This window comes from Marinococcus salis, assembly GCF_054971365.1.
Genome location: NZ_JBQOJB010000017.1, coordinates 1 through 56,195, shown reverse-complemented (window position 1 = coordinate 56,195; position 56,195 = coordinate 1). Strand labels below are relative to the sequence as shown.

Here is a 56,195-nt window from a genome sequence, read left to right as displayed (position 1 = left end):
GCCAAAGACGTATTCTTTCTCACCGCTGCGGCTTTCATAATAGGCCATATTCTCAATGATCCCTAATACACGGTGGTTGGTTTTAATCGCCATCGCTCCGGCACGGGCCGCTACAAATGCTGCAGTCGGATGCGGAGTAGTAACAATGATTTCCTGGCTTTCAGGCAGGGTAGTGTGAACATCGAGTGCCACATCTCCTGTGCCTGGTGGAAGATCCAGCAATAGATAATCGAGATCGCCCCACTCTACTTCATTAAAGAAATTATTGAGCATTTTTCCAAGCATAGGGCCTCTCCAGACCACCGGAGCGTTGTCCTCCACAAAGAATCCCATCGATATAACTTTAACTCCAAAACGTTCTACCGGATAGATCCGCTCGTCTTGAACTTTCGGGCGTTCTTCAATGCCCATCATGTCCGGTACGCTGAACCCGTAAATGTCTGCGTCGATAATACCCACTTTTTTTCCGGCACGAGCCAGTGCTACAGCAGTGTTTACTGTAACCGTAGATTTACCAACGCCGCCTTTTCCGCTGGCAATCGTAATAAACTGGGTTTTATTATCCTCAGATAAAATCTTCGGCCCTTCTTCACCTTTGAGACCCCCGGCTTTTTCTACTTCTTCGGGCTCAAGGGTTTCAAAACGGAGCCCTACTGAGTCAGCACCAGCCTCTTTGATCGTATCCACCACCTGCTGCTGCATCTGCATCTGTTCAGGCGTACCTGTTTTCGCCAATGCTATCTTTAAACGCACTTTGCTGTCTTCTTTTACACTGATACTGCGAATACCGCCGGTTTCAGCGATCGGCTTGCCCAAATCAGGATCTTCTATGGACTGAAGTGCTTCGCGCACCTGTTCTTCTGTAATCACATTGCACACCTTCCTTCTCTAGACTATAACTGTAACTATTGGAAACATTCCGTATCTAGCATACCGTTTTTAAGAAGCAGATTTCAAACGTTTACAACTATAACCTGCCGCTTTTCTCTACATATAAACAAATCAGGTAAAAAAACTCCCTCTGCTGAATGCAGAAGGAGTTTTGAGTGAAGAGATGAAATTAACGCTTCGAGAACTGTGGCGCACGACGTGCTGCTTTGAGACCGTATTTTTTACGTTCTTTCATACGTGCATCACGAGTCAGGTAGCCTTCAGATTTCAGTGTAGGACGGAAATCCGGGTCTACTTTCAAGAGGGCGCGTGCTACTCCGTGACGGATCGCACCAGCCTGGCCGGTGAAGCCGCCGCCTCTTACAGTGACTTTAATGTCATAAGAACCTTCCGTGCCAGTAGCAGCGAGTGGCTGCTTTACAACGAGTTTCAATGTTTCAAGGTTGAAATACTCGTCGAGTTCACGGTCGTTTACAGTGATTTTTCCATCGCCTGGCTCAAGAAAAACTCTAGCCGATGAGTTTTTCCGGCGTCCAGTACCGTAGTATTGTACTTGTGCCAAATGTAGTCCCTCCTTTTATTTTAACCGCGCAGTTGCAGTTCTTCTGGTTGTTGTGCGTGATGTTTGTGCTCTGGACCTTCGTATACGAATAACTTCTTGCCTTGTTCACGGCCAAGAGTGTTTTTCGGAAGCATGCCTTTAATAGCAATTTCGAGCATTTTTTCTGGTTTCTCACGGCGCATGTCGTCTGCGCGTGTAGATCTCAGTCCACCCGGATAACCGCTGTGGCGGTGATAATACTTTTGAGAAAGCTTTTTCCCGGTAAGGTGAATTTTCTCTGCATTAATGATAATTACATTATCGCCAACGTCAATGTGCGGGGTGTATTGTGGCTTAGTTTTACCGCGAAGGATTGCAGCGACTTCACTGGCAAGACGTCCGAGTGTCTGGCCTTGTGCGTCTACTACGTACCATTTGCGTTCTACCTCGCCTGGCTTAGCCATGTATGTCGTACGCATAGTTGTTTCCCTCCTAAATCAATTCTCTGCCGATTATATCATCGATCACTTGTCTTATTTACGCTCATCATTCCGTATCCCGGGGCAGTGGGACGTGAAATGCCAAATAACATCGTATAATAACAGGGACCAAATGTCAATGTTAAAACACCAGGAAACGTTGTTTTTTTATAGTCAATTTCCTCCAGAGCCAAATAAGCTTTCAACTGACCTAAAAAGACTGTTAACGCACAACTTTAACTGTCAGTAATTTACCCGCCATAGATACAGCCCATGGCCGGGGGCCGTGTTACCCGCAGCCGCACGCTCTTTTGATTCAATAATAGTTTTTATTTCCTCTGGGCGGCGATTCCCTTTCCCCACCTCAAGAAGCGTCCCTACAGCAATACGAATCATATTGTACAAAAAGCCTGACCCGCGGAACGTAAACCACAGCTCGTCTCCCTCAAGCCTGGCCTCGGCTTCATACACTGTCCGGGTCTTCTCTGTTACATCAGTATTGGAAGCACAAAAGGAAGAAAAGTCGTGCTCTCCTTTAATGTAGTAGGCAGCCCTCTGCACGGCTTCCACATCTGTAGGATAAGGGTAATAAAAAGCATGGTTCCGGCGGAAGACGTCCCTTTCTTTACGTAGTAGCACACAGTACCGGTACTCTTTTTCCACCGCGTCAAAACGTGCGTGAAAATCGTCATCGGCATACACAGAGTGCCAGACGTGGATATCTTTTGGCAGAAAAGTTTCGAGGGCCTTCCCCCATTTATGCTCCGGCAGCTGCAGCGGAGAATCAAAATGGAAGACCTGGCCTTTTGCGTGCACGCCTGAGTCCGTCCTTCCCGAAGCATGAATTGGCACGTGAACTCCTTTATGCATTTTCTGCAGCGCCTCTTCGATTTCTCGCTGGACGGTCCGGCGTCCCGGCTGCACCTGCCAGCCTTCAAAAAACGTACCATCATACGCCACTGTTGCTTTCACTCTCGGCACCGGGCTCTCCTCCTTTCAATTACTGGCGTAAAAACAATAAAATAACTCCAAACACCGCGATCAGGCAACAACACAAAGTATCCCGCCATCCCCACACGAGCAGACGAAGTTTGGTGCGTCCTTCGCCTCCGTTATAGCCGCGGGCCTCCATAGCATAGGCTAAATCTTCCGCCCGGCGGAAAGCACGTACAAATAACGGCACCAAAAGTGAAACAAACGCCTGCATCCGGTCCCGCATGGAGCCTTTGTTGAAGTCAGCACCGCGGGCCGTCTGGGCTTTAATAATTTTTTCTGTTTCCTGCAGCAGCGTAGGAATAAACCGGATCGCAATCGACATCATCATCGCTACATCGTAGGCGGGAAACTTAAAGCGCTCGAGTGGGGAGAACATTTGCTCCAGTGCATCTGTAAGGTCAATCGGGCTTGTCGTCAGCGTTAAGAGCGATGTAAAGTATACGAGCAGCAGCAGACGAAGAGAAATAAACAATCCCTGACGGATGCCTTCCTCATAAAAAGAAAATATACCAATAGAAAAAAGCACCTCGCCGTCTCTTGTGAAAAAAGCATGCAGAAAGAAAGTTAATATTACTAAAATGAATACAGGAAACATCCCCTTGCGAATATACCGAAACGGCACCCCCGAGAGAAAATAAACGGCTATCGCTGCACCTCCAAAAAGCGCGTACCCGTGCCAGCTGTTCACAAGAAAAATAACAATAATTAAAAAAACAACGGCGGCAATTTTCGCCCGGGGGTCCATGTGATGGAGATAGGAGCGCCCGGGCAGGTACTGGCCAATAATGACATTTTCAAACACGCGGCACCCCTCCATTCTGAACCGCCCACTGCCAATAGTCAGCAGCTTCTGCCGGGGAAAGCTGATAATGCGGAAAACGGATGCCGCTGTCCTGTTCAATTTGTTGGAGCACCTGTACCTGTTCCGGAATATCCAGATCCATCTCCTGCAGCTTTTTCCGCTGGGCATAAATAGTTTCGGGCTCTCCCTGCATTTTGATCTCTGCATCCTCCATCACGTACATATACTCAGCAAAGGCGGCCGCTTCTTCCATTTGATGTGTAATCATGATTGTGGTCGGCTGATACGTACGCTGCCAATTCATAAACAGTTTCAGGATTTCTTTTTGTCCCTGGGGATCGAGCCCCGCAGTTGGTTCATCCAAAATAAGAATATCCGGATTGGTGGCAAGCACTCCAGCAATTGCGACCCGCCGCATCTGGCCCCCGCTCAGCTCGAACGGGGAGCGCTTGAGCAGTGACTCACTGAGCCCCACCTGCTGCAGTAGCTCTGGAAGCTTCTTTTGGATTTCCGCTACATCCATCCCTTTATTTTTCGGCCCAAACAACAAATCCTTTTCCACCGTTTCCTCGAACAGCTGATGTTCAGGATACTGAAATACCATGCCGACATGACTCCGCACCGCTTTGACTGTTTTCCGTTTTGTTTTGGCTTCGAGATGATGTTCTCCTACGCTCACCACTCCTGCGGAAGGCTTCAACAGCCCATTGATATGCTGCACGAGCGTCGATTTCCCCGATCCTGTACGCCCTATTACAGCTGTTACTGAAGAAGCACGAAAATACGCATTTACGTTTTTAAGTGCCAGTGTTTCAAAAGGCGTTTTTTGCATGTACACATGGCTTACTTCCTGAAAATTCACATCCATGCTGCTACTCTCCTTCAACCATGGTACGGAGCGTTCGCATATCGATTCTCCGCTTCTTTACTTCCTGATAGAGCTGGTATTTATAGGGAAGTGGCATCCCTTCCGCTTCCATCCATTCCAGCTGATCTGGAATGTTTTTTGTCGTAATATCTTTTTCGATACGCCCTGCTTTCATGAACCAAATACGATCAGACTTAAAAGCTTCTTCGAGATAATGCGTAATGGAGATAATAGTAATACCTGATTCACGGCACAGCCGGCTCATTGTTTCCAAAATTTCTTTTCTGCCGTTTGGATCAAGCATCGAGGTTGATTCATCAAACACCATTACCTGCGGTCGCAAAGCAAGGATCCCAGCTATCGCTGCCCGTTGCTTCTGGCCTCCGGACAGACGGTGCGGCTCCATATGTAAAATTTGTTCAATGTTTACCCATTGGCTGACTTCCTTAATTCGTTCAAGCATCACTTCACGCGGAACACCAGCGTTTTCCATGCCAAAAGCAATATCGTCACGCACTGTCGGCGCCACAAACTGGTGCTCCGGGTTTTGAAAAACCATCCCAACCTCCTGCCGAATCATTTGCAAAGCCTTATCATCCGCGGTGTTTTTTCCTAACACATGCACTGAGCCCTCTGTTGGCTGAGACAGGCCATTAAAAAGACGGGAGAGTGTTGATTTTCCAGAACCGTTAGCTCCTATAATTGAAAGCCATTCCCCGCGATGGACATCTTTGGTTAATCCTTTTAATACCTTTTCATCACTCTCTTCGTATTGATACTCGAGCTCCCGGAGTTCAATAATTGCCATGCCCTCTCCCCTCCCTTTAATGTTCAATTTTTACATAGAAAAAAAGCAAGACGCAGTCTTTACAGACATCGTCCTGCCTCTTTTACCTATAACCTTCATTTGCAAATGAAAGAAATGTATAAACGAGGACTTCCCGTTTATACAAGTTCGATGATAGCCATTTCAGCAGCATCCCCACGGCGCGGTCCAAGTTTCAGTACGCGCGTGTAGCCGCCTTGACGGTCTTCATAACGAGGGCCAATTTCAGAGAACAATTTTTGAACAGCATCCTGTCCTTCTTCATTAGCTGTCTCCTTGCGGACAAATGCAGCGGCCTGACGGCGGGCGTGCAAATCTCCACGTTTTCCGAGAGTAATAATTTTTTCTGCGATCGGCTGTACCTCTTTTGCTTTAGCGTGAGTAGTTTCAATCCGGCCGTTAATAATAAGGTCGGTCGTCAAATCACGAAAGAGTGCTTTTCTTGCCGACGTGTCGCGTCCAAGCTTTGAGTATGGCATTACAATTCCCTCCTTTAATCAAACAAGTATTTATGCTTAGTCCTCTTCGCGTAAACCGAGGCCGAGTTCACCTAATTTTTCCTGAACTTCTTCCAGCGATTTGCGCCCGAGGTTCCGGACTTTCATCATATCTTCCTCTGACTTTTGCGTCAGTTCCTGCACAGTATTGATACCAGCGCGTTTCAGGCAGTTGTAGGAACGCACCGAAAGATCAAGTTCTTCAATCGTCATTTCAAGTACTTTTTCTTTTTGGTCTTCCTCTTTTTCCACCATAATTTCCGCATTCTGTGCTTGGTCGGTCAACCCGATAAAGATATTCAAATGCTCATTCATAATTTTTGCCCCAAGCGATACTGCTTCTTCGGGACGGATGCTTCCGTCTGTCCAAACGTCCAACGTTAACTTATCATAGTTGGTAATTTGTCCGACACGAGTATTCTCCACCTGGTAATTCACACGCTCTACTGGCGTATAAATAGAATCAATAGGAATAACACCAATTGGAAGGTCGTCGCTGTTGTTTCCTTCAGCCGGGACATAGCCGCGCCCGCGATGAGCGGTAAGGCGCATATGCAAATTGGCGTTTTTTGATAATGTGGCAATGTGAAGATCCGGATTCAGGATTTCCACGTCGCTGTCATGCGTAATGTCACGAGCAGTTACTGTACCTTCTCCCTGCACGTCCACCTCGAGCACTTTTTCATCATCAGAGTACACTTTTAAAGCAAGCTTTTTCAAATTCAAAATAATGGTTGTTACGTCTTCAAGTACGCCTTCAATCGTAGAAAACTCATGAAGAACTCCATCGATCTGAACCGTAGAAACTGCTGCTCCCGGTAACGAAGATAAGAGAATACGACGCAGGGAATTCCCCAGGGTAGTACCATAACCACGTTCCAATGGTTCAACAACAAATTTGCCAAACTTGGCATCCTCGCTCACTTCGACCGCTTCAATGTTAGGCTTTTCAATTTCGATCATTTGTTTGCGTACCCTCCTTCAAACGTCGTACATCCGGCAGCCGGTGCCGGAAATAAGGAAAACAGGAAAGCGGACTGCAAAAGCACTCCTTCTAACCTGCATCCTTTGCAATAGTCATGTTCGCTTTCAGTTATGCACGTGGACGTTTTGGCGGGCGGCACCCGTTATGAGGGACTGGTGTTACATCACGAATGACCGTAACTTCTACCCCGGTTGCCTGAAGAGAACGAATTGCAGCTTCACGTCCAGCTCCTGGACCCTTCACTGTAACTTCTACGCTTTTCAATCCGTGTTCCATCGCAGCTTTTGTTGCTGTCTCTGCAGTCATTTGAGCTGCGAACGGAGTGGACTTACGGGAGCCTTTGAAACCAAGCACTCCAGCGCTTGCCCATGCAAGTGTGTTTCCCTGCACGTCCGTAATGTTTACAATCGTGTTGTTAAACGTCGAGCGGATATGAGCCACACCCGACTCTATATTCTTGCGCTGGCGGCGTTTACGTGGTGCGTTCGACTTTGTTTTTGCCATAATAGGTAACCTCCTTTATAAATAAATTATTTGCGTTTGTTTGCTACTGTACGACGCGGGCCTTTACGGGTACGGGAATTGTTTTTCGTGTTTTGTCCGCGAAGCGGCAGCCCACGGCGGTGACGAATTCCACGATAGCTTCCGATTTCCATCAAGCGTTTGATATCGAGGGAAGTTTCACGGCGAAGATCCCCTTCTACCGTATGATTGTTATCAATAGCCGTACGGATACGGGCCAGCTCGTCTTCTGTTAAATCACGTACGCGGGTGTTCTGGTCAACATCAGCTTCGTTCAGAACTGTCACTGCAAGCGACTTGCCAATGCCGTATACGTAAGTGAGTGAAATAGCAATACGCTTATCGCGCGGAATATCTACTCCTGCAACACGTGCCATGCGGGCACCTCCTTTTTATTATCCTTGTCTTTGTTTATGCTTCGGGTTCGAGCAAATTACCATTACCGAACCTTTACGGCGAATAACTTTACAATTGTCACAAATCTTTTTAACGGAAGGTCTTACTTTCATTTCCATTTACCTCCTTCACTGCATGCATGCCATGCATTGGTAAGAGTGCTCAAGAATAACTCTGCGGGTCTATTTATAGCGGTACGTAATACGCCCGCGGGAAAGATCGTACGGTGAAATTTCTACAGTTACTTTATCACCCGGGAGAATCCGGATGAAATGCATACGGATTTTGCCGGAAACATGCGCTAAAATTTTGTGTCCATTTTCAAGCTCAACACGAAACATAGCGTTTGGAAGAGGTTCAATGACCGTGCCTTCCATTTCAATAACATCATCTTTGGCCATGAATTAATTCTCCTTTTCAAATAAGGCTTCTTGTTCAAAAAAGGTGTAAAGAGCGTGCCGGATTTTCGCGTTAGTCACTCGGCCGGTCTCAGTTAAACTTGACTGTACTTCCGGCGAAATATACGAAAGTAATTCTACGTGGGACGTGTTTTTCTTCTTTCCCCGATCGAACTTTCGTCTTTCCCCGTCAGCCAACATGAGAAACTTATCGTCCAGCACGTCAATTACTACCGCGTACTGACCAGCTTCACGCCCCCGGGTCACTCGAACGATTTGTCCCAGATCGGGTCGCCTTGACTCCGAATCTTTCATGCATGCATCCTCTTTTCCTTAGGCTTCGTTAGGATTTAGCAACCTGGCTGCTGTTTTACACGGCCTGGGCTGTCCAACCATCGGAGAGGGTGTATACGTGTTTGCTCTAGGCAAATTCAGTGTACCCCTAAAATGATGGTATTGCATCATGTTCCCGGATCGCATCCGATAAGCAGTTTCATAGTTAATCATGAAACGTTGCTGCCACATCGCACTTCCCGTATTATAACGAGTTTTCGACCCTTTTTACAAACAATCATGCACGAAGGTCTTTCAAGAGTGCTTCAATGTCATGAAATACGTTATCTATATCCTGATCTCCATCGATGTTACGGAGATATCCTTTTTCTTTATAGAAATCAATCAACGGCTGCTGTTGTTCAATGTTTACTTCCAAACGGCGCTTAACCGTTTCTGGTTTATCATCATCGCGCTGAACAAGTTCACTTCCATCTACATCATCAACGCCTTCCTGCTTCGGCGGGTTGTAAATAACATGATACGTTCTGCCGGAGGAAGGGGAAACGCGACGGCCGGTAAGACGTTCTTCAAGTTTTTCTTTTGGAACATCAATGTTCAGTACGTAGTCAAGCTGCCTGCCCATATCCGAAAGCATTTTTTCCAATGCCCCGGCTTGTGCCGGAGTTCTAGGAAAACCATCGAGCAAGAATCCGTTCCGGCAGTCTTCTTTTTGCAAACGTTCTTCAACAATACCGTTTGTGACTTCATCTGGAACTAAATCACCAGCATCCATGTAAGACTTTGCCTGTCTGCCAAGCTCGGTCTCTTCTTTAATGGCTGTGCGGAACATGTCCCCAGTAGAAATGTGGGGAATATTGTATTCTTCACTAATTGTTGCAGCCTGCGTGCCTTTTCCAGCACCCGGCAGCCCCATCAATATCAGATTCACGCTATCTCCTCCAACGACTATTTTACCCGAAGGGAAGCGGCATAGGCGAGCTTCATCTTCGAGGCCAATTCTATTTAATGAAACCGCGATAGTTCCGTTTAACTAACTGGCTTTCTACTTGCTTCATCGTTTCCAAAGCTACCCCTACAACGATTAGAAGGCCTGTGCCGCCAATTTGAATCGACTGTGGGAGACCCATCTGTGTGATGAAAAAGACTGGAATGATGGCAACCACGGTTAAAAACAGGGCTCCGACAAATGTAAGCCTGTAAAGCGTCCGCCGGATGTACTTTTCAGTGGCAAACCCTGGGCGTATGCCAGGAATGTAGCCACCCTGCTTTTTCAGGTTCTCCGTCATTTGTTCGGGATTCACCTGGACAAAGGCATAAAAGTACGTAAACGCAATGATTAAAGCTGCATATACGACCATTCCTATAGGCTGCGTATAATCAAAGTTATTTACAATCCAGTTGGCAATCGCATTTTCCTCACCAATAAAGCTTGCTGCTGTCGGCGGAAAAATAAATAATGCCAACGCAAAAATAACCGGGATAACCCCTGCAGCGTTCACTTTTAAAGGAAGGTGTGTGGACTGTCCGCCAACCGGGCTCCGTCCAACAGTTCGTTTTGCATATTGAATAGGAATTTTGCGCAGCGCCTGCTGTACAAAAATGACGCCTACAATAATAGCAAGAACTGCTACTGCCAGAAGCGCTATAGTGATAATGCCTATATATAACTCTCCGCCAGCATCCTGGATCTGCGTTGCATAAATTTGGTTGATCCCATTAGGAATACCCGCCGCAATACCGGCAAAGATCAGGATAGAGATACCGTTCCCCACACCTTTTGCAGTGATTTGCTCACCAAGCCACATTAAAAAAGCCGTGCCGGCTGTCATTATCAACGCAATAAATATATATTTAGCAACATTTGGGTTCGGAATAAGGCCTGGAAAATAGTTGTTAAACCCAACAGACATTCCAAGTCCCTGAACAAATGCAAGAACAATAGTGAAATAACGGGTAAACTGATTCAGTTTCCGTCTTCCTGTTTCCCCCTGTTTTGCCCATTCCGAAAATCTAGGCACAACGTCCATACGAAGCAATTGTACCACAATTGAAGCGGTAATGTATGGCATGACGCCCATCGCAAATATGGAATACTGCGACAGCGCCCCGCCTCCAAACGTGTTCAAAAAGCCAAATGCACTTGCTTCATCAGAGAAATTCAGCACCTGACGGTTTGTCCCAGGCACCGGAATAAAACTTCCGATCCGAAATATAATCAACATGACTAAGGTGAACAACACCTTGTTTCGAATGTCACTCACACGAAACATGTTGATAATCGTGCGGAACATTAGACCACCTCGGTTTTTCCGCCCGCTGCTTCAATTGCTTGCACTGCTGAAGCAGAGAACTTGTTCGCGTGCACTTGAAGCTCTTTCTCCAACTTGCCGTTGCCTAGAATTTTCACGCCATCTTTGTATTTGCTGATTACGCCTTTTTCAAGCAACGTCTCTGGAGTAATTGTTGTACCATTGTCGAAGCTGTTGAGCGTTTCCACATTTACAATAGCATAGTCTTTACGATTAATGTTCGTAAAGCCGCGTTTTGGCAGACGCTTGAAGATAGGGTTTTGCCCACCTTCAAAACCTGGACGTACACCACCGCCGGAACGAGCGTTCTGTCCTTTATGTCCGCGGCCGGAAGTTTTGCCGTTGCCGGAAGCCGGTCCCCGGCCAACACGGTTACGCTGTTTGTTTTTGCCTTTTGCAGGCTGAAGTTCGTGGAGTTTCATGATGCCACCTCCCTGTCATTTAGGAATGAGATTTATTGGTCCAGTTCTTTTACCGTCAGCAAGTGAGACACTTTATTCACCATACCGCGGATTGCAGGATTGTCTTCTTTTACTACCGTACGGTTTATTTTATGCAAACCAAGTGTACGGACTGTTACGCGCTGATCTTCCGGACGTCCGATCATGCTGCGGCTAAGGGTAATTTCCAATTGTTTGGCCATTTGCTTTCCCCCCTTATCCTAACAATTCTTCGACGCTCTTACCACGCAATTTAGCTACTTCTTCTGCTGTTTTCAAAGAAGTTAATCCGTCGATAGTAGCGCGAACCATGTTAATAGGATTGTTGGAACCAAGAGATTTCGACAGAATGTCCTGTACGCCGCCAAGCTCTAAGATGGCACGTACTGGTCCGCCAGCGATCACTCCGGTACCTTCAGATGCAGGCTTCAACAGAACGTTGCCTGCGCCAAAGTGACCAGTGATTTCGTGTGGAATAGTTGTTCCTACGATAGGAATTTGCACAAGGTCCTTTTTAGCATTTTCTACCGCTTTACGGATTGCTTCCGGTACTTCGAGAGCTTTCCCCTGGCCAAAGCCGACATGGCCGTTACGGTCTCCAACTACTACGAGTGCTGCAAAGCGGAAGTTACGTCCACCTTTTACCACTTTTGCCACACGATTGATAGTTACAACGCGTTCTTCAAGTTCCAGTTTGTTCGGATCAATACCTTGCATTCTTGTCCCTCCCTTGCTTTTTAGAATTTTAGTCCGTTTTCCCGGGCTGCTTCAGCGAGTTCTTGAACACGGCCGTGATAAACAAATCCACCCCGGTCAAAAACGACTGTATCATAGCCTTTTTCCGTAGCACGCTTGGCGAGAGTTTCCCCGATTTTACGGGCTGCCTCTTTATTGCCGCCATTTTCGATTCCGGAATTTCTTTCCATTGTCGAAGCTGCTACCAGTGTCACCCCTGCTTCGTCGTCGATCAGCTGCGCATAGATATGCTTTGCAGAACGGAAAACGTTCAGGCGAGGGCGTTCTGGTGTACCGCTGATTTTACGGCGGATACTCATATGGCGTTTTTTGCGTTTTTCATAGCTTGTTGCTTGAGCCATCGTACAGTTCCTCCTTTCGTGCTTGTTACGATGTTAATTAACAATTATTTACCCGTCTTACCTTCTTTACGGCGAACTTCTTCTCCTTCGTAGCGGATTCCTTTGCCTTTATATGGTTCAGGAAGACGTACAGAGCGAATGTTGGACGCTACAGCACCAACGCGTTCTTTATCAATACCGCGAACGGTCACTTTTGTGTTAGAAGGCACTTCAATATCGATTCCTTCCTCGGAAACGAATTCTACCGGGTGGGAGTAACCAACGTTTAGTACCAGCTTTTCACCGGATTTCTGCGCACGATAACCTACACCGACGAGCTCAAGATTCTTTTCATAACCTTTTGTTACGCCTTCTACCATGTTGTTTACAAGGCTTCGGGTCGTACCGTGGAGCGAGCGGTGCTCTTTATTATCAGAATGGCGTTCGAAAGTTACTTCCGACTCTCCAAGATTCACAGTGATAACCGGGTGAAGTTCACGGCTCAATTCACCTTTTGGTCCTTTGACTGTAACTGTATTTCCATCTTTAGCGATTGTCACGCCTTCTGGAATTTCGATTGGTTTCAGGCCAATACGAGACATACTGCACACCTCCGTTCTTTATAACGATTTTATTACCAAACGTATGCGAGAACTTCGCCGCCCACGTTTTGCTTTCTTGCTTCTTTATCAGACATAACGCCTTTAGATGTAGAAATTACTGCGATACCAAGTCCGCCCAGCACTTTAGGAACCTCGTTGGATCCTGCATAAACACGGAGACCTGGTTTACTGATACGTTTGATACCAGAAATAACTTTTTTGTTTTCTGTACCAGTTTTTAAGAATAAGCGGATCATTCCCTGTTTTTTATCATCGACATATTCAACGTCGCGAATGAAACCTTCCAGCTTGAGGATTTCAGCGATTTCTTTTTTCAGGTTCGATGCAGGAAATTCTACTTTCTCGTGGTTCACCATGTTTGCGTTGCGGATACGAGTCAGCATATCAGCAATCGGATCTGTCATGACCATTTGAATACCTCCCTCCCAGTTACGGGGTCGTGCGCCGGCTGCTGCCGGCGTTTACGTGAATAATTTATTTTTGAAACGGCATGCCCATTTGATTGAGCAGTTCGTAAGATTCTTCATCAGTCGAAGCAGTAGTAACGATAACGATATCCATTCCGCGTACTTTTTCTACCTGATCGTAGGAAATTTCCGGGAAGATCAATTGTTCACGTACACCGAGTGTGTAGTTGCCACGGCCGTCAAATGCTTTGTTTGACACCCCGCGGAAGTCACGGACACGTGGAAGCGTGACGTGGATTAATTTTTCCAGGAAGTCATACATACGTGCACCGCGCAAAGTTACCTTTGCACCGATTGGCATACCTTCACGAAGTTTAAATCCTGCAATAGAACGTTTTGCTTTTGTAATCAAAGGCTTCTGCCCGCTGATTGCTTCCAGCTCTTCTACTGCTTTATCCAATGAGCGAGGGTTTTGTACTGCTTCCCCGACACCCATGTTAATAACAATTTTATCAACCTTCGGTACTCCCATTACGGAAGAATAGTCGAATTTCTCGTGCAGACTCGGTACGATTGATGTTTGATACTTTTCTTTTAAAGCGTTCATTCGTGTGACCTCCTCTCGTCCTTTGTCTTACTTAGTTCAGGGCTTCACCTGATTTTTTGGCGACACGTACTTTTTTGCCGTTCTCTACCTTGTGACCAACCCGTGTTGGTTCGCCGGATTTCGGATCAAGCGGCATAACGTTTGATACGTGAATGGCAGCTTCTTGGTTTAAGATACCGCCTTGTGGGTTTTCCTGGGAAGGCTTCGCATGTTTTTTCACGATGTTCACACCTTCAACGATTACACGCTCCTGCGCAGGCATTGCTTTAAGGATTACGCCTTCTTTGCCTTTATCCTTGCCGCTGATTACTTTTACTTTTTCACCCTGTTTAACATGAAGCTTATTTTGGGCCATTTTCGCACCTCCTTAACGGGACATCACGACTTCGCATGATATTTGTATTACAGCACTTCCGGTGCAAGGGAGATAATTTTCATATACTGCTCGTCACGAAGCTCTCTTGCTACTGGACCAAAGATACGTGTTCCACGTGGTCCTTTGTCCGTACGTACGATTACGGCTGCGTTTTCGTCAAAGCGAATGTAAGAACCGTCTGGACGGCGGACGCCGCTGCGGGAACGTACAATAACTGCCTGGACAATCTCGCCTTTTTTGACAACGCCCCCTGGTGTTGCTTGTTTGACAGAGCACGTAATCATGTCACCGATGTTAGCAGTTTTACGGCCGGAACCGCCTAGAACTTTTATACACTGGACTTCGCGGGCACCAGAGTTATCCGCTACTCTTAAGCGTGATTCTTGTTGGATCATAGGTCACGGTACCTCCTTTCTTTAAAAACGATTTAAAGAATAACTGATTCTTCTATTACTTTCACGAGACGAAAACGCTTGTCTTTCGACAATGGGCGGGTTTCCATGATTTGGACGATATCGCCAACTTTTGCAATGTTTTCTTCATCGTGGGCTTTAAACTTTTTGGAGTCTCTGACACGTTTGCCGTACAACGGGTCTTTTTTATACGTTTCAACAACAACGGCAATCGTTTTATCCATTTTATCGGATGTCACGCGACCGTTATAAACCTTACGGTTGTTACGTTCTTCAGCCATATTGGTTTAACCTCCTTTTCCTTTTAGCCTTTGTTCATCCCGAGTTCACGTTCACGCAAAACGGTTTTGGCACGTGCAATATCTTTTCTTACGGTACGGATGCGGGCGGGATTTTCCAACTGACCGGTTGCTAATTGAAAACGAAGGTTAAAAAGTTCTTCTTTCAGGCTTTTCGTCTGATCTTCGATTTCAGTTGTGGTTAGATCTCTCAATTCATTAGCTCTCATTTGCCTCACCACCCACTTCTTCGCGTTTCACAAATTTCGTTTTGACCGGTAACTTGTGAGCTGCAAGTCTCAATGCCTCACGGGCAACCTCTTCGTTAACCCCGGCAATTTCAAACATGATTTTCCCTGGTTTTACAACTGCTACCCAGCCTTCAGGAGAACCTTTACCGGAACCCATGCGGACTTCAAGGGGTTTAGCTGTGTATGGCTTATCCGGGAAAATTTTAATCCAGACTTTACCGCCACGTTTCATATAACGGGTCATAGCAATACGTGCAGATTCAATCTGGCGGTTCGTAATCCAGGAAGCTTCGACTGCCTGCAGTCCGTATTCACCAAAAGTGATCTCTTTGCCGCCTTTTGCACGGCCTCTCATTTTGCCACGGTGTTCGCGACGATATTTTACGCGTTTTGGCAATAACATATTATTTGCCTCCTTCCTCTTGATTCGTTCCTTTCGTTGGAAGGACTTCTCCGCGATAAATCCAGATTTTCACACCTAGTTTACCGTACGTTGTGTCTGCTTCTGCAGTGCCGTAATCAATGTCAGCACGCAACGTATGGAGAGGTACTGTTCCTTCACTGTATCTTTCAGAGCGGGCGATGTCAGCGCCGCCTAAGCGTCCATTTACTTCTGTACGGATCCCTTTTGCTCCTGCGCGCATCGTACGCTGAATGGATTGTTTCATAGCACGACGGAAAGAAATGCGGTTTTCAAGCTGGCGGGCAATGTTTGCCGCTACGAGACGGGCATCCATATCTGCCTGTTTTACTTCTGCGATGTTAATGTGTACTCGCTTGCCAGTCAAGTTATTCAATTCTTTACGAAGCGACTCTACTTCTGAACCTCCACGGCCGATAACCATGCCTGGTTTCGCAGTGTGGATCGTAATGTTTACACGGTTTGCCGCACGTTCAATTTCTACTGTGGAAATTGAAGCGTCCACGAGCTTCGTTTCGATGTGGCGGCGTACTCTGTAGTCTTCATGAAGCAAATTCGCGTATTCTTTTTCCGAATACCATTTCGATTCCCAATCACGGATGACTCCAACACGAAGTCCGATAGGATTAACTTTTTGTCCCACGCGTTATCCCTCCTTTTTTTCTTCGACGATTACAGTAATGTGGCTCGTACGTTTGTTAATGCGGCTTGCGCGTCCCATTGCCCGTGGGCGGAAACGTTTGAGTGTTACTCCTTCGTCTACGAATGCTTGGCTGATGTAAAGATTTTCTGGTTCCATCTCATAGTTGTGCTCTGCGTTGGCGATGGCAGAGTTAATAACTTTCTCAACAATCGGAGACGCCGATTTTGGCGTGTTCTTAAGGATGGCAATAGCTTCTCCGACGGATCTTCCCCGGACTAGGTCTATCACAAGACGAGCCTTGCGGGGGGCGATACGGATCTGCTTTGCTACTGCTTTTGCTTCCATGTTTCTTTACCTCCCCTCAGGTCTTATCTTTTCGTTTTTCTATCGTCATTTTTATGGCCTTTAAATGTTCTCGTTGGTGCGAATTCACCAAGTTTATGGCCTACCATATCTTCAGATACATAAACAGGTACGTGCTTGCGTCCGTCGTACACTGCAATCGTGTGGCCGACAAATTCCGGAAATACTGTGGAACGGCGCGACCAGGTACGAATAACTTCTTTATTGTCCGATTCGTTCAGTCTCTCGATTTTATTCATCAAGTGCAAGTCGACGAAAGGTCCTTTTTTTAAACTACGACCCATGAGAGAACCTCCTTTCGCGATTAACCTGCGATTCCGGAGAACCGCAGCTTCATCTTTTTATTATTTTTTCTTACGGCGACGGCCCCGTACGATATATTTATTAGAATCTTTATTGCGTTTTCTTGTTTTATAGCCAACTGCTGGCTGACCCCAAGGGGATACAGGTGCAACGCGTCCGATTGGTGCACGGCCTTCACCACCACCGTGTGGGTGATCGCTAGGGTTCATTGCGGAACCACGAACGTGTGGACGTTTGTTTAACCAACGGGAACGACCGGCTTTACCGATGTTCACCAGTTCATGCTCTACGTTGCCAACCTGGCCGACAGTTGCGCGGCAGGAAGCAAGGATTAAGCGAGTTTCTCCGGAACGAAGACGCACAAGTACGTACTTACCTTCTTTACCGAGAACCTGTGCTTCAGCACCAGCAGAACGAACGAGCTGTCCGCCGCGGCCCGGCTTCAATTCGATGTTGTGAATAACAGTACCAACTGGGATATCACGGAGATCAAGTGCGTTACCAAGTTTAATATCTGCATTCGAACCAGCCATGATTTCCTGGCCGATTTTCAGCCCTTTTGGAGCAAGGATGTACCGTTTTTCGCCATCAACGTAGTTGATAAGCGCAATATTTGCTGAACGGTTTGGATCATACTCGATTTCAGCAACTTTACCTGGTACGTCATTTTTATTACGTTTAAAGTCAATAACGCGGTATTGACGTTTATGCCCGCCGCCCTGGTGACGACTGGTCATACGACCCTGGTTATTACGGCCGCCTTTTTTGTGAAGCGGCTCAAGCAGCGAACGCTCTGGTGTTTCTGAAGTGACTTCGCTGTGCTTGTTTACCGACATGTGACGGCGGCCGTTTGTGGTCGGTTTATACTTTTGAATAGCCATGCTCATTTCCCTCCTTCGTATCTATTTGTTAATTAAGCACCTTCGAAGAATTCAATATCTTCGCTATCAGCTGTAAGCGTCACGATCGCTTTTTTACGGTTTGGTTTATAACCTTCATGACGGCCAAAACGACGGAATTTACCTTTTTTGTTCATTGTATTTACCTGTTCTACCTGAACATCAAAGATTTCTTCAACCGCGTTTTTGATTTGGAATTTATTAGCTTTCACGTCTACTTCAAACGTGTATTTCTTTTCATCCATCAAGTCAGCGGAGCGTTCTGTAATAACGGGTTTTTTAATCACGTCACGTGCTTCCATTATGCGAACACCTCCTCTACTTTCTTCACGGCGTCCTGTGTAATAACCAATTTGTCATGTTTAACAACGTCTAGGACGTTTAAACTGCCTGCCGTGAGGAATGTTACATTAGGAAGATTGCGCGCGGACAATCCGACGGTTTCATCGTCGTCGCCGGTAACAATCAATACCTTGGTATCAATGGAAAGAGAAGAAAGTACTTTAACCATCTCTTTCGTTTTTGGAGCCTCAAATTTCAGCTCATCAAGCACGACAAGGTCATTTTCCTGTGCTTTGCTTGCGAGTGCTGATTTGATAGCCAGACGGCGAACTTTCTTTGGAAGTTTATAGCCGTAGGATCTTGGCGTCGGCCCGAATACGATACCACCTTTCACCCATTGCGGGGAACGGATGGAACCTTGGCGGGCCCGGCCTGTGCCTTTTTGGCGCCACGGCTTGCGTCCGCCGCCGCGACGTTCGGAACGATTTTTTACCTTGTGCGTTCCTTGTCGTAACGATGCTTGCTGCATGATTACTGCGTCATACAGAACATGCTCATTTGGTTCAATACCGAATACAGTGTCTGCCAGTTCGATATCTCCTACGCGGGAACCGGTTTGGTTTAGTAAATCTACTGTTGGCATCTTGCGCCCTCCTTTCTATTATGCTTTTTCAGTGTTTGCTTTTACAGCGTTTTGTACTGTTACATAACTGCGTTTCGCACCAGGAACGTTGCCCTTAACTAAAAGTACGTTACGTTCGGTATCTACTTTAACAATCTCCAGATTTTGTACAGTAACTGTGTTGTTACCCATACGTCCAGGGAGCTTTTTGCCTTTCAATACGTGGTTAGGGTCGATAACACCCATAGCACCTGGGGCACGGTGGAAACGGGAGCCGTGCGTCATTGGTCCGCGGGATTGGTTGTGGCGCTTAATGGCGCCCTGGAAGCCTTTCCCTTTGGATTTTCCTGTGACGTCTACGATGTCTCCTTCTGCAAATGTTGCTACACTGACCTCTTGACCAACCTCGTAATCCTCTGGGTTTGTCCCGCGGATTTCTCTAACGAAGCGCTTGGGGGTCGTATTTGCTTTCTCAGCATGTCCTTTTTCCGGTTTGATTGCGCGTGCTTCTTTTTTGTCGTGGAAACCTAGCTGAATAGCTTCGTATCCATCGGACTCAGTAGTTTTCTTTTGAAGCACAACGTTTGGTTCTGCTTCAATGACCGTAACTGGAAGCAGTTCGCCGTTTTCTTTAAACAATTGCGTCATGCCGAGTTTTTTACCCAAGATTCCTTTGGCCATGAGTCACACCTCCTAATAAATTTTAGTTTTCATATATTTGTTATTATAATTTGATTTCGATATCTACACCTGACGGTAAATCTAAACGCATAAGCGAATCTACCGTTTGCGGCGTTGGCGTCAAAATGTCGATTAAACGTTTATGTGTACGCATTTCAAATTGCTCACGAGCATCTTTAAATTTGTGCGTAGCACGAAGGATTGTATAAACAGATTTCTCTGTTGGCAATGGAATCGGTCCAGAAACACCTGCACCAGAACGTTTTGCCGTGTCTACAATCTTTTCAGCGGATTGATCCAACACTCTGTGATCATACGCTTTTAAACGAATACGAATTTTTTCATTAGCTGCCATTAAAAGCCCTCCTTCTCGTCCGATTTTACAGACATACTCCGCGAAAATTTCCTCACACCTGATCATGGCAATGGACCCGGGTGTGTCAGCAACCTTCCGCATCATCGCCTGACCGTGGATGAATATAGAAGTATTTCTATGTCTCCCATGGTCACACTTCATCTATTATAGTGATCGTTCGCCTTTTACGCAAGGGTTTTTTCAAAAAATCTTTTCCGGCCTCCCCCTTTTTCTTTTTCAGCTTTCAGAGTATTTATATAGAAGAAATAAAAAACCCCTAATGCTTTTCAGCATTAGGGGAGAATAACCGGTGATTATTTTTGAATGGTAGAAACAACGCCGGCGCCAACTGTACGGCCGCCTTCACGAATAGAGAACTTGGTTCCTTCTTCGATAGCGATTGGGTTGATAAGCTCAACTGTCATTTCTACGTTATCGCCAGGCATTACCATTTCAACGCCTTCAGGCAGCTGGATGATGCCAGTTACGTCCGTCGTACGGAAGTAGAACTGCGGGCGATAGTTAGAGAAGAATGGAGTATGACGTCCACCTTCGTCTTTGGAAAGTACATAAACTTCTGCTTTGAAGTTAGTGTGTGGAGTAATCGAACCTGGCTTTGCAAGAACTTGGCCACGTTTGATGTCATCACGGGACACACCGCGGAGAAGCGCGCCAATGTTGTCGCCAGCTTCTGCATAGTCAAGAAGCTTACGGAACATTTCCACACCAGTAACCGTGGATTTACGGGAGTCTTCATCGATACCGATGATTTCAATTTCATCCCCAACGTTAAGAACGCCACGTTCAACACGGCCAGTTGCAACTGTACCACGGCCTGTAATAGAGAATACGTCCTCTACAGGCATCATGAATGGCTTGTCTTTGTCGCGGTCTGGAGTTGGAATGTAGTTGTCTACAGCTTCCATCAGTTCAAGAATTTTGTTTTCGTACTCTTGATCGCCTTCAAGGGCTTTCAGAGCAGAACCGCTGATGATTGGTACATCGTCGCCAGGGAAGTCATATTCAGACAAGAGGTCACGAACTTCCATTTCAACGAGTTCGAGAAGCTCTTCATCGTCTACCATGTCAACTTTGTTTAAGAAAACAACGATGGATGGTACACCAACCTGACGGGAAAGCAGGATGTGCTCACGAGTCTGAGGCATTGGGCCGTCAGCTGCGGAAACAACGAGAATCGCTCCGTCCATTTGAGCTGCACCGGTGATCATGTTTTTAACATAGTCCGCGTGACCTGGGCAGTCTACGTGTGCATAGTGACGGGAATCAGTTTCGTACTCTACGTGTGCAGTAGAGATCGTAATCCCACGCTCACGCTCTTCAGGTGCACCGTCGATTGCGTCATAAGCCATAGCCGTTCCGCGGGAATATTTTTTGTGAAGTACTGTTGTGATCGCAGCAGTCAAAGTTGTTTTACCATGGTCAACGTGACCGATAGTACCAATGTTCGCATGCGTTTTCGAACGGTCAAATTTTTCTTTTGCCATTATAATTGTCCTCCCTTTATTTCAGGTAATTAATGTTGTATAGCAGCCAGGCGGGCGCTGCTATCAGTAAACGCCCTACCTTAGCTTACAATAAATCGGTCGTGCATACAATCATCAAGCTGCCGGATTTTTACTGTCCTGTTGCCTGCTTGATAACATCTTCAGAAACACTTTTTGGCACTTCTTCGTAATGATCGAAGAACATGGAATACGTTCCGCGGCCCTGCGTGTTGGAACGAAGAGTCGTGGCGTAGCCAAACATCTCAGCAAGCGGTACGAACGACCGGATAACCTGAGAATTGCCTCGTGCTTCCATACCGTCCACACGGCCACGGCGGGATGTTACATCGCCCATCACGTCGCCCATGTATTCTTCTGGAACCACGATATCTACTTTCATCAATGGTTCCAGCAGTACCGGCTTACATTTTTGCTTTGCTTCACGCAGAGCCATGGAAGCTGCTACCTTAAATGCCATCTCGTTAGAGTCGACATCGTGGTAGGAACCATCAAATAGAGTAGCTTTTACGTCGATTACCGGATAACCGGCGAGCATGCCGCTTTGAAGAGAATCTTCAATACCGGCCTGCACGGAAGGTACGTATTCACGAGGTACCACACCACCGACAATTTTGTTTACAAATTCAAAGCCGGCGCCTTCTTCGTTTGGCTCAAATTTGACCCAAACGTGTCCGTACTGCCCGCGACCACCGGACTGACGTACGAATTTACCTTCGCAGTTAGCTTCCTGGCGGATTGTTTCACGATAGGATACCTGAGGGGCACCTACGGTCGCTTCTACTTTGAATTCCCGTTTTAAACGGTCAACGATGATATCAAGGTGAAGCTCACCCATACCTTTGATGATCGTTTGTCCGGTTTCTTCGTCTGTTTCCGTCTGGAAAGTAGGATCCTCTTCTGCAAGCTTTCCGAGGGCGATACTCATTTTATCATGGTCCGCCTTCGACTTCGGCTCAACAGACAAGGAAATAACCGGTTCCGGGAAGTCCATCGATTCAAGCACGATGTTGTCTTTCTCTGCCACCAATGTGTCCCCGGTGCTCGTATCCTTCAAGCCGACACCCGCTGCAATATCACCGGCATATACCGTTGAAATTTCTTCACGGGAGTTTGCGTGCATTTGAAGAATACGGCCCACGCGTTCACGTTTGTCCTTGGTGGAGTTTCTGACGTACGAGCCGGAAGTGAGTGTACCCGAGTATACACGGAAGAAAGTCAACTTGCCGACATAAGGGTCTGTGGCCACTTTAAATGCCAGCGCAGAGAATTTTCCGTTGTCGTCTGCCGGGCGCTCTTCCTCTTCTTCCGAATCCGGATATTTCCCTTTAATTGCAGGAACATCCAATGGAGATGGAAGATAATCGAGCACAGCGTCGATCATGAGCTGCACACCTTTGTTTTTAAAGGCAGAACCACAAAGTACTGGATAAAACTCAACGTTCAGCGTTCCTTTACGGATAGCCAGCTTGAGTTCTTCATTTGTAATTTCTTCCTCTTCAAGGTATTTCATCATAAGCTCTTCATCAAGCTCGGATACAGCTTCTACCAGCTTCTGGCGGTATTCCTGCGCTTGAGCCTGATATTCTTCCGGTATTTCACGGGCTTCCGCACGGGTTCCAAGATCATCGAGGTAGTAGTAAGCCTGCATCTCGATTAAATCAATAATTCCTTCAAAATCATCTTCAGCACCGATCGGAAGCTGAATTGCCTGAGCATTCGCTCCGAGACGTTCTGTCAGTGTGCTCAAGGAATAAACGAAATCCGCCCCTACCTTGTCCATCTTGTTAACAAAAACAATACGTGGAACATGGTAAGTAGTCGCCTGGCGCCATACAGTTTCTGTCTGCGGCTCCACGCCAGACTGAGCATCCAATACCGCAACAGCTCCGTCAAGCACACGCAGGGAACGTTCCACCTCTACGGTGAAGTCTACGTGACCTGGAGTGTCGATAATATTGATGCGGTGATTTTTCCATTGGGCTGTCGTCGCAGCGGAGGTAATAGTAATACCACGCTCTTGTTCCTGCGACATCCAGTCCATTTGAGAAGCACCTTCATGGGTTTCACCAATTTTATGGATACGACCCGTGTAATAAAGGATACGCTCTGTTGCTGTTGTTTTCCCAGCATCAATGTGAGCCATGATCCCGATATTACGGGTCTTTTCCAAGGAGAATTCACGTGCCATGGACTTTCTTTCTCCTTCCATTCATCAAAGTAGTATTTTCCGCAGTATTGCTTACCAGCGGTAGTGAGCAAACGCTTTGTTTGCTTCAGCCATACGATGAGTATCTTCACGACGCTTAACAGCAGATCCTGTGTTGTTGGAAGCATCAAGAATTTCATTTGCAAGACGCTCTTCCATGGTTTTCTCTCCACGAAGACGGGCGTAGCTTACGATCCAACGAAGTGCCAGAGTGGTACGACGGTCTGGTTTAACTTCGATTGGTACTTGATAGTTAGCTCCCCCTACGCGGCGGGCTTTTACTTCCAATACAGGCATAACGTTTTTCATGGCCTGATCGAAAACTTCCATCGGATCCTGACCGGAACGCTCCTGTACGAGGTTAAATGCTCTGTATAGGATATTTTGCGCTTTTCCTTTTTTACCATCATTCATTACACGGTTGATCATACGAGTAACAAGCTTGGAGTTATAAATAGGATCAGGCAGAACATCACGGCGTGGTGCTGGTCCTTTACGAGACATAAATCCTCCTCCTTTCTTTATATTATGAATTAGCTGTTATTATTTCTTTTTCTTCCCGCGCTTAGTTCCGTATTTGGAACGGCTTTGCATGCGGTTTTGTACGCCGGCAGTATCAAGGGCGCCACGAACAACGTGATAACGCACACCAGGAAGGTCCTTAACACGGCCTCCACGGATCAATACTACACTGTGCTCCTGGAGATTGTGGCCAATACCAGGAATGTATGCTGTAACCTCGATTTGGTTAGTTAGGCGAACACGTGCATACTTACGAAGAGCCGAGTTTGGCTTCTTCGGGGTAAGTGTGCCTACACGAGTACATACACCACGTTTTTGCGGAGCATTTTGATCTGTTGGGACTTTACGCAAGCTATTGTAACCTCGGTTCAACGCCGGAGAATCAGTCTTTTTAGTCTTCATCTGACGGCCTTTACGAACCAGCTGATTAATAGTTGGCATAGTTGTTTTCCTCCTTTCCGACTAAGTTATTTCAAGACCACCGTTCCAGGTGGTTCATTGATAAGCAAAATGAAAGTTTTTGCCAATGAGGTCCGAAAACCCCACCAGCAAAAACTCGTTATTGCTTTTTTAAAGCGATCGTAGCCGCTCCTACATCAATTCCGCAAGCTTTTCCAAGTTTTTTCATCGAATCGACAAACTGGATGGAAACACTGCTTTCATTTGCCGCTTTAAGAATACGCTGCTGAATTTCTACAGCTGCATCTGCTGCCACAATGATTTCGGAAGCTGTGCCATGTTCAATCGCTTTAAGCGTTTGTTTAGTTCCAATTAAAACTTCGTCAGCCTGTGTTACTTTTTCATAAGACATCATTCATCCTCCAAAGCACAGGAGCTTAACGCACCTTAGATAGCATATCACCGCGTTTTTGCGATGTCAACACTATTTCATTCCGACGAATATACTTCTTCGCCTGATTCCTGCATTTCCTGCACAGCTTCTTCCGGGACAACCTGTTCGAGGCTGCGGTAACGCTGCATACCGGTACCCGCTGGAACTAATTTCCCGATAATAACGTTCTCTTTTAAGCCTAACAGCTCGTCGCGCTTGCCACGAATTGCCGCGTCCGTAAGAATTCTTGTGGTTTCCTGGAACGAAGCAGCTGAAAGGAAGGAATCCGTTTCAAGCGATGCTTTCGTAATACCAAGAATGACCGGCTGGCCAACGGCTGGCTGATGGTGTTTTTGAAGTGCTTCGCGATTAGCTTTTTCAAACGCATGCACCTCTACCAGACTGCCAGGCAGAGCATCTGTATTACCAGAGTCGGTAATCCGGATTTTACGGAACATTTGACGAACCATCACTTCGATATGCTTGTCGCCAATTTCCACGCCCTGCATGCTGTATACCTTCTGCACTTCTTTCAGAAGATACTGCTGCACCTGGTCGAGCCCGGTTACTTTCAACAGCTCTTTCGGATCGATAGAACCTTCTGTAAGAGCCTGCCCTACTTCCACTTGGTCGCCTACTCCCACCCGGAGACGGGCGCCATATGGAGTAGTGTAGGAACGGCTTTCAAGCGGTCCCTGCACCGTCACTTCTTTCTTATCCGTCAGATCTTTCACATCGACAATTTCGCCGGAGAGTTCAGAAATGACAGCCTGCCCTTTAGGATTACGGGCTTCAACAAGCTCCTGAATACGAGGAAGACCCTGGGTGATGTCGTCCCCGGCTACGCCGCCTGTATGGAACGTACGCATGGTAAGCTGTGTGCCCGGCTCACCGATAGACTGGGCAGCAATGATCCCTACTGCTTCGCCCACTTCAACGTCGGCTCCTGTAGCAAGATTACGGCCGTAGCATTTTTTGCAGACGCCGTGGTGCGTATCGCACGTAAAGACAGAGCGGATAACAACTTTTTCGACGCCGGCTTCTTCGATAATACGGGCCGAATCTTCATTTAGAAGCTCGCCCTTTTGAGCCAATACTTCGTCTGTTTCAGGATGGCGAACTGTTTCAAAGGCTACCCGGCCGATCAGGCGGTCCTGAAGTTTTTCAATGATTTCATTACCTTCACGGAGCGTCGCTACCGAAAGCCCGCGGTCAGTGCCGCAGTCGTCTTCACGGATGATAACGTCCTGGGCCACGTCCACAAGACGACGGGTCAGATAACCCGAATCGGCAGTTTTAAGCGCTGTGTCGGCCAGACCTTTACGGGCACCGTGCGTGGAAATAAAGTATTCAAGCACCGTCAGCCCCTCACGGAAACTTGATTTGATCGGGAGTTCGATGATGCGCCCGGATGGATTGGCCATCAGTCCGCGCATTCCAGCAAGCTGCGTGAAGTTCGAGGCGTTACCACGCGCACCAGAGTCACTCATCATAAATATAGGGTTCCGTATATCAAGCGTACCCATAAGCTTGTCCTGGATAACATCCTTAGCGCCGCCCCAGATGCTGATAATTTTGTCATAGCGTTCCTCTTCGGTAATCAAACCGCGCCGGAATTGCTTCATTACCTTCGAGACCTGTTCTTCAGAATCCTCTAGTACGTCCTGCTTGTCCGGAAGTACAACAATGTCGGAAATCCCAACCGTAATCCCTGCTTTTGTAGAGTAATGGAAACCGAGATCCTTCATGCGGTCAAGCATTTTCGATGTTTCGATAATCTGGAAGTTTTTAAACACCGCTGCAATGATGTCACCCAAAAAGCCTTTTTTAAACGGCGGAATGAGTTCTCGGTTTTTAAATTCTTCTTTAACATCTGTCGTGCTTGGCACTACATATTTTTCCGGAAGCTCTTCTTCCAGGTTCAATGCTGTCGGCTCGTTCACGTAAGGGAAGGACGTTGGAAGAATTTCATTAAATATAAGCTTTCCTGGTGTCGTTAAGACGAGCTTACTCATCTCTTCTTCACTGAAGTTAGTTTTATTTAACGCACGAACCGGCAAAGCAATACGGGTATGCAGGTGCACATAGCCATTTTGATAAGCAGTGAGCACTTCTTTTATATCGTTAAAGATAGAGCCTTCACCCATGGCGTTTTCACGCTCAAGCGTCAGGTAGTAGTTTCCAAGTACCATGTCCTGGGATGGTGTAACAACTGGTTTACCATCCTTAGGGTTCAAGATATTCTGCGCTGCAAGCATAAGCACGCGGGCTTCTGCCTGCGCTTCTGCTGAAAGCGGAACGTGCACAGCCATCTGGTCCCCGTCAAAGTCGGCGTTGTACGCTGTACAAACGAGCGGGTGGAGCTTAATGGCACGACCCTCAACCAGCGTCGGTTCGAATGCCTGAATACCGAGACGGTGAAGCGTCGGTGCACGGTTCAAAAGAACTGGATGTTCACGGATAACGTCCTCAAGCACATCCCAGACTTCCGGATGCACACGCTCTACTTTCCGTTTCGCACTTTTAATGTTGTGAGCGAGGCTTCGGTTTACGAGCTCTTTCATTACAAATGGCTTGAACAGCTCAAGCGCCATTTCTTTTGGAAGTCCGCACTGATACATTTTCAGGCTCGGTCCAACCACAATAACCGAACGGCCGGAATAGTCGACACGTTTGCCGAGAAGGTTCTGACGGAACCGGCCCTGTTTCCCTTTCAGCATATGAGAAAGAGATTTTAGCGGGCGGTTGCCTGGACCTGTGACCGGACGGCCGCGGCGGCCGTTGTCAATTAAAGCATCGACAGCTTCCTGAAGCATACGCTTTTCGTTTTGCACAATGATGCTCGGTGCTCCCAGATCAAGAAGGCGTTTCAAACGATTGTTCCGGTTGATAACGCGACGGTACAGATCGTTCAGATCAGACGTGGCAAACCGGCCGCCGTCCAACTGAACCATTGGACGAATTTCCGGAGGAACAACCGGGAGAACGTCAAGGATCATCCATGCTGGATGGTTGCCGGAGTGACGGAACGCTTCAAGCACTTCCAGGCGCTTGATCGCCCGAGTACGGCGTTGGCCCTGCGCTGTTTCAAGTTCGCCTTTTAAGCCGTGCACTTCTTTTTCAAGATCAATATCCTGAAGAAGCTTGCGAATGGCTTCTGCACCCATCTGAGCGGAGAAGGTTTTGCCGTACTTATCGTAATATGCCCGGTATTCTCTTTCGGAAAGCAGCTGCTTGTATTCAAGCGGCGTTTCCCCCGGCTCCGTTACTGTATAGGAAGCAAAGTAAATAACTTCTTCGAGCGAACGCGGGGACATATCAAGGACCAGTCCCATACGGCTTGGGATACCTTTAAAGTACCAAATGTGAGATACAGGGGCTGCAAGTTCAATATGGCCCATGCGTTCCCGGCGCACTTTTGAACGAGTGACTTCTACCCCGCACCTGTCGCAGACTACGCCTTTATAGCGAATACGCTTGTATTTACCGCAGTGGCATTCCCAGTCTTTTGTCGGACCAAAAATACGCTCACAGAACAGCCCGTCTTTTTCCGGTTTTAACGTCCGGTAGTTAATCGTTTCTGGCTTTTTCACTTCACCGTGTGTCCAGGAACGAATTTTTTCCGGAGAGGCAAGTCCAATTTTCATATATTCAAAGTTATTGACGTCTATCAAGAGGTCGACCTCCCTTTCAATCTTTAAAGGTGGCATGGCTGAAAGAGGGACAAGAGGTGCCTACAAAAGCCATATAGCTTTTAATTAGACACCCCGTCTTCTCCGTTTTACCGATGAGACCTTATGCGTTTTCCGTGGACTCGATTCTAAGATTCAAGTTATCTCCGGGTTGTTCATCTTCATCATCGAGCTCTTTCATTTCGATTTCCTCTTCATTGCTCGAAAGCATTTTCACGTCCATGCCAAGGCTTTGAAGCTCTTTAATCAGAACTTTAAATGACTCGGGAACGCCAGGCTCCGGCACATTTTCCCCTTTAACAATCGCTTCGTACGTTTTCACACGGCCGACAACGTCGTCGGATTTCACCGTAAGAATTTCCTGCAGCGTATAAGCTGCTCCGTACGCTTCAAGAGCCCATACTTCCATTTCCCCGAAACGCTGGCCGCCGAACTGCGCTTTACCACCAAGCGGCTGCTGGGTAACAAGAGAGTAAGGTCCGGTTGAACGGGCGTGAAGCTTGTCGTCCACCATGTGGGCCAGTTTGATCATATACATGACCCCGACTGAAATACGGTTGTCAAAGGTTTCCCCTGTACGCCCGTCATACAATACGGTCTTTCCGTCCCGGGCGAGACCGGCTTCCTGAATCGTTTCCCAAACATCTTCTTCACGGGCACCGTCAAATACCGGTGTTGCCATGTGAAGGTTCAGGGAACGGGCCGCCATGCCCAGGTGCATTTCAAGCACCTGTCCGATATTCATACGCGAAGGCACCCCGAGAGGGTTCAGCATAAGATCAATCGGTGTTCCGTCCGGCAGGTAAGGCATATCTTCCTCTGGAAGAATACGAGAAATAACACCTTTGTTTCCGTGACGACCGGCCATTTTATCCCCTTCATGAATCTTACGCTTCTGCACGAGATATACCCGGACAAGCTGATTCACTCCCGGTGGAAGTTCATCTCCGTCTTCACGGTTAAAGATTTTTACGTCGAGTACAATGCCGTCTGCCCCGTGTGGAACACGAAGCGAAGTGTCCCGTACTTCGCGGGCTTTTTCCCCGAAGATCGCATGAAGCAGGCGCTCTTCTGCGGAAAGCTCTGTCATGCCTTTCGGCGTTACTTTCCCGACAAGAATGTCGCCATCCTTCACTTCCGCCCCGACGCGGATAATACCGCGGTCATCGAGGTCCTTCAGCGCTTCTTCCCCAACGTTTGGAATATCGCGGGTGATTTCCTCCGGTCCGAGCTTGGTATCGCGGGCTTCTGACTCGTATTCATCTACGTGAATGGAAGTGTAGACATCGTCTTTTACTACCCGTTCACTCAGGATAACGGCGTCTTCATAGTTATAGCCGTCCCAGGTCATAAAGGCAGTTAAGACGTTACGCCCCAATGCCATTTCCCCGTTATCCATCGATGGACCGTCTGCAAGGACTTCGCCTTTTTCTATACGGTCCCCGTCTTTAACGATCGGACGCTGGTTATAGCTTGTTCCCTGGTTGGAACGAACGTATTTCATCATACGATATTTATCGATATCTGTTTCTACTTCTTCTCCGTCCACATCTTCAATGCGGCGGATCCAGATTTCACGTGCGGATGCCCGCTCAACTACGCCTTTGTGACGGGCGATGATGGCGGCCCCTGAATCCTTTGCTGAAACGTATTCCATGCCGGTACCTACAAGAGGAGCTTCCGGCTCAAGAAGCGGCACTGCCTGACGCTGCATGTTCGCTCCCATCAATGCCCGGTTGGAGTCGTCATTTTCGAGGAATGGAATACACGCCGTTGCAGCAGAAACTGCCTGCTTCGGTGAAACGTCCATATAGTCGATTTTTTCTTTCGGCACGATGGTGTTGTCTCCTCGGAAACGGGCGATAACTTCATCGTCGGCAAACGTGCCGTCTTCAGCAAGTGAAGCGTTCGCCTGAGCGACTACGTAGTTATCTTCTTCATCAGCAGTAAGATAATCACACTGCTCGGTGACTACTCCCGTATCCGGGTCTACACGGCGGTAAGCTGTTTCGATAAAGCCGAACTTATTTACCTTGGCGTAGCTTGATAAAGAGTTAATCAGGCCGATGTTCGGTCCTTCCGGCGTTTCAATCGGGCACATACGCCCGTAGTGGGAGTAGTGCACGTCACGGACTTCAAAACCGGCACGTTCACGGGTCAGTCCGCCCGGTCCGAGCGCTGACAGACGGCGTTTGTGCGTCAGTTCAGCCAAAGGATTTGTCTGGTCCATAAACTGGGACAGCTGCGAGCTGCCAAAGAACTCTTTAATAGAAGCGATTACCGGACGAATATTGATAAGCGCCTGCGGCGTGATGGAGCTTGGGTCCTGGATAGACATGCGCTCACGTACCACACGTTCCATACGGGAAAGTCCGATACGGAACTGATTTTGAAGCAGTTCCCCGACAGAACGGAGACGACGATTACCCAAATGGTCAATGTCATCAGTCCGGCCGACGCCGTGAAGAAGGTTGAAGAAATAGTTTACCGAAGCAATCATGTCTTCAGGCGTAATATTCTTCGTTTCAAGATCAATGTTCCCATTACTGATTACGTTAATTTCACGGTCTTCGCCTTGACCGTCATCTGCATAAATCTTAATAGATTGTACGTCCAAATCTGCATCTTCCACCACTCCACCGGAAACGGTGTACCGTTTAAATCCAAGGTTATTTTCCAGATACGGCATGAGACGGTCCAGGGCCCGGCGGTCGAGCATCGTGCCAGCCTCAGCAATGACTTCTCCCGTTTCTGGATCAGCAAGCGTTTCTGCTAAACGCTGATTGAATAAACGATTTTGGATATGGAGCTTTTTATTCATTTTATAACGTCCGACATTTGCGAGATCATACCGTTTCGGATCAAAAAAGCGCGTGTTTAATAAGCTTTTCGCGCTATCCACCGTTGGCGGTTCCCCAGGGCGGAGACGTTCATAAATTTCGAGAAGGGCTTTTTCGCTGCCTTCAGTATTGTCTTTTTCGAGCGTATTCCGCAGGTATTGATCTTCGCCCAAAAGATCGATAATCTCTTGGTCGGAACCAAAGCCAAGTGCGCGAAGAAGCACGGTAACCGGGATTTTCCGGGTACGGTCAATACGAACGTGAACGACGTCTTTCGCATCTGTTTCAAGCTCGAGCCATGCACCGCGATTCGGAATAACAGTCGCAGTGTAGCCACGCTTGCCGTTTTTGTCTACTTTATTGTTAAAATATACGCTTGGTGAACGTACGAGCTGGGATACGATAACACGCTCAGCCCCGTTTATTACAAATGTACCTGTGTCGGTCATAAGCGGGAAATCGCCCATAAATACTTCCTGCTCTTTTACTTCGCCAGTCTCCTTGTTCATCAGGCGGACCTTGACGCGAAGTGGTGCAGAGTATGTGGCATCGCGTTCTTTTGATTCATCGATTGGATATTTTGGTTCTCCCAAATTGTAATCGATGAATTCTAGCACCAAGTTTCCGGTAAAATCTTCAATCGGCGAGATGTCCTGAAACATTTCGCGAATCCCTTCATCTAGAAACCATTGATAAGAAGCCGTCTGAATCTCAATGAGGTTGGGAAGGTCCAATACTTCATTGATTCGGGCATAGCTTCTCCGCTGGCGGTGACGTCCAAATTGAATAAGTTGACTTGACAACAGATTCACCCCTCAAATCTCGCATGATATCCGCTCGTTTTAAAACAAGCGTTTTTCCAAGGCAATTATCGGTAATATAGCTAAATAGTGATAAATGCAGAGACGCGTCGTCGTGTAGACGGACGGCTCTTTCTGCTCTGATGAATTCTTCAGCGTATCAGAACACAGAGAACAGTCCGCGTACACAAACGCCGTCGATGTAATTTTTTCACAAACCGAATAGCCAGCTTGAGAACGATGACCGCTTCTCCCTGACTCATGTTGTTCATCTTAAATGAAATTGTTTTTCCTAATACTTATTACGATCGATTCTCCCATTTCTTATTCGAATGTGTTAGAATAAGAAGGAATCAAAAGCACAAACGTTCTCATTTTAATGGATAAGCTTGCTGCAACCGTAATCCAGCTCAGCCGTGAAGTGGCATATAGAAAAGAAATGGATGATACTTCTTACGGTATCACCTGATTTAATAAGTAGAATATTGCATGTAGTTTGGTACTAATGGATACTTATACGCATTAAATTATAATACCATATCAAAACAGCACCGTCAACTTCTGATGGTGCTGTTTATTTACGCGCACGGAAAATATAATATCCTTTATTTTTTTTTACATTTTTCACAACCGGAAACAGTTCGTTAAGTTTTTCTTTCGCTGAAGGAGCCCCCTGCTTTTTCTGGATGACAATCCAACATTCACCACCCGGCCTCAATGCTTCAAAAGCTTCCTCGAACAGCTGGTGCACCACTTTCTTTCCAGCTCTGATAGGTGGGTTTGTCAAAATCGCTGCTGCCCCGCCTTCATAGGCATTGAATAGATCGCTTTCTGCGGCTTCGGCATTTTCAGCCTGATGCCGCTGAATGTTTCTTTTTGCCAATTCTACCGCGCGTTGATTGATGTCAAAAAGCAGCACATTTCGGGCCGTTTCCTTAGCAAGAGTTACTCCCACTACACCGTAACCGCAGCCAATGTCTACAATGTCTCCATCTACATCCGGCCATTCAAAGGCTTCGAGCAGCGTTTCTGTACCAAAATCCACTGTTTGTTTCGAGAAGACTCCGCTGTCTGTCACGAATGAGCAGTCTCTGCCCCTAAGCTTTGCGTGGATAACTTTTTCATCACTTGCCGCACTTGGACTTGCATGAAAATATTGTTCACCGCTCATAGCATCGCTCCGTTCTAATTATTGGAATATTATCATAGCAGGATCCAGACATTTATTGCAACAAAAAACTCATCCGCAGCTGTGCGGATGAGTTGATCGAACCCTTACTTCAATTCGATAGAAGCGCCTGCTTCTTCGAGTTGACCTTTCATTTCTTCAGCGTCTTCTTTAGATACGCCTTCTTTTAATGTTTCAGGTGCTCCGTCTACTAGTGCTTTAGCTTCTTTCAAGCCAAGACCGGTAATTTCACGGACAACTTTGATGACGTTGATTTTAGAAGAACCAGCGCTTTCGAGTACTACGTCGAATTCTGTTTGCTCTTCCTCAACGACTTCACCGCCGCCACCGCCAGCTGCTACTGGTGCAGCTGCTGTTACGCCGAATTCTTCTTCAATTGCTTTTACTAATTCGTTCAATTCCAGAACGGACATTTCCTTAATTGCATCAATCATTTCTTGATTACTCATGGATAATCCTCCTCTTAGTATTAATGTTTAACCTGTCAAAAACCCTAAATTATTAGGCGCTCTCTTCTTCTTTTTGCTCTGCCACTGCTTTTGTAGCCAGTGCGAAGTTACGGATTGGCGCCTGCATAACGCTAAGCAGCATAGCCACAAGTCCATCGTGGGATGGAAGGCTTGCCAATTCCTTGATCTGCTCCTGGGAAACAACGCTGCCTTCAATGACACCCGTTTTAATCTCCAGCGCTTCGTGATCTTTAGCGAAATTGTACAATACTTTTGCCGGTGCTACTGCGTCCTCTGTGCTTGTTGCAATAGCTGTAGGGCCTACCAGGTATTCGTTCAACTCGTCTTTCAGATTCACGTCTTCTGCCGCACGACGCGCCATTGTGTTTTTATACACTTTGAAATCAACGTCTGCTTCACGAAGCTGCGCACGTAATTCCGTAATTTCCGACACGTCCAGGCCGCGATAGTCTACCAATACGGTCGACACGCTGTCTTTCAGCTTTGCTGCGATTTCATCAACAACCGCCTGTTTTTGTTCGATAACTTTGCTCATCCGTTCCACCTCCTGCCATTCTTTATTGTTTGCCGTCCGCGACCGCAGACATTAAAAAATCTTCCTGTCTAAATTAGCAGACACGAAGACACTACTCCCGTAAAACGCTCTAAGGCGTCCAATGTATAGGAATGGTACCTCGGCAGGATAATTTAAGTGCAGTGCACTCCTGCTGTCTGCGGCAACAATATAAAATTGTTGGCTGATCCGTCATTTAGTATAAATGGAAGCAGCGTCCGGGTCAAGAGCTTTTTCAAGATCACCCGGGCGCTGCCGGCAAACAAAAATATTGCTGTTTAATTTATGCGAATTTTAACGAAGAAGTGCTTACTTTCACGCCAGGACCCATGGAAGTCGTTACAGCAACGCCTCTCATGTACGTTCCTTTAGCTGCTGCCGGCTTTGCTTTTTGAAGCGCGTCGGCAACTGTGTTGAAGTTTTCCACCAGGCTTGCAGTATCAAAAGATACTTTGCCAATTGGCGCATGGATATTACCGGACTTATCGACACGGTATTCCACTTTACCTGCTTTAATTTCTTCAACAGCTTTTGTAACGTCCATTGTCACCGTACCGGTTTTTGGATTAGGCATAAGGCCTTTCGGTCCAAGGGTACGGCCCAATTTACCTACCTGGGCCATCATGTCCGGAGTGGCTACTACTGCATCAAAGTCAAACCATCCTTGCTGCACACGGTTCACCAGATCTTCTTCTCCTACATAATCAGCGCCGGCCGCTTCTGCTTCCTGAGCTTTTTCGCCTTTAGCAAAAACGAGCACGCGCTGGCTTTTTCCTGTTCCGTTTGGAAGGACGATCGCGCCACGGATCTGCTGATCGTTTTTACGCGGGTCAATTCCAAGACGAAACGCTACTTCTACCGTTGCATCAAAATTTACGATCGATGTTTTCTTCGCAAGCTCAATCGCCTCTTCAGCATTGTACTGCTGCTCCTGGTCGATGAGCTGCGCCGCCTCGCGGTATTTTTTACCTCTTTTAGGCATTGTTTTTCCTCCTTGTTGTGGTTTAACGGTAAGACCTCCCACTAGTAAAGGTTGCGAGCCGTCCCTTCGGCAAAAGCGTCAGAGGCGTCCACACAACCTTCAGCAAGGCAAATCTTTCAATTAGTCTTCAACGTTTAAGCCCATGCTGCGGGCTGTTCCTTCAACCATACGCATTGCTGATTCAACGTCAGATGCGTTTAAATCCTGCATTTTCGTCTCAGCAATTTCACGAACCTGATCCCGGGTTACTGAACCAACTTTGTTACGGTTAGGCTCACCGGAACCGCCTTTAATGCCTGCTGCTTCTTTAAGAAGTACAGGGGCTGGCGGAGTTTTCGTAATAAAAGTGAACGAACGGTCTTCATAGACACTGATTTCTACAGGAATGATTGTTCCTGTCTGCTCTTGTGTACGAGCGTTGAATTCTTTACAGAATCCCATGATATTCACACCGGCTTGACCAAGCGCTGGGCCTACCGGTGGTGCCGGGTTCGCTTTACCAGCCGGAATTTGAAGTTTAACAACCTTCTCGACTCTTTTAGCCACGCGACACACCTCCTTCGTCCGTGATGTGGTAGCCGGATACAATGCATCCTCCCACTCATTCTAAAACACCATGTGCTTTAGGCTATGATATCTTTCAATACCAAACAGGATGATTTTATCACCTGAAACCAAAATAAGCAATGGTCAATTCATGAGAAAGAGAAAATACAAGCCGGACCTATATTTTTTCTACTTGGGTAAATTCCAGCTCAACCGGAGTTTCGCGGCCGAACATATTTACATAAACTTTGACCTTCTGTTTCTCGGCATTGATTTCTTCCACCGTTCCCGTGAAGTCGGCAAACGGCCCTTCAGTTACCTTCACCGCTTCTTTAAGTTCAAAATCAACTTCAGCCTTCGGTTCTTTCTCGCCCATTTGGCCGAGAATGGTATCTACTTCGTCCGGCAAAAGCGGCGTTGGCTTCGAGCCAGCTCCCGTAGAGCCGATAAACCCAGTTACTCCCGGGGTGTTGCGGACTACGTACCAGGAGTCATCTGTCATTACCATTTCAACGATGACATACCCGGGGAAAACCTTTTTGGAGACTGTCTTGCTTTTTCCGTTTTTGGTTTCCGTTTCTTCTTCCACCGGCACCAGTACACGGAAAATTTTATCCGTCATCCCCATGGATTCCACCCGTTTTTCCAGGTTCGTTTTTACTTTGTTTTCATAGCCCGAATAAGTATGGACTACATACCAGCTTTTTTCCATATCTAGAGTGGGAACTAAGCCCCTTCCCTCCTTTATTCCAAACGTTCAACCGTTGCTACTCCAAAAATATACGAACAAGCTCAGAAAGCCCTAAATCGATAACGGCAAAATAGATAACAAAAAAGATGACAGTCAGCACCGTGACAATTGTATATTTCGTTAGCTCTTTGCGTGTCGGCCATGTAACACGCTTCATTTCCTGTCCTACTTCTTTGAGAAAGCGGAAAGGGCTTTTTTTCGTACCCCCAGCCATGCAGCCACCTCCATCAACCGGTGTTAACGGTCATAAAATTATTAGTATGAAGTCTCATATGAAGAACAATGTATCTGCATCTGTTTCTGTATCACATGTATCATCAGGCTTCTTCCGTCCCGCTTGTTTTCAACCATTAAAAAAACAGCCGCTCCTAAGGGCTCTGCGGTCTGTTTGCTTTAGGCGCACATATATTTCTACCAATATCAATCATAAACAACTTCTGCGCTATAATCAAGGAGAAATTAACAGGCATATAAAAACCGGCGCCCCTGAGGAGCACCGGTCCTTTCATGATTTTTAATTAGCTGACTGGGCTGTGGTTTTCTTTTTTCCCGGCTTGAATGCCCTTGTGGCATCCACCGCTTCTTTCCAGCCGTCGTACAATTCTGTTCTTGTATCTTCATTAATCTGCGGCTCAAATTGCTTTTCTTTTTTCCACTGCTTTTTCACTTCTTCTTTACTGCTCCAGAAGCCAGTGGCGATCCCCGCTAAATAAGCTGCGCCCATCGCAGTTGTTTCAATCACAGCCGGACGCTCTACAGGAACGCCGACAATATCACTTTGGAACTGCATCAGAAAATCATTTGAAACCGCTCCGCCGTCAACACGAAGAGACTTCACTTCAATACCCGAATCCGTTTCCATTGCTCCGAGCACGTCTTTTGTCTGGTACGCAAGCGACTCCAGCGTTGCCCGTACAAAATGCTCTTTTTCCGTTCCACGGCTCAGGCCAAAGATGGCTCCGCGCGCTTCACTATCCCAGTAAGGGGCTCCAAGTCCTACGAAGGCCGGTACAAAATACACACCGTTCGTATCATCTACACGCTCAGCGTATTTCTGGCTGTCCGGCGAGTTTGTAAACATACGCAGGCCATCCCGGAGCCACTGAATAGCCGAGCCGGCTACGAAAATGCTTCCTTCAAGAGCGTATTCAACCTTGCCGTCAATTCCCCAGGCAATTGTAGTCAGGAGTCCGTTATTTGATGGCACTGGCTTATCTCCAGTATGCATCAGCATAAAGCAGCCGGTGCCATACGTGTTCTTTGCCATCCCTTTTTCAAAGCAGGCCTGGCCGAACAGGGCAGCGTGCTGGTCTCCCGCTACCCCTGCAATCGGAACTTCCTGGCCGAAGAAGTGGTAATCTACTGTATTGGCATATACCTCGGAAGAAGAACGCACTTCCGGAAGCATGCTCTTCGGTACGGTAAGGACGTCAAGCAGCTCATCATCCCACTGCAGATCATAAATGTTGTACATAAGCGTCCGCCCGGCGTTCGTATAGTCCGTTACATGCGCTTTTCCCCCAGAGAGCTTCCAGATCAGCCACGTATCGATGGTGCCAAATAGAAGATCTCCATTGTCTGCTTTTTCCCGCGCGCCTTCTACATTATCAAGTATCCACTTTACTTTCGTTCCCGAGAAGTACGCGTCAATCAGAAGACCGGTTTTATTTCGGAACATTTCCCCGTATCCCTGCTCGTTTAGCTCGTTGCATATATCCATTGTCTGGCGGGACTGCCATACAATTGCATTATAGACAGGACGCCCGGTGTGTTTATCCCATACAACCGCTGTCTCACGCTGATTTGTGATCCCAATTGCGTTAATTTCTTCAGCCTGGATATCATTTTCCCCAAGCACTTCTGCAAGCACCGCTAGTACAGATGTCCAAATTTCCTGGGCGTTGTGCTCTACCCAGCCAGACTTCGGAAAGTACTGCTTAAACTCTCTCTGCGCCGTGCCTACTATTTCTCCTTCTTTGTTAAAAATAATGGCACGCGAGCTCGTTGTTCCCTGATCAATTGCTAGAATGTATTTCTTCTCCATCCGCTTCATCTCCTTTTTCATATATAAGTTGTATTAGTTTTTCACTTCAGGGTTGGACATGATCGATTTCGCAGAGCGTTTGCCCATGTAGTACAAACTTCCAAGGAAAACGGCTACGACAACCGAGTAAATCATTAATGCCATTGCGCCTTCTCCCAAGAAGAATGAACGGTAAACCATCGCACCGAACACGCCACCGGCAGCCGGGGCTACTACCGGGATCCAGGCATAGGACCAGTTGGAATCTCTTTTACCCGGAATTGGCAGCAGCGCATGTGCGATACGAGGACCAAGGTCACGGGCCGGGTTGATGGCATATCCTGTGGTACCACCAAGAGAGAGGCCGATAGCGAGAATCAGAAAGCCGACAATCAGCGGATTTAATCCTTCTGTGAACTGGTTGGCCCCAATACCTAAAATACCTCCGACAAGAACAGCTGTACCGATAAACTCGCTCAGGAAATTGTTAAACCGGTTCGGAACAGCAGGGTCGGTCGAAAACACTCCAAGCTTTGTATTCGAATCCTCTGTTTCCTTCCAGTGACCGAGAAAGTGAAGATAAACTACCACGCCACCTAATGCAGCACCAATTAATTGAGCAATAATGTAGCCCGGGACCTGTGCCCACGCAAACTCTCCAACAGAAGCGAGGCCAAGCGTTACCGCCGGATTAATGTGCGCCCCGGAGAACTGTCCTACTGCATAGATGGCCATTGCCACTGCAAACCCCCAGCCAAGTGCTACAACGATCCAGCCAGCACCCTGAGCTTTGGATTTATTCAGACTTACGTTTGCGACTACGCCGCCGCCAAAGATAATAAGAATCATCGTACCGATAAGCTCCGCTAAATAAACAGACATTCTTCTTCCTCCTTTTTTATTAAAGCTTACTTATCGTCATAACGTTAGGCGGTTCGTCTTATTATTTGTTACGGCGCCACAAGACCCAGACCTTTAATCCTGGTCACTTTCCAGAAAAACGCTTTCATAACAACGGATAAAAAGTAGCATGAATCCTCGGAAGTAACCAGGAAAGCCTACAAAAAGCCGCACACGTATCCCAATGGAATGAATGGTGTGCGGCTTTCATATACTCAACCTAACGTATTAACTTAAATAAATCTTACCACCGTGAGAAAACGCTGTCAATAACTTGTCACATAATTATTTTTGACTTTTCTGAAATTAAAAAGCGTTTAAAACCCGTCTTTCAAGAGATTAACGCATTCCATTCTTCACAATTTTCGAGTTTTCGCTTGATTCGCTGAAGGGCATTATCGATCGATTTGTTCCTTCTTCCAAGCAGTCCGGACATTTCCTGATAGGAACGGCCATCGATGTAAAGCTGCAGCACCTGCTGCTCCAGTTCGCTCAGCACGCTGCCAATTTTCGTTTCCATATCCTCATGCTTTTCCCGGATGATCAGCAAATCTTCCGGACTTTTGGCGTGGGTCTCTACTAAGATATCGAGCAGAGGGCGTTCCGAGTCTTCTTCATACACTGGTTTATCCAGGGAGATATATGAGTTCAGCGGCGAATGCTTCTGTCTCGTCGCCGTCTTTATAGCTGTAATGATCTGCCTTGTAATGCATAGTTCAGCAAAGGCACGGAATGAGGATAATTTGTCTCCCCGGAAATCTCGTACAGCTTTGTACAGCCCGATCATTCCTTCTTGTATGATATCTTCATAATCTCCCCCGATGAGAAAATACGATCGCGATTTCGCCCGCACTAGATGCCGGTACTTCTCAATCAGTCGTTCTAATGCCTGGTTATCGCCTGCACGTGCAAATTCAATCAGTATTTCATCTTCGGTTCGGGTAGTTTGACGTGGTTCCGGTTTCTTGAGGTCTGTACTCAATACAATCCCTCCGCCCATGCGCGTAGTAGTATAAATATAGGAACCATTATATCGGAGTGTTCATAAGAGCGTCAACTGCCTACAGATCCCTTTTGCGCCATTTGTCGAAAATTTCTGCCATTTCTTCCGTGATAGGAAGAGTAGTCTTATGAATTGCTTTTTTTTGATTTGCGAGCTGTTCTTCAATGCCCTTTTCGACAAGCTTCGCTTCATGCCGGAGCTCCCTTGCTGATTTTCTTAAGGCTCCGCTCCCAAACGTCATTGATTGCTCCGCATAATCCGAGGTGGCTACGTGCACTCTTGTTTCCACGTTTTTTAACTCTCCGACTAATTTTTCAATACGTTCGTCGGCCGTCTCGTGTTCCTTCGTGTATACGACTTCTACGCGCTTCAGCTGATAGTTTTTTCCGATTCCTGGGACCATATGGGCATCAAAAACAATGATAACTCTCCATCCTTTATACGCCTGGTACTCCGCCATCACATCAATGAGGCGGTCCCGTGCTTCTTCCAGGTGTCCGGCACGGAGCGGCTTCAGCTCCGGCCAGTCGCCAATCACATTGTACCCATCTACGAGAAGAATGTCCTTCATGGTGTATGCCTTCCCTTCTCCTGGCGCTTGCGCAGCACTTCATACATTAGAATACCTCCGGCGACGGAAGCGTTCAAGGAAGTAACCGGACCGTGCATCGGGATCTGGATCAGGAAGTCGCAGGATTCCTTTACGAGCCGGCTCAGCCCCTTTCCTTCATTTCCAATGACCAGCGCAAGCGGCATCTCCGCCTGCATCTCCCTGTAATCAGAAGCATTTTCTGTTCCCGTCCCGGCTACCCAGAGACCTTTATCCTTTAATTCATCGAGCGTTTTATTGATGTTTGTCACCCGGACTACCGGCACATACTCTACTGCTCCCGCCGATGTTTTTACCACGGTCTGGGTCACGCCGGCCGCACGTCTTTTCGGAATGATGACGCCATGTACACCGGAGGCGTTTGCTGTTCGTATCATGGAGCCCAGATTGTGAGGATCTTCCATACCGTCCAACACGAGAAAAAATGGATCCTCGTTCTGCTTTTCTGCTGTACGGAACAAATCATCCAGTCCTGCATACTGGTAAGCAGGGACCGCAGCCGCTACTCCCTGATGGACGCCTGCATCAAGCTCATCGAGTTTTTTCTTTGAAACTTCCTGAACCGTTATCCCCTTTTTTCCTGCCAGAGCACGAATTTCCTGTGCTGCCCCTTTTTTGGAGGTGTCTGCAATCATAATTTTTTCTATTTTCCGTTCGGCTTTTAATGCTTCTATAACAGGATTTTTCCCGGCAATCCATTCCTGGCTCATAATGACCGGCCTCTTTCTTGTATTTTGTCTATCGCAAATGCAATGATTTCACTTACCCGCTCCTGCCTGCCGGCAAAATATAGATACCCAAGCACCGCTTCAAACGCAGTACTCATACGATAGGTGGCGAGATCCGCATTCTTAGGCAGGCTTCCGGATTTTGCATTTCGTCCCCGCCTGGCAACTGCTGTTTCCTCTTCAGTTAAATACCCTTCGTCCCAAATGGCCCGAAGCACTTCCGCCTGGGCCTGAGCTGATACGTAGGAGGTGGCCTGCTTATGCAGCTCCTGCGGTCGCACTTTCCCTTCCGAAATTAAATAATGGCGGATATGGGTTTCGAGCACTGCATCTCCCATATATGCAAGCGCCAAAGCGTTCAACTGTTTTTCGTCTACTTTACTATAGTTTATCATGTTATTTCCTCTTCCACCGTGTTCCCTGCGGTGTATCTTCTAATAAAATTCCATCATTCTCGAGCTGGTCCCGGATTTCATCGGCACGGGCAAAGTTTTTATTTTTCCTTGCTGCCACCCGCTCTTCGAGAAGCTTCTCGATATCTTCATCGAGCATTACTTCTTCTCTTTCCAACGAAACGCCCAGCACGCTCCCCATGTCTGTCATCGTTTCAACAATCGCGTCCAGCGAAGCAATACTCGTCTGTGGCTGCTGCATATATTTGTTTGCTTCACGGGCCAGATCAAACAGCACACTGATAGCGTTCGCTGTGTTGAAATCATCGTCCATTTCCTCCAGAAAACGAGCCTTGGCCCGTTCGGCTGCTTCCTGTCCTGCACTGCTGCCCCCGTTTACGCTTTCGCTCCGGCGGTGTTTAACATTTTCAAGCGTTGAACGCAGCCGTTCCAACCCGGCTCTTGCTGATTCAAGCAGATCGTTATCAAAGTTAATAGGATTGCGGTAGTGAGCCTGCATCATGAAAAAGCGGATTACTTCCGGGTCATGCTGTTGAATCATGTCATGCACAAGCACGAAATTACCGAGCGACTTCGACATCTTTTCGTTATTAATATTGATATAGCCGTTATGCATCCAGTAGTGAGCCATCGGTTTTCCGGTTAATGCTTCAGTCTGGGCAATTTCATTTTCATGATGGGGGAATTTTAAGTCCTGGCCGCCGGCATGGATGTCGATAGTGTCTCCCATATACTTTTTCACCATTGCAGAGCATTCAATATGCCAACCCGGGCGCCCTTCACCCCACGGGCTGTCCCAGGCAATTTCGTTTTCTTTCGCTTTTTTCCAAAGCGTGAAGTCCATCGGGTCCTCTTTCTGCTCGCCTATTTCAATCCGCGCACCCATCTGCAGATCTCCGACAGACTGCGAGGAAAGCTTCCCGTATTCCTTGAATTTCTTCGTACGATAATACACATCACCGTTTGATTCATAAGCAAATCCTTTTGCGATCAGCTGTTCGATGAATTCAACCATTTCTTCTACGGTTTCAGTTGCCCGTGGATGAAGATCCGCTTTTTCCACTCCGAGTGATTCGATGTCTTCAAGGTACGTATCGATAAAACGGTTAGCAAGCGTCGGTACTTCTTCATTCATTTCCTGGGCAGCTTTAATAATCTTGTCGTCCACGTCAGTAAAGTTCGACACATAGTACACGTTGTAACCACGGTAGCTCAAATAGCGGCGGACGGCATCAAAAACAATAGCAGGACGTGCATTACCGATATGAATGTAGTTGTACACGGTCGGCCCGCAAACGTACATCGTAATCCGGTCCGGGTCTATCGGCTGAAACGGCTCTTTTTTATTGGTTAATGAATTGTATATATGAATGGCCATTACTGCTCTCTTCCTTTCACCGATTGTTCATTGTCTGCATTTTCGTGTTCCGGGAGTCGTTCTTTCAGCATTTCGATTTCCGCTTCGAGTGAACGAATCTTGTCTGCCACCGGGTCCGGAAGATTCTGATGGTCCAGGGAGTTTCTGTTGATTTTGACCCCGTCCTGAACGACCACCTTCCCTGGAATGCCAACAACCGTTGAATTTGGCGGCACTTCGTTTAATACGACCGAGCCTGCGCCGATGCGGGAGTGTTTTCCAATCGTCATGGAACCGAGCACCTTGGCGCCGCTTGCGATCAATACATGGTCTTCAATCGTCGGGTGCCGTTTGCCTTTTTCCTTGCCCGTACCGCCTAAAGTGACGCCCTGGAAAATCGTGACGTTATCACCAATTTCACACGTTTCTCCGATCACGACCCCCATGCCATGGTCGATAAACAGCCGTTCACCAACCACAGCGCCAGGATGAATTTCGATCCCGGTGATAAAACGGCTGAGCTGTGAAATTACACGTGAAAAGAAAAACATTTTTTTCTTCCACAGCCAATGGGCGAAACGATGAGACCATACAGCGTGTACGCCTGCATACGTGAAGACCACTTCGAGACGGTTCCGTGCCGCCGGATCCTGGTCAAACACGACGTCCAAATCATTTTTCAGCGTTTTCCACATGGTGCTTCCCCACTTTCTATGCCTGCTCTCAAGCTCTCATATTTATATGCTTAGTATATCAATAAAAAAAGCATCTCTGTGCGAATTCGCACAGAGACGCTTTTAAAGCGCGTTTCCACTCTGCTTAAGCGCCGGAGCCGGCACTTCTCTTTTCTGCCGTAACGGGGCACACCGCCGCTGCCTACTATGTTCAGCAGCGGGCTCCAGGAGGCATTTCAAAAACCAGCTCTATGCTCTCTCTCAGCCACTGGAGAGCATCTCTGTATAAAGCTTTTTGTTTTTTACTTCTTCCTGTCATAGTTTTAACGATATTTATTTTATGAAGATAGTACCTGCTGCAGCCTTGCCTGCACAACATTCTTTCCAAGAAGTGAAATGGCTACCGGCAGCTCCGGTCCATGCGTCTGGCCTGTCGTCGCCACACGGACCGGCATAAACAGCTGCTTGCCTTTATAGCCTGTCGCTTTCTGGGTAGCTTTTACCGCTTTTTTCACTGTCTCCGGTTCAAAATCCGAAGCTTCGTCAAGCTCTTTCGAGAATTGCTCCAGTACAGTGCTTACGTGCTCTTGCTCAAGGACTTCCTGGGCCTCCTGAGTGTAGTCAATCTCTGTTTTAAAGAACATGTCTGTCAATTCAACAATCTCTGCCGCATAGTGCATTTGCTCCTGATAGATTCCCACAAGCTGCTTCAACCACTCATACTGTTCTTCCGACAGCTTTGACGGCAGCTTTCCTGCTTCCTGCAGGTGCGGAAGCGCAAGGAGCGTCAGGCGCTCTGTATCTGCCTCTTTCACATACTGGTTGTTCATCCAGGCGAGCTTGTCCGTATCAAAGACCGCCGGGGCTTTGGACACCCGCTCCAGCGAAAACTGCTCTTTTAACTCTTCAATAGAAAACAGTTCTTCTTCGCCTTTTGGAGACCAGCCGAGCAGCGCCAGGAAGTTTACGATGGCTTCCGGCAGGTATCCAAGATCACGGTACTGTTCTACAAATTGGATTACCGAGCCGTCCCGCTTGCTCATTTTTTGGCGGTTGGGATTCAAAATCAGTGAGGCATGGGCAAAGCGTGGCTTTTCCCAATCAAAAGCATCGTAGACCAGTGCCTGGCGCGGGGTGTTGGAAAGATGCTCTTCTGCACGAATGACGTGTGAAATTTCCATCAGATGATCATCAATTACTACCGCAAAGTTATAGGTCGGTATGCCGTCTTTACGGGCAATAACAAAGTCTCCGATGTCGTTAGAGTCGAAAATGACGTTTCCTCTGACAACATCATCGATAATCACGCTTTTCCCTTCCGGCACGCGGAAACGAACGACAGGTTTAATCCCCTGGTCTTCGTATGCTTTTCGCTGTTCCGGGGTAAGGTCGCGGTCACGCCCGCTGTATTTCGGGGCTTCGCCGCGGGCCATCTGCTCTTCCCTTTCCTGGGCGAGCTCTTCTTCTGTCATATAATCATAATAGGCTTTGCCCTCATCAAGAAGACGCTGCACGTATTCTTTGTACAGGTCAATGCGTTCCATCGACTGATAGGGCGCATGCGGGCCGCCAACATCTACGCTTTCATCCCATTCGATTCCCAGCCAGCGCAGGCTTTCCATTAAACGAGAAGTAGCGTCTTCCACGTTACGCTCCTGGTCTGTGTCTTCAATGCGTAGAATAAAATCGCCGCCCTGGCTTCTGGCGAATAAATAATTAAACAGTGCCGAGCGCGCCCCGCCAATATGAAGATGGCCAGTCGGACTCGGAGCAAACCTTACACGTACTTTTTCACTCATTTCCTTCACCCTCCGTAGAATTCCTTTTTATCTCACACGTTTTTTCATATATTTAATCAGCTGGCTGCAGAAGGACCACCGCATGAGCAGCAATGCCTTCTTTTCGACCGACAAATCCAAGCTTTTCTGTAGTAGTCGCCTTTACGTTCACCTGGTCGTCTGCCTCTGCTTCAAGCAGTTTACTGATCTTCTTTTTCATCTCTGGTATATGTGGAGCCATTTTTGGTTTCTCGGCGAGTATGGTCGCGTCGACATTTCCCAGTTTCCATCCCTTAGCTTTTACAAGACTGCAGACATGCGCAAGCAGCTCCGCGGAATCAGCATCTTTAAACTCGGGATCTGTGTCTGGAAAATGCTTGCCGATATCGCCTAGACCGACTGCCCCCAGTATCGCATCTGTCACTGCATGAAGTAAAACGTCTGCATCCGAATGCCCCAGGAGCCCTTTATCATGAGGAATGTCTATGCCCCCAAGGATTAAAGGACGGCCTTCCTGCAGCTGATGTACATCATATCCATGTCCTATTCTCATTACCTTTTTCCCTCTCTTCGCTTCTGCAAAATCGCACGGGCCACCACCATGTCTTCAGGGGTGGTCAGCTTGATATTATCATAGCTCCCCTCGACAATTTTTACCGGCCGGCCCATATATTCCACCAGGCTGGTGTCGTCTGTCCCAATAATCTGATGAGCGGCAGCGTAATCGTAGGCTTCCGTCACCACTGCAGCCTGAAAAGCCTGCGGAGTCTGTACAGCCCATAAACTCGAGCGGTCAATTGTCTCAAGCACTTTCTCTCCATCTGTACGTTTAACGGTGTCTTTCATTTTTGTACCAAGTACTGCGGCTCCGGTCTGCTCTGCCTGGTCCACGAGACGGTGAATATCGGCCTGCTCCACAAACGGGCGGGCCCCGTCATGGACCAAAACGACCTGATGCTCAGGGATAAGGCATTTCAACCCTTCATGTACACTGTTCTGGCGCTCGTTTCCACCAACGACCACCTGCTTCACTTTCCTTATGCCCCACTCCTTGAAAAGCTCTTCCATATCATAAATTTCTGAAGCATTGGCAACAACAATAATTTCTTTACACCACGGATCCTGCTCGAAAACAGATGCAGTATGAATTATTAATGGCCGTTCTTCTAAAACGAGAAACTGTTTATTATGGCCCGCCTGCATTCGCTTCCCCTGGCCGGCTGCAGGAATGACTACCGCATAGTTCATAGTACCTCTCCAATTTCACGACATTGTGTTACCAGTGTATGTATCGCATTTGCTCCGCTCTTAAAGCAAAGTCCGCTTGTTAATAATATGCTAGTACCCATAAAACGCCCTTATTATTCTACCGTACCGCTTATCAAACATTAATTTTACCAAAACTTTCTCTGAAGGAAAAGCTGACAGTTCTGTATAACCTGGAAAAATCCGCATAAAAAAACCCTGTGCAGGCACAGGGCATTTCCTTATAAAGCTTTTTCGCGCTTTGATACCTTTGGTTTGGCAAATATCATCCGTCCAGCACTCGTCTGCAGGACACTTGTAACTACCACTTCTATTTCCTGGCCGATATAGCCTTTGCCGCTTTCGACTACAATCATCGTGCCATCGTCTAAGTATCCGATGCCCTGGCTCTGTTCTTTTCCGTCTTTGATTACCTGGACCAGCATTTCTTCGCCGGGAAGAACGACTGGTTTGACGGCGTTCGCCAGGTCATTAATATTTAACACACTAACGCCTTGGAGGTCGCATACTTTGTTTAAATTAAAATCATTGGTAACGACAATGCCATTCCGCACTTTCGCGAGTTTTACCAGCTTGCTGTCCACTTCATGAATATCTTCAAAATCGGTGTCCGTAATCTCTACTTCAATAGGAAGCTCCTTTTGAATGCGATTTAAAATATCAAGACCCCGCCGGCCCCGGTTGCGCTTTAACACATCCGAAGAATCCGCAATATGCTGAAGCTCTTCAAGCACAAATTCCGGAATTACCAGTTTTCCTTCAATAAACCCTGACTGGCAAATATCCGCAATGCGCCCGTCAATAATTACGCTCGTATCAAGCAGTTTCTCCCACGCCTGATTTTCTTCCGAGGTTGCTGCAGCGTCCAGCGCTGCTTCTTCCTTCGCAGCAGCGTTTTTTGAGGTCGAAAAAAGGCCCAGCAGTTCATCACGCTTTTTAAAACCAATCTGAAAGCCGAAGTAGCCACAGAAAAAGGATAAAAACAAGGGCAGAACGGAATCAATTACTGGAATACGGATTGAATTAAGCGGAAGAGAAATGAGAAAGGCAACCACCAGGCCGAAAATCAGGCCTAGCGTCCCGAATAACACGTCTGTAACAGGTGCCTTCACGACTTTTTCTTCTAAAAAGCGCATGCCGTTGACAATTGGTCTTGCCACCCACAAACTAATAGCCCAAAACACAAATCCAACAACAATAGCCCCTGCAATTGCACCGATATAGGCATTATACACCCAGTCAGGAAAAGTATAAAAAGGAAATAATGAGATAAGTTCAGGAATATAAAGGAAACCTAACGTAATACCGGCAAGAACAAAAAATAACTGTACAATCTTTTCCAACACTTTCCATGCACCTCCTTAAGGATATTATAAACATTTTTCTCTCCGTACAAACCACTAACGCCATATTTATCACAACTTTGGACAATTTGATACAATATATTCATAAGATTGTTGAATTTTCTTAATTATTAGGAAAAAGGATAGAGAAGATCCTGGAAAACGAACAGGACCTTCATCTTCCTATCTATCTGAGCGGGGCCGGATCAAGCGCAGCGTCCAGTGCTTCTTCAAGCGTCTTTACGCCTATTACCTGAATGCCTTCCGGAAATGTCCACCCGCCAATATTTTTTGATGGAATAATCGCTCGCGAAAATCCGAGCTTTGCTGCTTCTTTCACGCGTTCCTCCACCCGGGAAATGCGCCGGATCTCCCCGGTCAGCCCGACTTCCCCCATTACAATATCTCCCGGATTCGTTGATTGATTCCGAAAGCTTGAGGCAACGCATATCGCAATACCAAGGTCAACCGCCGGCTCGTCGAGCTTCACTCCCCCGGCAACATTAATATAAGCATCTTGGTTTTGAAGAAGCATACCGAGGCGTTTTTCGAGCACCGCCATCAGAAGTGCAATCCGGTTCTGGTCGATGCCCGTAGCTGTCCGGCGCGGGTATGCGTAGCTCGTAGGAGCAATTAGCGCCTGCAGTTCCACAAGCACCGGCCGGGTACCTTCCAAAGAGGCTACTACTGCTGAGCCTGACGTACCCTCGGTTCGTTCTTCGAGAAAGATTTCAGAGGGGTTTGTTACTTCCTTCAGTCCTGCTTCCTTCATTTCGAATATACCGATCTCATTCGTCGAGCCGAACCTGTTTTTTACAGCCCGCAAGATCCGATACGTATTATGCTGTTCGCCTTCAAAGTAAAGCACGGAATCTACCATATGCTCGAGCATTTTCGGTCCGGCAATGGACCCCTGCTTGGTCATATGGCCGACAACGAATACAGCAATGCCCTGATTTTTTGCGATATGCATAAATGTCGACGTCGATTCACGTACTTGGGCTACGCTCCCAGGGGCCGACTGGATTTCATCCGAGTGCACTGTCTGAATCGAATCAATAATTACAAGGTCAGGCTTCACTTCTTCCATCGCCGCTTCGATCCGTTCCATGTTTGTTTCTGTAAAGACAAACAGCGTATCTGCTTCCACTCCGAGCCGTTCCGCTCTCATTTTTGTCTGCTTTACCGATTCCTCTCCGGAAACATAAAGCACACGATACTTCTGGGAAGCAAGCAGGGCAGATACCTGAAGAAGCAGCGTCGACTTTCCGATCCCAGGGTCGCCCCCAACCAGTACTAGCGATCCCGGCACGATGCCTCCCCCTAATACTCTGTTTAATTCTTCTACAGACGTTGAAATGCGGTTTTCTTTTTCCCCGGTTACCCGGGTAATTGGTGTCGGCTTGTCGGCTTCACTGAACACATTTGCCGCCGGGCGGCGGCTTGATTTTGATGCCGGAGCTTCTTTTTCCTCTACCATCGTATTCCAGTTGTTGCAGGCCGGACAGCGCCCCATCCACTTTTGCGTTTCATACCCACATTCCTGGCAGACAAATTTTGTTTTCGTTTTTGCCATACGATCCTCCTCTTTTACTACGGGAAGCACCCGTTTTCGTTTCGATTTCACTCTAATTTGTATTCATAAAAAGAAAAACAGCTGCCCCCTGACATCAATATGCCACAAGGCAGCTGTTTCGATTATAACCTTATTGCGCTTTTGCCGTGCCTGATTTCGTTTCAACAATGAACTCATCGTCTTTCACATCAATGACAGCGGTACTGCCTTCTTGAAGCGTGCCTTTGAGGAGCTCATCGGATAAACGATCTTCCACGTGACGCTGCAGAGCACGTCTGAGCGGCCGGGCCCCGTATTCAGGATCAAAACCTTCATCAGCAATTTTATCGAGCGCTGCTTCGGTAATTTCAACGCTGATGCCGTGTTCTTCCACACGTTTTTTAAGCTGCTCGGTCATTAAGCGCACAATCTTTTTGATATGCTCTTTTTCCAAACTGTGGAAGACAATGATTTCGTCCAGGCGGTTAATAAATTCAGGACGGAATGTGTTTTTCAGCTCGCCCATGATTTTGTCACGCATATCGTCGAATTTCTGCTCGGTTGACTGAGCGGCAAAGCCGACGCTTTTATTTTGGCGGAGAGTGCTTGCCCCGACGTTCGATGTCAGGATCAATGCTGTATTTCTAAAATCGACCCGGCGTCCTTTGGAGTCGGTGAGAAACCCATCTTCAAGTACTTGAAGCAGGATGTTAAATACTTCCGGGTGCGCCTTTTCAATCTCGTCGAGCAAAATAACGGAGTACGGATTACGACGCACTTTTTCTGTCAGCTGGCCGCCTTCTTCATAGCCGACATAGCCTGGAGGGGAACCGACCAGGCGGCTCGTTGCGTGGCGTTCCATATATTCGGACATATCAATGCGGATAATTGATTCTTCGTCTCCAAATAGTGTTTCCGCTACAGCACGTGCCAGCTCTGTTTTACCTACACCCGTAGGTCCGAGAAAGATAAAGGAGCCAATCGGCCGTTTCGGATCTTTCAAGCCTGCACGGGCACGACGCACGGCTTTGGAAATAGCATTGACTGCTTCATCCTGACCGACAACCCGGTTATGCAGAATGTCTTCCATATGAAGCAGGCGGTCCGTCTCTTCTTCCGCAAGCTTGGATACCGGTACGCCTGTCCAGCTCGAAACAACCTGAGCAATATCCTCTGTCGTAATCGCAGAGTTCTCCTGTCCCTGCTTTTCTTTCCATTCATTTTTCATTTCTTCGACTTCTGCGCGCAGCCGCTGCTCGGAATCACGAAGGGAAGCCGCTTTTTCAAATTCCTGGCTTTGAACAGCCGCATCTTTTTCCTTGCGTGTTTCCTCGAGGTTTTGTTCAAGTTCTTTTAGGTTGGGTGGTGCTGTATAGGAACGCAGACGCACCCGTGAACCCGCTTCGTCGATTAAGTCGATTGCTTTATCCGGGAGGAAACGGTCCGAAATGTACCGGTCGGATAATTTTACGGCCTGTTCGATGGCTTCGTCCCCGATAGTTACCCGGTGATGGGCTTCGTAACGGTCTCTCAGACCAGCAAGGATTTGAATAGATTCTTCAAGGGTCGGTTCATCCACTTGAATTGGCTGGAAACGACGTTCAAGCGCGGCATCTTTTTCAATATACTTGCGGTATTCATCCAGCGTAGTTGCACCAATGCACTGCAGCTCTCCACGTGCAAGGGACGGCTTCAGAATGTTCGATGCGTCAATCGCACCCTCTGCACCGCCGGCGCCAATTAAGGTATGCAGTTCGTCAATGAACAACAGCACATTTCCGGACTGGCGGATTTCTTCCATTACTTTTTTCAGGCGGTCTTCAAATTCACCGCGGTATTTCGTGCCGGCAACGACTGTGCCCATGTCGAGGGTCATGACCCGTTTATTCCGGAGCGTTTCTGGAACTTCGTTAGAGACGATCGACAATGCCAGGCCTTCAGCGATAGCTGTTTTACCTACACCAGGCTCCCCGATAAGAACCGGGTTGTTTTTTGTCCGGCGGCTTAATACCTGAATAACACGTTCAATTTCCTGGCTTCTTCCGATGACCGGATCGAGGCCTTCTTCTTTAGCTACTGCCGTCAGGTCTCTTGCTAAGCTGTCCAGGGTAGGCGTATTGGCGCTTCCCCCTGCTCCAGGAGCCTGCTGGCTTCCAGAGCTCGAAGCACCTTCATTGCTTCCGAGAAGCTGAAGCACCTGCTGCCGGGCTTTATTCAGGCTGACGCCAAGATTATTCAGTACCCGGGCTGCAACGCCTTCTCCTTCACGGATTAAGCCAAGCAGAATGTGCTCTGTTCCTACATAGGAATGCCCAAGTTTTCTCGCTTCATCCATGGAAAGCTCAATAACTTTTTTCGCCCGTGGAGTGTAATGAATCGTTTTCGATCCCTGTTGCCCAGTACCAATAAGGGTTTCTACTTCCTGCTGAATCTGGTCTGTATCCAAATTCAATGCTTGAAGGGCTTTCGCCGCAATGCCCTCACCTTCACGCACTAAACCAAGAAGAATGTGTTCTGTTCCTATATTATTATGGCCAAGGCGGATAGCTTCTTCCTGAGCTAGCGCCAATACTTTTTGCGCTCGTTCTGTAAAACGGCCAAACATCATGTTGCATGCACCTCCTACGCATTGGTAAATCTATAGTTCAAGTTTTATTCTTTCACGGATCACACTTGCCCGTCTTATATCTGCTTCTTCTTGAGTCAGTGATTCTCCTGCATACTGCTCAAGAAAACCAGGCTGAGTCAGTAACATAAGTTCATTTAAAATATTACCCGAAATCCCTTTAATTAAATCCAGGTCGATACCAAGCCTCACGTCTGATAAACGATTGGCAGCTTCTTTGGTTGTCATCGTACGGCTGTAGGCAAGGATGCCGTAAGACCTGAACACCCGGTCTTCGAGCTTTATTCTTGAAGAGCTGAGCAGAGACTCGCGTGCGTGGCGTTCTCTTTGAATCACCTGCATTACTACACCGCGCAGATCTTCAATGATATCTTTTTCAGATTTTCCTAATGTCATCTGGTTGGAAATTTGAAAAAGGTTGCCAAGTGCTTCACTGCCTTCTCCGTAAATGCCTCTTACGACAAGACCAATCTGGTGAATAGCCGGAAGAATACGGCTAAGCTGGTTGGTCCAGACTAAAGCAGGCAGGTGTACCATTACTGAAGCTCTCATACCTGTTCCTACATTTGTCGGGCAGCTTGTTAAGTAACCGAGCCTTTCGTCAAACGCATAGGTAAGGTTGGCTTCCGCCCAATCATCGAGACGGTCAGCTTCATTGTAACATTCTTCAAGCTGCATGCCGTTACTCAGACATTGAAGACGTAAATGATCTTCCTCATTAACCATGATACTGATTGATTCATCGTTATTCAAAAGAACAGCACTATGTGCCATGTTTTTTATTAAATAGGGGCTGACAAGATGCTTTTCCACCAGTACCTGCCGTTCATTCGGGCGAAGCTCATTCATATTCAACGCTTCAAGGAAGCCTACTTCTTTTGATTGATTCAATAGAGTGGAAGAAGCATAGCGCAGAAGTGTTGCACTTGCTTCTTCTGAAGCAAAAACAGGGAAGGGATATTGCTCTATGTTACGGGCAAGCCGGACCCGGGTGCTGAGAGCAATATCGCCTTCCGGCCCTGGGCCTTCCTGCATCCACGGACTGATCGCTTCTGAAAAAAATTGTTCGGATGCCATCAGCTGTCTTCCTCCCTTCCTTGAAACTGCTTTTCAAGGGCCCGGATTTCGTCTCTTAATTCCGCAGCTTTTTCAAACTCTTCATTTTGGACAAAAATGTTAATCTGTCGTCTTTTCTCCTCCAGCTCCCTTTGGGCATACAGCTTCTCATGCCTGTGTTTTGGAACCTTGCCGGTATGATGGGTATTGCCGCTGTGTACCCGGCGAAAAACAGGTGTCAGTTTCGATTCAAACGCGTGATAACAATGAGCACAACCCAATCGACCGGATTGAGTGAACTGTTTATACGTCAGTCCGCAGTTGTCACATGTCAGCGGCCGGGTTGTGTTTGCTTTTTTCGGCTGTTTCTTCCCGGCGTTTCCAGTAGTACTAGGCTGATCCATGTTTAATAAGTCCGATAACAAGTCCTGGATTGTATAGCCACCGGCAGCTGACATGAAAGAATGCTCCGTTTCAGAAGATTCCCCTTGTTCTTTTGCACACTCTTCGCATAAATGAAGCTCTGTTTTAGCTCCATTAACGATTTTCGTGTAATGCAAAGAGGCCGGACGCTGACCGCAATTCTGACAGATCATATCTCTTCCCTCCCCTTATTCATAGCGCAGGCTTTCTATCATAGCTTGCATGATCCGCGCACGAACAATATCCCTTTCTTCTGGATACTTCAAAGCCAGTATAGACCTATCAACTGCCGCAAGCATTAAATTTGCTTCACGCTTATTCACCACTTTTTCCTCAAATAAACGCATAATAACACTCTCTGCCGTTCTTTGATCAATACCGTGGCCCACAAGATCTGAAACTTGGCGAAGCAGCTCTGCGTGATCTGAAATTTTAGCCCTTGTAATTCGTATATACCCGCCACCGCCACGTTTACTCTCTACTACATAGCCTTTTTCAATAGTAAAACGCGTGCTTATGACATAATTAATCTGAGAGGGGACACACTCAAAGCGCTTTGCAAGTTCACTTCTTTTAATTTCAATTAGATCCTGTTCACTCTGTGTTAAAATTTGTTTTAAATAATTTTCAATAACATCAGACATGCTTTTCATTCCCGCGACCTCCTCTCCGCCCCGGTTCGTCTTGCTATTATCAAAAAATTGATTTTGACTATCTTTGACTATAATATATAATATTATTCAATTGTTTTCAAGCTAGAGAAGGGCAAAATGAAAAATCCGCCCTGAGATATATTAATCATAGGACGGATTCAATTCTATTTCTTTTATGCTCTCCACTTTATATAAAGATTGATACAGTTCTGTTTCAGCTATACCCTCTGGTAGATGAAGTTTAATATAATAATGAAGAAGAGCTTCGTCTTCGTCGAATTCTTTCCCTTTTATTTTTTGAACTTGAACCTCCATGCTTTCGAGACGCTGAATCGCCTCGCCGAGCTCGTTTGCTTTTTTGTCCATAGCTATAAACAATACGTCCGTATCAGAAACGTTTTTAAACCATTTGTCTACGTGATTTAGAAAGATAAGACTTGTCAATACAATGACCGTCGCAGCAATACCAGCAAAAAACATTCCTGCCCCTATGGTTAGGCCGATAGCAGCGACTGTCCAGATGGAAGCAGCAGTAGTCAGCCCCCGTATAGAAGCTCCCTGAACTATAATGGTACCAGCACCGAGGAAGCCAATCCCACTTATTACATAAGAAGCCAAACGCGAAGGATCATAAGCAACCAGATCCCCGTTTTGGTTTAAATAGTCCTGAAAGCCAAATAAAGCAAGCAGCATCACCAAACAGGAACCGGTCCCAACCAGCAGATGGGTTCGAAAACCAGCTGGATGGCCTTTCGATTCCCGCTCAATTCCTATCACTCCCGCCAAAAAAGCAGCAAGAATTAAACGAATTAGTATAATGACTGATTCATATTCCAACCACTGCTCCATCTAAGTCACATCCTTTCCTTCATTATATCCTATCTTTTTTGCTTTGTTTAAAGCTTTCTCATATAAAAAAACCGCTCCCCTCCGAAAAGGGAAACGGTTTAGCTCGCCCGGCAGCGATCTACTTTCACGGGGGGAGAGCCCCCGGCTATCATCAACGCTGAAGAGCTTAACTTCCGTGTTCG

Annotated in this window: 68 protein-coding genes and 2 other annotated features (1 of these 70 running past the window's edge); all 68 genes read right to left on the bottom strand. The window is 47.1% G+C overall.

The window, feature by feature from the left end:
• Positions 1–870, bottom strand: partial view of a P-loop NTPase gene (locus ACTTK6_RS13055; protein WP_094908827.1) — the 5' portion only. It extends 183 nt beyond the left edge of the window; 870 of the gene's 1,053 nt are visible here — the first part of the coding sequence; its start codon is at positions 868–870; its stop codon lies off the left edge, out of view.
• Positions 871–1,060: 190 nt separating this feature from the next.
• Positions 1,061–1,453, bottom strand: coding sequence for a 30S ribosomal protein S9 (rpsI, locus tag ACTTK6_RS13050; RefSeq protein WP_022794501.1), 393 nt, complete (start codon positions 1,451–1,453; stop codon positions 1,061–1,063).
• A gap of 20 nt (positions 1,454–1,473) precedes the next feature.
• Positions 1,474–1,911 (bottom strand): 50S ribosomal protein L13, encoded by a 438-nt coding sequence (gene rplM, locus ACTTK6_RS13045; protein ID WP_079475134.1) that lies wholly within the window; start codon positions 1,909–1,911, stop codon positions 1,474–1,476.
• Between the two features lie 243 nt (positions 1,912–2,154).
• Positions 2,155–2,892: a tRNA pseudouridine(38-40) synthase TruA gene (gene truA / locus ACTTK6_RS13040; protein WP_462833619.1), complete on the bottom strand. Its 738-nt coding sequence runs from the start codon at positions 2,890–2,892 to the stop codon at positions 2,155–2,157.
• A gap of 19 nt (positions 2,893–2,911) precedes the next feature.
• Positions 2,912–3,709 carry an energy-coupling factor transporter transmembrane component T family protein gene (locus ACTTK6_RS13035; RefSeq protein WP_462833618.1) on the bottom strand — a complete coding sequence of 266 codons (798 nt, stop codon included), beginning with the start codon at positions 3,707–3,709 and terminating at the stop codon, positions 2,912–2,914.
• On the bottom strand, positions 3,702–4,577 hold the full coding sequence (locus ACTTK6_RS13030) for an energy-coupling factor transporter ATPase (RefSeq protein ID WP_462833617.1): 876 nt from the start codon (positions 4,575–4,577) through the stop codon (positions 3,702–3,704). Before ACTTK6_RS13030 ends, ACTTK6_RS13035 begins: the two co-directional genes overlap by 8 nt.
• Positions 4,578–4,581: 4 nt before the next feature.
• The gene (locus tag ACTTK6_RS13025; RefSeq protein WP_462833616.1) at positions 4,582–5,385 is read right to left on the bottom strand and encodes an energy-coupling factor transporter ATPase; all 804 of its coding nucleotides are present in this window, start codon (positions 5,383–5,385) and stop codon (positions 4,582–4,584) included.
• Between the two features lie 137 nt (positions 5,386–5,522).
• On the bottom strand, positions 5,523–5,882 hold the full coding sequence (rplQ, locus tag ACTTK6_RS13020; RefSeq protein ID WP_022794495.1) for a 50S ribosomal protein L17: 360 nt from the start codon (positions 5,880–5,882) through the stop codon (positions 5,523–5,525).
• Positions 5,883–5,918: 36 nt separating this feature from the next.
• On the bottom strand, positions 5,919–6,863 hold the full coding sequence (locus ACTTK6_RS13015; protein ID WP_079475128.1) for a DNA-directed RNA polymerase subunit alpha: 945 nt from the start codon (positions 6,861–6,863) through the stop codon (positions 5,919–5,921).
• Positions 6,864–6,993: 130 nt separating this feature from the next.
• Entirely contained in the window at positions 6,994–7,389 is a 396-nt protein-coding gene (gene rpsK / locus ACTTK6_RS13010) for a 30S ribosomal protein S11 (protein WP_079475127.1), read from the bottom strand.
• Positions 7,390–7,415: 26 nt separating this feature from the next.
• The gene (rpsM, locus tag ACTTK6_RS13005; RefSeq protein WP_079475126.1) at positions 7,416–7,784 is read right to left on the bottom strand and encodes a 30S ribosomal protein S13; all 369 of its coding nucleotides are present in this window, start codon (positions 7,782–7,784) and stop codon (positions 7,416–7,418) included.
• Positions 7,785–7,802: 18 nt separating this feature from the next.
• On the bottom strand, positions 7,803–7,916 hold the full coding sequence (gene rpmJ, locus ACTTK6_RS13000; protein WP_079475125.1) for a 50S ribosomal protein L36: 114 nt from the start codon (positions 7,914–7,916) through the stop codon (positions 7,803–7,805).
• A 69-nt stretch (positions 7,917–7,985) separates the two neighbouring features.
• Positions 7,986–8,204 (bottom strand): translation initiation factor IF-1, encoded by a 219-nt coding sequence (gene infA / locus ACTTK6_RS12995; RefSeq protein ID WP_026702375.1) that lies wholly within the window; start codon positions 8,202–8,204, stop codon positions 7,986–7,988.
• 3 nt (positions 8,205–8,207) lie between these two features.
• Positions 8,208–8,516: a KOW domain-containing RNA-binding protein gene (locus tag ACTTK6_RS12990; protein ID WP_143745403.1), complete on the bottom strand. Its 309-nt coding sequence runs from the start codon at positions 8,514–8,516 to the stop codon at positions 8,208–8,210.
• Positions 8,517–8,772: 256 nt separating this feature from the next.
• The gene (locus ACTTK6_RS12985) at positions 8,773–9,426 is read right to left on the bottom strand and encodes an adenylate kinase (protein WP_079475124.1); all 654 of its coding nucleotides are present in this window, start codon (positions 9,424–9,426) and stop codon (positions 8,773–8,775) included.
• Between the two features lie 70 nt (positions 9,427–9,496).
• Positions 9,497–10,789: a preprotein translocase subunit SecY gene (secY, locus tag ACTTK6_RS12980; protein ID WP_462833615.1), complete on the bottom strand. Its 1,293-nt coding sequence runs from the start codon at positions 10,787–10,789 to the stop codon at positions 9,497–9,499.
• A complete protein-coding gene (rplO, locus tag ACTTK6_RS12975; protein WP_079475122.1) occupies positions 10,789–11,229 on the bottom strand; it encodes a 50S ribosomal protein L15 in 441 nt (146 codons plus the stop codon). The genes secY and rplO overlap by 1 nt, the downstream gene beginning before the upstream one ends.
• Before the next feature lie 32 nt (positions 11,230–11,261).
• Positions 11,262–11,450, bottom strand: coding sequence for a 50S ribosomal protein L30 (gene rpmD, locus ACTTK6_RS12970; RefSeq protein WP_079475121.1), 189 nt, complete (start codon positions 11,448–11,450; stop codon positions 11,262–11,264).
• 13 nt (positions 11,451–11,463) lie between these two features.
• Positions 11,464–11,964: a 30S ribosomal protein S5 gene (rpsE, locus tag ACTTK6_RS12965; RefSeq protein ID WP_079475120.1), complete on the bottom strand. Its 501-nt coding sequence runs from the start codon at positions 11,962–11,964 to the stop codon at positions 11,464–11,466.
• Between the two features lie 20 nt (positions 11,965–11,984).
• Positions 11,985–12,344: a 50S ribosomal protein L18 gene (rplR, locus tag ACTTK6_RS12960; protein ID WP_079475119.1), complete on the bottom strand. Its 360-nt coding sequence runs from the start codon at positions 12,342–12,344 to the stop codon at positions 11,985–11,987.
• A 44-nt stretch (positions 12,345–12,388) separates the two neighbouring features.
• Complete coding sequence (gene rplF / locus ACTTK6_RS12955; protein ID WP_079475118.1) at positions 12,389–12,925, bottom strand: 50S ribosomal protein L6; 537 nt, start codon at positions 12,923–12,925, stop codon at positions 12,389–12,391.
• 32 nt (positions 12,926–12,957) lie between these two features.
• Positions 12,958–13,356, bottom strand: coding sequence for a 30S ribosomal protein S8 (gene rpsH / locus ACTTK6_RS12950; protein WP_079475117.1), 399 nt, complete (start codon positions 13,354–13,356; stop codon positions 12,958–12,960).
• A gap of 64 nt (positions 13,357–13,420) precedes the next feature.
• The gene (gene rplE, locus ACTTK6_RS12945; RefSeq protein ID WP_079475116.1) at positions 13,421–13,960 is read right to left on the bottom strand and encodes a 50S ribosomal protein L5; all 540 of its coding nucleotides are present in this window, start codon (positions 13,958–13,960) and stop codon (positions 13,421–13,423) included.
• A 31-nt stretch (positions 13,961–13,991) separates the two neighbouring features.
• A complete protein-coding gene (gene rplX / locus ACTTK6_RS12940; RefSeq protein WP_079475115.1) occupies positions 13,992–14,315 on the bottom strand; it encodes a 50S ribosomal protein L24 in 324 nt (107 codons plus the stop codon).
• A 47-nt stretch (positions 14,316–14,362) separates the two neighbouring features.
• On the bottom strand, positions 14,363–14,731 hold the full coding sequence (gene rplN, locus ACTTK6_RS12935; RefSeq protein ID WP_079475114.1) for a 50S ribosomal protein L14: 369 nt from the start codon (positions 14,729–14,731) through the stop codon (positions 14,363–14,365).
• Between the two features lie 32 nt (positions 14,732–14,763).
• Positions 14,764–15,030, bottom strand: coding sequence for a 30S ribosomal protein S17 (gene rpsQ / locus ACTTK6_RS12930; protein WP_079475113.1), 267 nt, complete (start codon positions 15,028–15,030; stop codon positions 14,764–14,766).
• Positions 15,031–15,053: 23 nt separating this feature from the next.
• Complete coding sequence (gene rpmC, locus ACTTK6_RS12925) at positions 15,054–15,257, bottom strand: 50S ribosomal protein L29 (protein WP_079475112.1); 204 nt, start codon at positions 15,255–15,257, stop codon at positions 15,054–15,056.
• Positions 15,247–15,681 (bottom strand): 50S ribosomal protein L16, encoded by a 435-nt coding sequence (rplP, locus tag ACTTK6_RS12920; protein WP_079475111.1) that lies wholly within the window; start codon positions 15,679–15,681, stop codon positions 15,247–15,249. Before rplP ends, rpmC begins: the two co-directional genes overlap by 11 nt.
• A 1-nt stretch (position 15,682) precedes the next feature.
• Positions 15,683–16,342 carry a 30S ribosomal protein S3 gene (rpsC, locus tag ACTTK6_RS12915; protein WP_079475110.1) on the bottom strand — a complete coding sequence of 220 codons (660 nt, stop codon included), beginning with the start codon at positions 16,340–16,342 and terminating at the stop codon, positions 15,683–15,685.
• Positions 16,343–16,345: 3 nt separating this feature from the next.
• Positions 16,346–16,687 carry a 50S ribosomal protein L22 gene (gene rplV / locus ACTTK6_RS12910; RefSeq protein ID WP_022794473.1) on the bottom strand — a complete coding sequence of 114 codons (342 nt, stop codon included), beginning with the start codon at positions 16,685–16,687 and terminating at the stop codon, positions 16,346–16,348.
• Between the two features lie 23 nt (positions 16,688–16,710).
• Positions 16,711–16,989, bottom strand: coding sequence for a 30S ribosomal protein S19 (gene rpsS / locus ACTTK6_RS12905; RefSeq protein ID WP_079475109.1), 279 nt, complete (start codon positions 16,987–16,989; stop codon positions 16,711–16,713).
• 60 nt (positions 16,990–17,049) lie between these two features.
• Complete coding sequence (gene rplB, locus ACTTK6_RS12900; protein WP_079475108.1) at positions 17,050–17,889, bottom strand: 50S ribosomal protein L2; 840 nt, start codon at positions 17,887–17,889, stop codon at positions 17,050–17,052.
• A 32-nt stretch (positions 17,890–17,921) separates the two neighbouring features.
• Positions 17,922–18,209, bottom strand: a complete 288-nt coding sequence (rplW, locus tag ACTTK6_RS12895; RefSeq protein ID WP_079475107.1) for a 50S ribosomal protein L23 — start codon at positions 18,207–18,209, stop codon at positions 17,922–17,924.
• A complete protein-coding gene (gene rplD, locus ACTTK6_RS12890) occupies positions 18,209–18,832 on the bottom strand; it encodes a 50S ribosomal protein L4 (RefSeq protein WP_079475106.1) in 624 nt (207 codons plus the stop codon). Before rplD ends, rplW begins: the two co-directional genes overlap by 1 nt.
• Positions 18,833–18,850: 18 nt before the next feature.
• Positions 18,851–19,492 carry a 50S ribosomal protein L3 gene (rplC, locus tag ACTTK6_RS12885; RefSeq protein WP_079475105.1) on the bottom strand — a complete coding sequence of 214 codons (642 nt, stop codon included), beginning with the start codon at positions 19,490–19,492 and terminating at the stop codon, positions 18,851–18,853.
• A 43-nt stretch (positions 19,493–19,535) separates the two neighbouring features.
• Complete coding sequence (rpsJ, locus tag ACTTK6_RS12880) at positions 19,536–19,847, bottom strand: 30S ribosomal protein S10 (protein ID WP_027847395.1); 312 nt, start codon at positions 19,845–19,847, stop codon at positions 19,536–19,538.
• Positions 19,848–20,161: 314 nt separating this feature from the next.
• Entirely contained in the window at positions 20,162–21,352 is a 1,191-nt protein-coding gene (gene tuf, locus ACTTK6_RS12875; RefSeq protein ID WP_079475104.1) for an elongation factor Tu, read from the bottom strand.
• A 130-nt stretch (positions 21,353–21,482) separates the two neighbouring features.
• Positions 21,483–23,561 carry an elongation factor G gene (fusA, locus tag ACTTK6_RS12870; RefSeq protein ID WP_079475103.1) on the bottom strand — a complete coding sequence of 693 codons (2,079 nt, stop codon included), beginning with the start codon at positions 23,559–23,561 and terminating at the stop codon, positions 21,483–21,485.
• 51 nt (positions 23,562–23,612) lie between these two features.
• Positions 23,613–24,083, bottom strand: coding sequence for a 30S ribosomal protein S7 (gene rpsG, locus ACTTK6_RS12865; protein ID WP_079475102.1), 471 nt, complete (start codon positions 24,081–24,083; stop codon positions 23,613–23,615).
• A 39-nt stretch (positions 24,084–24,122) separates the two neighbouring features.
• A complete protein-coding gene (gene rpsL, locus ACTTK6_RS12860) occupies positions 24,123–24,542 on the bottom strand; it encodes a 30S ribosomal protein S12 (protein WP_022794463.1) in 420 nt (139 codons plus the stop codon).
• A gap of 118 nt (positions 24,543–24,660) precedes the next feature.
• Entirely contained in the window at positions 24,661–24,912 is a 252-nt protein-coding gene (locus ACTTK6_RS12855) for a 50S ribosomal protein L7ae-like protein (protein WP_079475101.1), read from the bottom strand.
• Positions 24,913–24,989: 77 nt separating this feature from the next.
• Positions 24,990–28,607, bottom strand: a complete 3,618-nt coding sequence (gene rpoC, locus ACTTK6_RS12850) for a DNA-directed RNA polymerase subunit beta' (RefSeq protein WP_079475100.1) — start codon at positions 28,605–28,607, stop codon at positions 24,990–24,992.
• Between the two features lie 121 nt (positions 28,608–28,728).
• Positions 28,729–32,268: a DNA-directed RNA polymerase subunit beta gene (gene rpoB, locus ACTTK6_RS12845; protein ID WP_079475099.1), complete on the bottom strand. Its 3,540-nt coding sequence runs from the start codon at positions 32,266–32,268 to the stop codon at positions 28,729–28,731.
• 571 nt (positions 32,269–32,839) lie between these two features.
• Positions 32,840–33,436, bottom strand: a complete 597-nt coding sequence (locus tag ACTTK6_RS12840; protein WP_462833613.1) for a class I SAM-dependent methyltransferase — start codon at positions 33,434–33,436, stop codon at positions 32,840–32,842.
• A 104-nt stretch (positions 33,437–33,540) separates the two neighbouring features.
• On the bottom strand, positions 33,541–33,903 hold the full coding sequence (gene rplL / locus ACTTK6_RS12835) for a 50S ribosomal protein L7/L12 (protein WP_079475097.1): 363 nt from the start codon (positions 33,901–33,903) through the stop codon (positions 33,541–33,543).
• 52 nt (positions 33,904–33,955) lie between these two features.
• Positions 33,956–34,459 carry a 50S ribosomal protein L10 gene (gene rplJ / locus ACTTK6_RS12830; RefSeq protein WP_462833612.1) on the bottom strand — a complete coding sequence of 168 codons (504 nt, stop codon included), beginning with the start codon at positions 34,457–34,459 and terminating at the stop codon, positions 33,956–33,958.
• 44 nt (positions 34,460–34,503) lie between these two features.
• Positions 34,504–34,659 (bottom strand) — a sequence feature (ribosomal protein L10 leader region).
• A gap of 101 nt (positions 34,660–34,760) precedes the next feature.
• Entirely contained in the window at positions 34,761–35,459 is a 699-nt protein-coding gene (gene rplA, locus ACTTK6_RS12825) for a 50S ribosomal protein L1 (protein ID WP_022794456.1), read from the bottom strand.
• 120 nt (positions 35,460–35,579) lie between these two features.
• Positions 35,580–36,005, bottom strand: a complete 426-nt coding sequence (gene rplK / locus ACTTK6_RS12820) for a 50S ribosomal protein L11 (protein WP_079475095.1) — start codon at positions 36,003–36,005, stop codon at positions 35,580–35,582.
• Between the two features lie 178 nt (positions 36,006–36,183).
• Positions 36,184–36,717 (bottom strand): transcription termination/antitermination protein NusG, encoded by a 534-nt coding sequence (nusG, locus tag ACTTK6_RS12815; protein WP_022794454.1) that lies wholly within the window; start codon positions 36,715–36,717, stop codon positions 36,184–36,186.
• 55 nt (positions 36,718–36,772) lie between these two features.
• A complete protein-coding gene (gene secE / locus ACTTK6_RS12810; RefSeq protein ID WP_462833611.1) occupies positions 36,773–36,970 on the bottom strand; it encodes a preprotein translocase subunit SecE in 198 nt (65 codons plus the stop codon).
• 300 nt (positions 36,971–37,270) lie between these two features.
• Positions 37,271–38,800: a glycerol kinase GlpK gene (glpK, locus tag ACTTK6_RS12805; RefSeq protein WP_079475094.1), complete on the bottom strand. Its 1,530-nt coding sequence runs from the start codon at positions 38,798–38,800 to the stop codon at positions 37,271–37,273.
• 33 nt (positions 38,801–38,833) lie between these two features.
• Complete coding sequence (locus tag ACTTK6_RS12800; protein ID WP_079475093.1) at positions 38,834–39,661, bottom strand: MIP/aquaporin family protein; 828 nt, start codon at positions 39,659–39,661, stop codon at positions 38,834–38,836.
• 349 nt (positions 39,662–40,010) lie between these two features.
• Positions 40,011–40,661 (bottom strand): RNA polymerase sporulation sigma factor SigH, encoded by a 651-nt coding sequence (sigH, locus tag ACTTK6_RS12795; RefSeq protein WP_371862279.1) that lies wholly within the window; start codon positions 40,659–40,661, stop codon positions 40,011–40,013.
• 79 nt (positions 40,662–40,740) lie between these two features.
• Entirely contained in the window at positions 40,741–41,253 is a 513-nt protein-coding gene (locus ACTTK6_RS12790) for an NYN domain-containing protein (RefSeq protein ID WP_079475091.1), read from the bottom strand.
• On the bottom strand, positions 41,250–42,002 hold the full coding sequence (rlmB, locus tag ACTTK6_RS12785; RefSeq protein ID WP_462833609.1) for a 23S rRNA (guanosine(2251)-2'-O)-methyltransferase RlmB: 753 nt from the start codon (positions 42,000–42,002) through the stop codon (positions 41,250–41,252). Before rlmB ends, ACTTK6_RS12790 begins: the two co-directional genes overlap by 4 nt.
• Positions 41,999–42,415 (bottom strand): Mini-ribonuclease 3, encoded by a 417-nt coding sequence (locus ACTTK6_RS12780; protein WP_079475089.1) that lies wholly within the window; start codon positions 42,413–42,415, stop codon positions 41,999–42,001. Before ACTTK6_RS12780 ends, rlmB begins: the two co-directional genes overlap by 4 nt.
• 1 nt (position 42,416) lies before the next feature.
• Entirely contained in the window at positions 42,417–43,811 is a 1,395-nt protein-coding gene (cysS, locus tag ACTTK6_RS12775; protein WP_094908837.1) for a cysteine--tRNA ligase, read from the bottom strand.
• Positions 43,811–44,485, bottom strand: coding sequence for a serine O-acetyltransferase EpsC (gene epsC / locus ACTTK6_RS12770; RefSeq protein WP_079475087.1), 675 nt, complete (start codon positions 44,483–44,485; stop codon positions 43,811–43,813). The genes cysS and epsC overlap by 1 nt, the downstream gene beginning before the upstream one ends.
• A gap of 89 nt (positions 44,486–44,574) precedes the next feature.
• Positions 44,575–44,792 (bottom strand) — a binding site (T-box leader).
• A gap of 10 nt (positions 44,793–44,802) precedes the next feature.
• Positions 44,803–46,263, bottom strand: a complete 1,461-nt coding sequence (gene gltX, locus ACTTK6_RS12765; protein WP_079475086.1) for a glutamate--tRNA ligase — start codon at positions 46,261–46,263, stop codon at positions 44,803–44,805.
• Between the two features lie 52 nt (positions 46,264–46,315).
• On the bottom strand, positions 46,316–46,795 hold the full coding sequence (gene ispF / locus ACTTK6_RS12760; RefSeq protein WP_079475085.1) for a 2-C-methyl-D-erythritol 2,4-cyclodiphosphate synthase: 480 nt from the start codon (positions 46,793–46,795) through the stop codon (positions 46,316–46,318).
• Entirely contained in the window at positions 46,795–47,490 is a 696-nt protein-coding gene (gene ispD, locus ACTTK6_RS12755) for a 2-C-methyl-D-erythritol 4-phosphate cytidylyltransferase (protein WP_462833607.1), read from the bottom strand. The genes ispF and ispD overlap by 1 nt, the downstream gene beginning before the upstream one ends.
• Positions 47,491–47,729: 239 nt before the next feature.
• On the bottom strand, positions 47,730–48,854 hold the full coding sequence (locus ACTTK6_RS12750; RefSeq protein WP_079475083.1) for a PIN/TRAM domain-containing protein: 1,125 nt from the start codon (positions 48,852–48,854) through the stop codon (positions 47,730–47,732).
• 184 nt (positions 48,855–49,038) lie between these two features.
• Positions 49,039–50,427 (bottom strand): DNA repair protein RadA, encoded by a 1,389-nt coding sequence (gene radA / locus ACTTK6_RS12745; RefSeq protein ID WP_462833606.1) that lies wholly within the window; start codon positions 50,425–50,427, stop codon positions 49,039–49,041.
• 130 nt (positions 50,428–50,557) lie between these two features.
• The gene (gene clpC, locus ACTTK6_RS12740) at positions 50,558–53,014 is read right to left on the bottom strand and encodes an ATP-dependent protease ATP-binding subunit ClpC (RefSeq protein ID WP_079475081.1); all 2,457 of its coding nucleotides are present in this window, start codon (positions 53,012–53,014) and stop codon (positions 50,558–50,560) included.
• A 30-nt stretch (positions 53,015–53,044) separates the two neighbouring features.
• Positions 53,045–54,109, bottom strand: coding sequence for a protein arginine kinase (locus tag ACTTK6_RS12735; RefSeq protein WP_079475080.1), 1,065 nt, complete (start codon positions 54,107–54,109; stop codon positions 53,045–53,047).
• The gene (locus ACTTK6_RS12730; protein WP_079475079.1) at positions 54,109–54,684 is read right to left on the bottom strand and encodes a UvrB/UvrC motif-containing protein; all 576 of its coding nucleotides are present in this window, start codon (positions 54,682–54,684) and stop codon (positions 54,109–54,111) included. Before ACTTK6_RS12730 ends, ACTTK6_RS12735 begins: the two co-directional genes overlap by 1 nt.
• Positions 54,685–54,699: 15 nt before the next feature.
• Positions 54,700–55,164 carry a CtsR family transcriptional regulator gene (locus ACTTK6_RS12725; protein WP_079475078.1) on the bottom strand — a complete coding sequence of 155 codons (465 nt, stop codon included), beginning with the start codon at positions 55,162–55,164 and terminating at the stop codon, positions 54,700–54,702.
• A gap of 141 nt (positions 55,165–55,305) precedes the next feature.
• The gene (locus tag ACTTK6_RS12720) at positions 55,306–56,013 is read right to left on the bottom strand and encodes an MgtC/SapB family protein (protein WP_079475077.1); all 708 of its coding nucleotides are present in this window, start codon (positions 56,011–56,013) and stop codon (positions 55,306–55,308) included.
• Positions 56,014–56,195 lie beyond the last annotated feature (182 nt).

Coding starts and splice junctions, on each gene's coding strand:
- rplM (WP_079475134.1), bottom strand. CDS start 1,911: ATGCGTACGACATACATGGCTAAGCCAGGCGAGGTAGAACGCAAATGG.
- ACTTK6_RS13030 (WP_462833617.1), bottom strand. CDS start 4,577: ATGGATGTGAATTTTCAGGAAGTAAGCCATGTGTACATGCAAAAAACG.
- ACTTK6_RS13025 (WP_462833616.1), bottom strand. CDS start 5,385: ATGGCAATTATTGAACTCCGGGAGCTCGAGTATCAATACGAAGAGAGT.
- rplQ (WP_022794495.1), bottom strand. CDS start 5,882: ATGCCATACTCAAAGCTTGGACGCGACACGTCGGCAAGAAAAGCACTC.
- ACTTK6_RS13015 (WP_079475128.1), bottom strand. CDS start 6,863: ATGATCGAAATTGAAAAGCCTAACATTGAAGCGGTCGAAGTGAGCGAG.
- rpsK (WP_079475127.1), bottom strand. CDS start 7,389: ATGGCAAAAACAAAGTCGAACGCACCACGTAAACGCCGCCAGCGCAAG.
- rpsM (WP_079475126.1), bottom strand. CDS start 7,784: ATGGCACGTGTTGCAGGAGTAGATATTCCGCGCGATAAGCGTATTGCT.
- rpmJ (WP_079475125.1), bottom strand. CDS start 7,916: ATGAAAGTAAGACCTTCCGTTAAAAAGATTTGTGACAATTGTAAAGTT.
- infA (WP_026702375.1), bottom strand. CDS start 8,204: ATGGCCAAAGATGATGTTATTGAAATGGAAGGCACGGTCATTGAACCT.
- ACTTK6_RS12990 (WP_143745403.1), bottom strand. CDS start 8,516: ATGAAAGATTCGGAGTCAAGGCGACCCGATCTGGGACAAATCGTTCGA.
- secY (WP_462833615.1), bottom strand. CDS start 10,789: ATGTTCCGCACGATTATCAACATGTTTCGTGTGAGTGACATTCGAAAC.
- rplO (WP_079475122.1), bottom strand. CDS start 11,229: ATGAAACTCCACGAACTTCAGCCTGCAAAAGGCAAAAACAAACAGCGT.
- rpmD (WP_079475121.1), bottom strand. CDS start 11,450: ATGGCCAAACAATTGGAAATTACCCTTAGCCGCAGCATGATCGGACGT.
- rpsE (WP_079475120.1), bottom strand. CDS start 11,964: ATGCAAGGTATTGATCCGAACAAACTGGAACTTGAAGAACGCGTTGTA.
- rplR (WP_079475119.1), bottom strand. CDS start 12,344: ATGGCTCAAGCAACAAGCTATGAAAAACGCAAAAAACGCCATATGAGT.
- rplF (WP_079475118.1), bottom strand. CDS start 12,925: ATGTCTCGTATTGGCCTGAAACCAATCGAAATTCCAGAAGGCGTGACA.
- rpsH (WP_079475117.1), bottom strand. CDS start 13,356: ATGGTCATGACAGATCCGATTGCTGATATGCTGACTCGTATCCGCAAC.
- rplE (WP_079475116.1), bottom strand. CDS start 13,960: ATGAACGCTTTAAAAGAAAAGTATCAAACATCAATCGTACCGAGTCTG.
- rplX (WP_079475115.1), bottom strand. CDS start 14,315: ATGGCCCAAAATAAGCTTCATGTTAAACAGGGTGAAAAAGTAAAAGTA.
- rplN (WP_079475114.1), bottom strand. CDS start 14,731: ATGATCCAACAAGAATCACGCTTAAGAGTAGCGGATAACTCTGGTGCC.
- rpsQ (WP_079475113.1), bottom strand. CDS start 15,030: ATGGCTGAAGAACGTAACAACCGTAAGGTTTATAACGGTCGCGTGACA.
- rpmC (WP_079475112.1), bottom strand. CDS start 15,257: ATGAGAGCTAATGAATTGAGAGATCTAACCACAACTGAAATCGAAGAT.
- rplP (WP_079475111.1), bottom strand. CDS start 15,681: ATGTTATTGCCAAAACGCGTAAAATATCGTCGCGAACACCGTGGCAAA.
- rplV (WP_022794473.1), bottom strand. CDS start 16,687: ATGGAAGCAAAAGCAGTAGCAAAGCAGATCCGTATCGCCCCCCGCAAG.
- rpsS (WP_079475109.1), bottom strand. CDS start 16,989: ATGGGTCGTAGTTTAAAAAAAGGACCTTTCGTCGACTTGCACTTGATG.
- rplB (WP_079475108.1), bottom strand. CDS start 17,889: ATGGCTATTCAAAAGTATAAACCGACCACAAACGGCCGCCGTCACATG.
- rplW (WP_079475107.1), bottom strand. CDS start 18,209: ATGGAAGCACGTGACGTGATTAAAAAACCCGTTATTACAGAACGCTCC.
- rplD (WP_079475106.1), bottom strand. CDS start 18,832: ATGCCAACAGTAGATTTACTAAACCAAACCGGTTCCCGCGTAGGAGAT.
- rplC (WP_079475105.1), bottom strand. CDS start 19,492: ATGGCCAAAGGAATCTTGGGTAAAAAACTCGGCATGACGCAATTGTTT.
- rpsJ (WP_027847395.1), bottom strand. CDS start 19,847: ATGGCAGCTAATGAAAAAATTCGTATTCGTTTAAAAGCGTATGATCAC.
- tuf (WP_079475104.1), bottom strand. CDS start 21,352: ATGGCAAAAGAAAAATTTGACCGTTCGAAAACGCATGCGAACATTGGT.
- fusA (WP_079475103.1), bottom strand. CDS start 23,561: ATGGCACGTGAATTCTCCTTGGAAAAGACCCGTAATATCGGGATCATG.
- rpsG (WP_079475102.1), bottom strand. CDS start 24,083: ATGTCTCGTAAAGGACCAGCACCACGCCGTGATGTTCTGCCTGATCCT.
- rpsL (WP_022794463.1), bottom strand. CDS start 24,542: ATGCCAACTATTAATCAGCTGGTTCGTAAAGGCCGTCAGATGAAGACT.
- ACTTK6_RS12855 (WP_079475101.1), bottom strand. CDS start 24,912: ATGTCTTATGAAAAAGTAACACAGGCTGACGAAGTTTTAATTGGAACT.
- ACTTK6_RS12840 (WP_462833613.1), bottom strand. CDS start 33,436: ATGAGCGGTGAACAATATTTTCATGCAAGTCCAAGTGCGGCAAGTGAT.
- rplL (WP_079475097.1), bottom strand. CDS start 33,903: ATGAGTAATCAAGAAATGATTGATGCAATTAAGGAAATGTCCGTTCTG.
- rplJ (WP_462833612.1), bottom strand. CDS start 34,459: ATGAGCAAAGTTATCGAACAAAAACAGGCGGTTGTTGATGAAATCGCA.
- rplA (WP_022794456.1), bottom strand. CDS start 35,459: ATGCCTAAAAGAGGTAAAAAATACCGCGAGGCGGCGCAGCTCATCGAC.
- nusG (WP_022794454.1), bottom strand. CDS start 36,717: ATGGAAAAAAGCTGGTATGTAGTCCATACTTATTCGGGCTATGAAAAC.
- secE (WP_462833611.1), bottom strand. CDS start 36,970: ATGGCTGGGGGTACGAAAAAAAGCCCTTTCCGCTTTCTCAAAGAAGTA.
- glpK (WP_079475094.1), bottom strand. CDS start 38,800: ATGGAGAAGAAATACATTCTAGCAATTGATCAGGGAACAACGAGCTCG.
- ACTTK6_RS12800 (WP_079475093.1), bottom strand. CDS start 39,661: ATGTCTGTTTATTTAGCGGAGCTTATCGGTACGATGATTCTTATTATC.
- ACTTK6_RS12790 (WP_079475091.1), bottom strand. CDS start 41,253: ATGAAGGACATTCTTCTCGTAGATGGGTACAATGTGATTGGCGACTGG.
- rlmB (WP_462833609.1), bottom strand. CDS start 42,002: ATGAGCCAGGAATGGATTGCCGGGAAAAATCCTGTTATAGAAGCATTA.
- ACTTK6_RS12780 (WP_079475089.1), bottom strand. CDS start 42,415: ATGATAAACTATAGTAAAGTAGACGAAAAACAGTTGAACGCTTTGGCG.
- cysS (WP_094908837.1), bottom strand. CDS start 43,811: ATGGCCATTCATATATACAATTCATTAACCAATAAAAAAGAGCCGTTT.
- epsC (WP_079475087.1), bottom strand. CDS start 44,485: ATGTGGAAAACGCTGAAAAATGATTTGGACGTCGTGTTTGACCAGGAT.
- gltX (WP_079475086.1), bottom strand. CDS start 46,263: ATGAGTGAAAAAGTACGTGTAAGGTTTGCTCCGAGTCCGACTGGCCAT.
- ispF (WP_079475085.1), bottom strand. CDS start 46,795: ATGAGAATAGGACATGGATATGATGTACATCAGCTGCAGGAAGGCCGT.
- ispD (WP_462833607.1), bottom strand. CDS start 47,490: ATGAACTATGCGGTAGTCATTCCTGCAGCCGGCCAGGGGAAGCGAATG.
- radA (WP_462833606.1), bottom strand. CDS start 50,427: ATGGCAAAAACGAAAACAAAATTTGTCTGCCAGGAATGTGGGTATGAA.
- clpC (WP_079475081.1), bottom strand. CDS start 53,014: ATGATGTTTGGCCGTTTTACAGAACGAGCGCAAAAAGTATTGGCGCTA.
- ACTTK6_RS12735 (WP_079475080.1), bottom strand. CDS start 54,109: ATGGCATCCGAACAATTTTTTTCAGAAGCGATCAGTCCGTGGATGCAG.
- ACTTK6_RS12730 (WP_079475079.1), bottom strand. CDS start 54,684: ATGATCTGTCAGAATTGCGGTCAGCGTCCGGCCTCTTTGCATTACACG.
- ACTTK6_RS12725 (WP_079475078.1), bottom strand. CDS start 55,164: ATGAAAAGCATGTCTGATGTTATTGAAAATTATTTAAAACAAATTTTA.
- ACTTK6_RS12720 (WP_079475077.1), bottom strand. CDS start 56,013: ATGGAGCAGTGGTTGGAATATGAATCAGTCATTATACTAATTCGTTTA.